We start from the raw sequence: 57,136 nt of genomic DNA on the forward strand, positions 1-57,136 counted from the left end.
GCACTCGTGAGGGTGTGGGAGAGTAGGACACCGCCGGACAATCTTTCAGGAATGGCCACCCCTATCGGGGTGGCCATTCCTGCATTCCCCCCCAAAAAAACCCACCCCCGCGCCCCCCTGTCCCGCGCCCCCTTCCGGGAAGGGGGTCTGGAGAGGGCTGGCGGGAGGGTGCGGAGGGGTTAGGTTCGGGATTGCATTTCGTTGCGGAGGTCGCCCAGGAGGGCGCCCGCGTCGGTCACCGACCTGCCGGGGAACATCGCCATCACGACGCTGCCGTGGTCGGCCCAACCGCACACCGCGAAGTCGCCGCCCTCACCGCTCGTGCTGCCGCACTTCATCACTCCACCCAGCTTGCCCGCAGGCACCTTACGCAGCCCCGTCACCGCCCCGGTCTCGTCGGACATCAGGCCGAAGAGGCTGTCCAGGTCGCGTTCGGGTTGCCAGAGCAGCGTTGTGCCGCCGAAGACGAGGACCGCGCGCTTGTCGTCGGCGGGGTCGCGGTAGACGGTGCCGAAGCTCCGGTCCAGGTCGATGTCGGCGGCCAGGCCGCTGCGCAGGTAGTCGGCCGTGCTCTTGGCGCGTTCGCTGTCGTCCCGGGTCAAGCCCGCCGCCCGCTCGGGCGAGGTCAGCCGGGTGTCCTTCTGCTGCGCCACACGCCACCCACCGACCCCCAGCACACCAGCGCCCGCGAGACCGACGACCAGGGCGACCGTCCAGCCGATCTTGCGGCGGCGGGACCAGCCACCGGACCGCTCGTCGGGATCGCCGCCGGTGTCCCGAGTGCTCAGCTGGATCGGCTCCTCGGTCAGCTCGACCGGCTCGTGGCCGTGGTCGAGCGACCGGTCGGTGAGATGTGCGTCGGACATAGCCGACACCGTACGCGAACGAGAGGTGGCGCACGTCAGGTCCGCAGAAGCCCTTCGTAGACTTGTCGGGTGACCGAGAGACTGGATGCCCGACGCCCCGACGCCCCGACGCTTGCCGGCCAGTACCAGCCTGGCGAGGTAGAGCAGCGGCGGTACGAGCAGTGGGTAGCCGCTGGGCACTTCCGGGCCTCCGCCGACAGCGACAAGCCCCCCTTCACCATCGTCATCCCGCCGCCGAACGTCACCGGCTCGCTGCACATGGGCCACGCGTTCGAGCACACGCTCATGGACGCGCTGACCCGGCGCAAGCGGATGCAGGGCTTCGAGGCGCTGTGGCTGCCCGGCATGGACCACGCCGGCATCGCCACCCAGAACCTGGTCGAGCGTCAGCTCGCCGCCGAGGGCCTGTCGCGGCACGACCTCGGTCGGGAGAAGTTCGTCGAGCGGGTCTGGCAGTGGAAGGCCGAGTCCGGCGGCAAGATCCTCGGCCAGATGCGCCGCCTCGGCGACTCCGTCGACTGGGAGCGGGAGCGCTTCACCATGGACGCCGGCCTGAGCCGCGCGGTCCAGACGATCTTCAAGAAGCTCTTCGACGACGGCCTCATCTACCGGGCCAACCGGATCATCAACTGGTGTCCGCGCTGCCTGACCGCACTGTCGGACATCGAGGTCGAGCACACCGACGACGACGGTGAGCTGATCTCGATCCGCTACAGCGACGAGGTCGTGGTGGCCACCACGCGGGCCGAGACGATGCTCGGCGACACCGCCGTGGCGGTGCACCCCGACGACGAGCGCTACCAGCACCTGATCGGCACCGAGGTCGAGCTGCCGCTCACCGGCCGGCGGATCCCGATCGTCGCCGACGCGCACGTCGACCCGTCCTTCGGCACCGGCATGGTCAAGGTGACCCCCGCCCACGACCCGAACGACTTCGAGATCGGCCAGCGACACGACCTGCCCGCGCTGACCGTCATGGACGAGCGCGGCGTGATCACCGTGCCCGGCCCGTTCGAAGGGCTGGACCGGTTCGAGGCGCGGCCGGCGATCGTCGCGGCGCTGCGCGAGCAGGGCCGGATCGTCGCCGAGAAGCGCCCGTACGTGCACGCCGTCGGTCACTGTTCGCGTTGCAAGACGACGGTTGAGCCGCGGTTGTCGCTGCAGTGGTTCGTCAACACCGCCCCGCTCGCGCAGGCCGCCGGTGACGCGGTGCGCGACGGTCGGGTCCGTATCGAGCCGGCCGAGCTGGCGAAGCGCTACTTCGCCTGGGTCGACAACATGCACGACTGGTGCATCTCCCGCCAGCTCTGGTGGGGGCACCGCATCCCGGTCTGGTACGGCCCGGCCGGCGAGATCGTCTGCGTCGGCCCCGACGAGACGCCGCCGACCGGCGAGGGTTGGCACCAGGACGAGGACGTCCTCGACACCTGGTTCTCCAGCGGCCTGTGGCCGTTCTCCACCCTGGGCTGGCCGGAAGAGACCCCGGACCTGGCGAAGTTCTATCCGACCAGCGTGCTGGTCACCGGGTACGACATCCTGTTTTTCTGGGTCGCCCGGATGATGATGTTCGGCCTCTACGCGATGGACGGCCGGCCGCCCTTCGACGTGGTCGCGTTGCACGGCATGGTGCGCGACCAGTTCGGCAAGAAGATGTCGAAGTCGTTCGGCAACGTGGTCGACCCGCTGGACTGGATCGACAGGTACGGCGCCGACGCGACCCGGTTCACCCTGGCCCGGGGCGCGAACCCCGGCCAGGACGTGCCGGTCAGCGAGGAGTGGTGCCAGGGCTCGCGTAACTTCTGCAACAAGCTCTGGAACGCCACCCGGTTCGCGTTGATGAACGGCGCGCACACGACCGGCGACCTGCCGCCCGTCGAGCAGCTCTCCACCGTCGACCGGTGGGTCCTGTCCCGGCTGGCGCACGTCACCGCCGAGGTCGACGAGCAGTTCGAGGCGTACGAGTTCGCCAAGGTGTGTGACCTGCTCTACCACTTCGCCTGGGACGACGTCTGCGACTGGTACGTCGAGCTGAGCAAGCCGGTGCTCGCCGAGGGCGGTGAGCGGGCCGACGTGACCCGCCGGGTTCTCGGCCACGTCCTGGACCAGCTGCTGCGGCTGCTGCACCCGGTCATCCCGTTCGTCACCGAGGAGTTGTGGCTCGCGCTGACCGGCGGCGAGACGGTGCAGGCCGTCGCCTGGCCGGTGGCCGACCGGTCGCTCATCGACGACGCCGCCGAGGTCGAGCTGGCCGCCGTGCAGCGGGTCGTCACCGAGATCCGCCGGTTCCGTTCCGACCAGGGGCTACGCCCGACGCAGCGGGTCGCGGCCCGCCTGGACGGGCTGGCCGGGGCCGGCATCGCGGCCCACGAGCCGCTGATCCGGTCGCTGGTTCGGCTGGACCCCGCCGGTGACGACTTCCAGGCCAGCGCGACGTTGGCCATGCCCGGCGCGGTAGGTGTCGCGTTGGACACCCGGGGGTCGATCGACGTGGCCGCCGAGCGGGCCCGGCTGACCAAGGACCGCGCGGCCGCCCAGAAGGAGGTCGCGCAGGCCCGGGCGAAGCTCGACAACCCGGCCTTCATCGGCAAGGCCCCCGAGCCGGTCGTCGCGAAGATCCGCGACCGGCTCGCCACCGCCGAGGCCGACCTGGTCCGGATCGACGCCGCTCTGGAGACGCTTACCTCGTGACCGACCGTACCGATTTCGCCGCCGCCGAAGCTGAGCTGAACGCCCGCGGTTTCACCCGCATGGTGTTCGAGCTGGACCGCATCGAGTCGCTGCTCGACCTGCTCGGGAGTCCGCAGCGGGCGTACCCGTCGATCCACCTCACCGGCACCAACGGCAAGACGTCCACCGCACGGATGATCGACTCGCTGCTGCGGGCGTTCGGGCTGCACACCGGCCGGTACACGAGTCCGCACCTGGAGACCGTCCGGGAGCGGATCAGCCTGGACGGGGAACCGGTGAGCGAGGAGCGCTTCGCCGCGGTCTACCGGGAGATCAAGCCGCTGGCCGAGCTGGTCGACGCGCGCTCGGACGAGCCGCTGACGTACTTCGACATGACGACCGCGTTGGCGTTCGCCACGTTCGCCGACGCGCCCGTCGACATCGCCGTGGTCGAGGTGGGTCTCGGCGGCGCCGAGGACGCCACCAACGTCATCCAGGCCGGCGTCTGCGTGATCACGCCGATCGGCCTGGACCACACCGAGTGGCTCGGCGACACGCTCCAGGACATCGCGCTGGCCAAGGCCGGCATCATCCACCCGGGCGCCACCGTGATCTCGGCGGCGCAGGAGGAGGAGGCCGCGCGTCCCCTCCTCGAACGCTGCTCCGAGGTGGGCGCCACCATCGCCCGTGAGGGCGCCGAGTTCGGCGTGCTGAGCCGGGCGGTCGCCGTCGGCGGGCAGGTGCTCAAGCTGCAGGGCCTCGGTGGCGTCTACGACGACGTGTTCATCCCCCTGCACGGCGCGCACCAGGCGCAGAACGCGGCGGTGGCGCTCGCCGCCGTGGAGGCGTTCCTCGGTGCCGGGGCCCGCCGTCAGTTGGACGTCGAGGCCGTCCGGGAGGGGTTCGCGACGGCCAGCTCCCCGGGCCGGCTGGAGCGGGTCCGCAGCGCTCCGACCGTCCTGCTGGACGGCGCGCACAACCCGCACGGTATGGCCGCGACGGTGACCGCGCTGCAGGAGGAGTTCGCGTTCAGCAAGCTGGTGGCGCTGGTGGGCGTCCTCGCCGACAAGGACGCGAGCAGCCTGCTGGAGCTGCTGGAACCGGTGGCCGACGTCGTGGTGGTCACCCGCAACAGCTCGCCACGGGCGATGCCGACGAAGGAGCTCGCCGCGCTCGCCGTCGAGATCTTCGGCGAGGAGCGCGTCGAGGTGGCCGAGGAGGTGCCGGACGCGATCGAGCTGGCGGTCGCGCTGGCCGAGGAGGACGTACCCGGTGAGCTCAGCGGCGTCGGTGTCCTGGTGACGGGTTCGGTGGTCACGGTCGCCGACGCCCGCCGGCTGCTGAAGCGATGACCGGCCCCGAGCGCGACCCCCGCGCCACCGACGCGACCGACCTGGACCGCGACCCGCGCGCCACCGACCTGGACCGCGACCCGCGCGCCACCGACCTGGACCGCGACCCGCGCGCCACCGACCTGGACCGCGACCCGCGCGCCACCGACGGCGCGACCGGTCCGGACCGCGGTGGGAGCGCTCCGGACCAGGACACGGCCGCATCGACGGCGGGGGAGCCGGAGGCCGGGCAGGTACGGCGCTCCGGCCTGCGGAACCCGCAGGCGGCCGTACGGGGTCTCGGCGCGGGAACGCTCGGCCTGGAGGCGCTGGTGCTGCTGCTGGCCATTCAACCGATCCGGGTGGTCGGCGGTGACCTGGGCGGCGCGGCGATCGCCGTGGTGGTGGCCCTGGCGGTGGCCGCCATCCTGCTGGCCGGCATGATGCGGCGTCCCTGGGCCTGGCACGCCGGCACCGTGTTGCAGGGCCTGCTGATGCTGGCCGGGCTGCTGCACTGGTCGCTGCTCGTGCTGGGCATCATTTTCGCGCTGGTCTGGGCGTACGCGCTGCACGTCCGCCGGGTCATCCTCGGCTGACCCCCGAGGGTCGGGTCAGGCGTCGGCGCGTTCGCGCCACTGGGTCAGGGCGATGCCGTGGCCGTCCGGGTCCCGGAAGGCCGCCGCCCACACCTCGAGCCGGCTGCCCCGGTTGACCACGCGTGGGGCGTACGTGAAGCGGACGCCGGATCCGCGCAGCCGTCCGTACGCCGCCTCGATGTCGTCCACCTCGAGGTTGACGTGCACGAGCCGGCGACTGATGGGCGCCGCCCCGGTCACCTCGCGCAGCACCAGCCGGGTCGAGCCGAAGGCGAGCACCGCGTTGCCGGTGCCCTGGTCGACCTCGGAGAAGCCGAGCATGTCCCGGTAGAAACCGAGCGATCGGGCCAGGTCGGTGACCAGCAGGGTCAGTCCGACGCCGCTGATGGGACCGGCCGGGTCTGCCGCCGACGCTCCGTCGTACCCGAAGATCGCCTCGTCCAGGGCCTCGGCGGTGACGGTCTCGCGGGCCGCTCCCGCCGGGGTCGGGTCGTCCAGCGGCAGGTCCAGCGGGTCCAGCGGGTCGGTAGCGAGCGGGCCGGTCCGCTGCGTCGGCGGGGCGTCGGTCGGCCGGTCCGCGCTCGGTGCGGACCGGGCCTGCGCTTCCGCGTCCACGGGGTCGTCGTCGGACTCGGCGGCACGGACGTCGTCCGGGTCGTCCGGGTCGACGCCGGGCTGGTCGGAGTGCTCCTCGGCCGGGGGCCGGGGTGCGGGCGTGGCCCGGCGGGGCAGTCCCGCGCCGGGCTGTTGCTCGACGACGACGCCTTCGAGGACCACCGGGCCGCCCGGGGCCTGGCTCACCACCACCGGCTCGCGCTCGTCGGATACGACGGACCGGTCGTCGCGCAGGGGGTCGGGACCGCGCTGGTCGCGGAACGGGTCGCCGCCGCGCGGGTCGCGGAACGGATCGGGGCCGCGCGGGTCGCCGAACGGGTCGGGGCCGAACGGGTCGCCGCCGCGCGCGTCCCGGAAGTCGTCGTCGGGCGCGCGGTCCGCCCAGGGCGGGGCGTCCTGCTCGATCAGCACCTCGTCGCCGGGGTCGAGGTCGCCGAACTCGGGCGGCAGGTCCGCGACGGCCGCGGCGGTCTCGGCGTGGGTGGGCACCTCGTCCCAGAGGACCTTGACGTGCCGCTGGTCGTCGAGCGCGACCCGGATGGGCAGGGTCTGGCCCAACGACGGCCACTTGGAGACCGGCACCCGCGGCTCGATGATCTTCTTGGATCGGGGCGGCAGGCCGGGCGCGTCAATGACCAGTTGCAGCTCGCACCGGCCGAACGCGTACTGGGTGGGTGGTTCGGAGGCGCTGTGCACGTGCGCCACGCCGACCACCCAGGTGCGCCCGCCGCCCTTCACGGTGGCCAGCGCGATCGCCAGCACCAGCAGGGCGACGCCGAGCGCGACGATGGCCCAGCTGGTCATGCCCAGCCCGAAGAGGACGACGAAGGTGGCCACGGTGCCGAGCACCGTGCCGACCAGCTTGCGTACCGGCGCGATGGGCCGGTTCCCGCCATTCGCCACAGTGGACCTCCCGGGGGTCAGGGCCAGGCTAGGCCGGATCGGCCACCGGTGGAAAGACCGGCCGCCGCGCCGGCGCCGGGACCGGGTCGCTACGCTGACCGTACCGAGCCCAAGCGTTCTGCGCGTACAGGAGGAACCCAGCGTGTCCAACGACAGCCCGGAAGAGCGCAGCCTCGTGCTGATCAAGCCCGACGCGGTCCGCCGCGGCCTGGTCGGCGAGCTCCTCTCCCGCTTCGAGCGCAAAGGGCTGCGGATCGACGCGATGGTGCACCGGACCATGGACGCCGCGCTCGCGGACGCGCACTACGCCGAGCACGTCGACAAGGCGTTCTACCCGCCGCTGAAGGACTTCATGACCGGCGGTCCGCTGGTCGCCCTGGTCCTCTCCGGCGACCAGGTCATCGACGTGGTCCGTGGGCTGGTCGGCGCGACCGACGGCCGCAAGGCCGCCGCCGGCACCATCCGGGGCGACCTGTCGCTCTCCAACCGGGAGAACCTGGTGCACGCCTCCGACTCGCCGGACAGCGCCAAGCGCGAGATCGCGCTCTGGTTCCCCGAGCTGGGCTGACGACCTCACGATTTCAGGCGGCCGGGGGTAGCTTCTCCGGATTGCCCACCACGTAGATCCCGGTGATCCGACCGGCGGCGGCGGTGACGGTCATCGTGTAGCGGCCGCCGTCGCCGCGGGTGAGCAGGATGGCGGGTTCGCCGTTCAACTCGAGCCGCCGCGCCGTCCACTCGCGGCGTGGGCCGTAGATCCCGGCGTAGAACCGGGCGACCCGGTCCGCACCGCGCACCGGGTTGCGCGCGGAACGGACGCGACCGCCACCGTCGTTCCACGCCGTGACGTCCGCGGCCACCAGACGGGTGAGCGTCGCCAGGTCCCCGTTCCGGGCGGCGGCGAGGAACGCCTCCAGCAACCGCTCACGCTCGGACCGGCTGGCCGTGAAACGGCGGTCCTCCTGGCGTACGTGCGTGGTTGCCCGGTGGTACAGCTGACGGCAGTCCTGCGGGGTCCGGTCCAGGATCTCCGCGATCTCGGCGTACGGCAGGTCGAACGCGGTGCGCAGGACGTACACGGCACGCTCCGGCGGCGTGAGCCGTTCCAGCACGTGCAGCAGCGCGGTGGACAGCGAGTCCCGCAGCTCCGCGCGGTCCAGCGGGCCGAACGGCGAGGGCTCGGTCGGCACCGGCTCGGGCAGCCACGGTCCGACGTACGTCTCGCGGGCCGCCTGCCGGGACCGCAGCCGGTCCAACGCGAGCCGGGTCACCACCCGGGACAGGTAGCGGCGCGGCTCGGCCACCGTCGACCGGTCCACGCCCAGCCAGCGCAGGTACGCCTCCTGGAGCACGTCCTCCGCGTCGTGCCGGCTGCCGAGCAGCCGGTAGGCGAGCCCGAGCAGCATCGGCCGGTGCGCCTGGAGCGCACCGGCCGCCTCTGCCGCCTCGGTCGTCACACCTGCGCCGGGGGCTCCGTGTGCGTCGTCACGGCGATGCGATTCCACACGTTGATTGTGGCGATCGCGAGGACCAGATCGGCCAACTCCTTCTCCGACCAGATTTTCGCGGCGGCGTCCCACACCTCGTCCGACACCCCGTGCTCGCCGAGCCGGGTCACCGCGTCGGTGAGCGCCAGCGCGGTCTGCTCCCGCTCGTTGAAGAACGACAGCGCCTCCCGCCAGGCGGCCACCGCGAACAGCCGCCGGCTCGACTCGCCGGCGGCGAGGGCGTCGCGGCTGTGCATGTCCACGCAGTACGCGCAGCCGTTCAGTATCGACGCCCGCAGCTTGACCAGCTCCAGCACGGTGTGGTCGACGTTCGCCTGGACGTACTTCTCCAGACCTGACACGGCCTGGTATCCCTGCGGCGCGACCTCGAAAAGCTTCATCCGTTGCACGGCAACCTCCTTGATCGGTTCGACACCGCTACGACGGTCCGACCGGTCGCGCTGTGACAACCGGGGCTATGAGCCCGGTCACGTCGAGGGGGTCAGCCGCGGGTCGCGGGGACGGTGTCCGGGAGCACCTCGCGGGGGCGGGGGATCCGGACGACGCCGTCGACGTCACCGGACGGGCGGTCCTGGTCGCGGGGTACGGGTCGCGACACCCGGGCGGCCAGGTCGCGGCCCACCTTGATCATCGGTAGCTCCACCCAGCGGTAGAGCACGTCCGCGAGGACCAACGCCACCACCACGGCGGCCACGAAGATGGTGGTGTTGTGCCGACCCACCGCGGGCAGCAGCCCGACCGCCGCCCACGCCGCGATGGACTGGACCAGGTACATCGAGTACGACCGTTCGCCCACGAACACCAGCGGCCGCAGCCCCAGCACACGGGCCAGGACGCTGCGCGACAGCAGCGCCGGCAGCAGCAGCGCGGCCGCCGCCGCGTAGCAGCCGATCAGCGCCTCCTGGCCGAAGCGGGCCGGCCAGTACCGCACGGCCACCTGCACCGCGGCGAAGGCCACGATCACCACGCTGGCGGTGACCGGGTGGGTCAGCGGCCGGAACAGGGCGAAGCCGCGTGGGTGGTGCATGAGCACGGCCGTGAGGCAGCCGAGCAGGATCGCCACGTAGTGGATGGGCCAGCTCAGCCAGCCGATCTGCGGCGGGATCAGCGCGACGAGGAGCACGAGGAGCGCGAGGGTCACCGCGAGCCGGCGCCGGAAGGCGCCGGTCACCAGCACGAAGGCGATCGCCGGCCAGAGCAGGTAGAACTTCTGCTCGATCCCGATCGTCCAGGAGTGCAGGTAGGGGGTGTTCGCCGGCAGGAGTTCGTTGAGCAGCAGCAGGTAGTAGCGCATCGAGCGTTCGACCGCGTCGGCGGTGCCGTTGAGCCGGGCCAGCCCCCAGGTCAGGAACAGCACGAGCAGGTACATCGGCATGATCCGGAAGAACCGCCGCAGGTAGAAGGCGCGCAGCGAGACCCGACCGTAGCGGTGTTCCTCCCGCAACAGCAGCGTCGTGATCAGGAAGCCGGAGAGCACGAAGAAGAGGTGTACGCCGATCCAGCCGGTCAACCAGGCCCAGGACGGACCGCCGAAGTGGAAGGCGAAGACCATCACGGCCGCCACGGCCCGCAGGCCGTCGAGCGCGGGGAATCGACGCATGGCCTGAAATTCGTCATGGCTGAGCGGACGCACCGGCGAAGTCTGCGCGAGCCTCTCGCCGGGGTCAAGCCGCGCTGGCCGCCGTGTCGTGCCCTTCGGACAACAGGCGTTCGGTCGCCGGTCACCCGGACCGCCGGCCGCGGTCATCTGCGCCCGGTACACCCACGGGGTCAACCCATCACCGGGAGGAAGCATGACCGAGCTTGATCGACGTACCCTGCTGCGGGCTGGCCTGGTGGCCGGGGCCGGAGTCGCCGGCGGCGCCCTGTTGGGCGGCGCCGGCGCGAACGCCGCTCCGGCCTGGCGTCCGGCCGGACGCCCCGTGCTCACCCACGGGGTGCAGAGCGGCGACGTGACCGCGGATTCGGCGCTGGTCTGGACGCGGGCCGACCGCCCGGGCCGGATGCTTGTCGAACTGAGCCGCCGCCCCGACTTCCGTGGCGCGCGGCAGCTCCGTGGCCCGGTGCTGGGCCCGAACGCGGACTTCACCGGCAAGGTCCGGCTGCGGGGCCTGCCGGACGCCGAGCGGCTGCACTACCGGGTGCGGGTGGAGAGCCTGGACCGGCACGGGGTGGTCAGCGAGCCGTTGACCGGTTCGTTCACCACCGCGCCGGGGTGGCACCGCCGCCGGGACGTGCGGTTCGTCTGGACCGGGGACATCGTCGGGCAGGGCTGGGGGATCGATCCGAACTTCGGCGGGCTGTCGATCTTCCGGGCGATGCGCGCGGTCCGTCCGGACTTCTACCTGTGCAGCGGCGACACGGTCTACGCGGACGGCCCGCTCGTGGAGTCGGTGACGCTGCCCGACGGGCGGATCTGGCGCAACCTCATCACCCCGGAGAAGAGCAAGGTCGCCGAGACGCTTACCGAGTACCGGGGGCAGTTCGCCTACAACCTGCTCGACGAGCACCTGCGGGAGTTCGCGGCGGCGGTGCCGCAGATCAACCAGTGGGACGACCACGAGGTGCTCAACAACTGGTATCCCGGGGAGATCCTGGACGACCCGCGCTACACCGAGCAGCGGGTCGACGTGCTCGCAGCGCGGGCCAGCCAGGCGTTCCACGAGTGGCTGCCGGTGCCGGACAACGGGCCGCTGTACCGGCGGATCTCGTACGGGCCGCTGCTGGACGTCTTCGTGCTGGACATGCGGACGCACAAGGACCCCAACGACGGCAACACGTACGCCGACCCGAAGCGCGGTCTGCTCGGCCGCGAGCAGCGGGAGTGGCTGATCCGGGAGCTGAAGCGCTCCACGGCGACCTGGAAGGTGATCGCCAACGACCTGCCGATCGGGGTCGTGGTGCCAGACGGTCCGGGCGCGCAGGAGGGTGTCGCGCAGGGCGATCCGGGCGCGCCGGTCGGGCGTGAGCTGGAGTTCGCCGAGGTGCTGCGGGCGACCCACCGGGCCGGGGTGACCGGCATGGTCTTCCTCACCGCCGACGTGCACTACTCCGCCGCGCACCACTACGACCCGTCCCGTGCGGCGGTCGGTGACTTCACGCCGTTCTGGGAGTTCGTCTCCGGCCCGGCGCACGCCGGCGCGTTCGGCCCGAACGCCCTCGACGGCACGTTCGGACCGCAGGCGGTCTTCGTGCACGCCCCGCCGCGCGCGAACACCTCCCCGGCCGAGGGCTTCCAGCACTTCGGCGAGGTCCAGATCGACGGCGAATCCGGGGCCCTGACGGTGCACCTACGCGACCGCGACGGCGCCTCCCTCTGGACCACCACCCTCCCAACCCCCTGACCCCACCCACCCCCACCCCCGGGAGCCTCGCCCTGGTGATCAAGAGGTTCGCGTCAGGATCCGGCGCGAATTTGACGCAAACCTCTTGATCACCGGGGGTGGGCGGGGGTGGGGGTGGGGTGGGGTGGGGGTGGGGTGGGGTGGGGGTGGGGGTGGGGGTGGGGGATTAGTCGGGGGCGGGGGGCTGGGTGGGTCTTGTATCGTTGGAGGCCGTAAGGCGATGACCCGGCCATCACCGGTGAGCCTCCGGAAGAACAGCCGGGTGACCGGCCCAGTAGAACCGGACGGGTCCGGCCCGTCACAGCCGGCCAATGAGCGGGCGGTCGATCCTGACCGCCAAGCGGGGTGGTACCGCGGGCCACCCGGGGAGCGTCGTTGTCGGCGTACCCCGGACGGTTCGTCCTCGCAGACCCACGTTGAGTGAGCTGCGAGGAGAGCGACAGGCGATGGCCTATCCACTGCACGACCCCGCCGCCGGTGTCCCGGCGAGCCCGGACCTGCCCGCGGTCGAGCGCCGGGTGCTGGAGCACTGGACGGCCGACAAGACCTTCGAGGCCAGCATCGAGGCCCGCCCCGCCGGTACCGACGGCAAGAACGAATACGTCTTCTACGACGGTCCGCCGTTCGCCAACGGCCTGCCGCACTACGGCCACCTGTTCACCGGGTACGTCAAGGACGTGGTGCCGCGCTACCAGACCATGCGCGGCCGGCACGTGGAGCGGCGCTTCGGCTGGGACTGCCACGGCCTGCCCGCCGAGGTGGTGGCCGAGAAGCAGCTCGGCATCACCAGCAAGGCCGAGATCATCGACCTGGGCGTGGCCCGGTTCAACGAGGCCTGCCGTACGTCGGTGCTGGAGTTCACCCAGGACTGGGAGCGGTACATCAACCGGCAGGCCCGCTGGGTCGACTTCACCAACGACTACAAGACCCTCGACCTGGACTACATGGAAAGCGTCATGTGGGCCTTCAAGACCCTGCACGACAAGGGTCTGATCTACGAGGGTTTCCGGGTGCTGGCGTACTGCTGGCGCTGTGAGACGCCGCTGTCGAACACCGAGACCCGGATGGACGACGTCTACCGGGACCGGCACGACCCGACGCTGACCGTGTGGTTCGGGCTGACCGCCAACGACTCCGCCCCGGAGCTGCTGCGCGGGCCGGTCAAGCTGGGTGTCTGGACCACCACGCCGTGGACCCTGCCGTCGAACCTGGCACTCGCCGTCGGCCCGGACATCGAGTACGCCGTGCTCGAACGCGACGGGGAGCGGTTCGTCGTGGGGGCGGCGCGGCTCGGCGCGTACGCCAAGGAGCTGGACGGGTACGAGCAGGTCGGCACGGTGTACGGCCGGGACCTGGTCGGACGCCGTTACACACCGCTGTTCGACTTCCTCGTCGAGCAGGCGGGCGACAACGCGTACCAGGTGCTCGGGGCGGAGTTCGTCACCACCGAGGACGGCACCGGGATCGTGCACCTCGCCCCGGCGTTCGGCGAGGACGACCAGAACGTCTGCAACGCCGCCGGCATCCCCACCATCGTCACCGTGGACGACCACACGCGGTTCACCGCGCTGGTCCCGCCGTACCAGGGTGAGCAGGTCTTCGACGTCAACAAGCCGGTGATCCGGGAGCTGAAGGAGCGGGGGGTGGTGCTGCGGCAGGACACCTACACCCACTCGTACCCGCACTGCTGGCGGTGCGACACCCCGCTGGTCTACAAGGCGGTGTCGTCGTGGTTCGTGGCGGTGACCCAGTTCCGGGACCGGATGGTCGAGCTGAACCAGGAGATCAACTGGACGCCCGGCCACATCAAGGACGGCTCGTTCGGCAAGTGGCTGGCCAACGCCCGGGACTGGTCGATCAGCCGGAACCGGTTCTGGGGCTCGCCGATCCCGGCGTGGAAGTCCGACGACCCGAACTATCCGCGCCTGGACGTCTACGGATCGCTCGCCGACATCGAGCGGGACTTCGGCGTACGCCTGAGCGACCTGCACCGGCCGGCGGTGGACGACCTGGTCCGCCCCAACCCGGACGACCCGACCGGTCAGTCGATGATGCGCCGGGTGCCGGAGGTGCTGGACTGCTGGTTCGAGTCCGGGTCGATGCCGTTCGCCCAGGTGCACTACCCGTTCGAGAACGCGGACTGGTTCGAGCACCACTACCCGGGTGACTTCATCGTCGAGTACATCGGGCAGACCCGCGGCTGGTTCTACACCATGCACGTGCTGGCCACCGCGCTGTTCGACCGGCCGGCGTTCCGCAACTGCCTGAGCCACGGCATCCTGCTCGGCTCGGACGGGCGCAAGATGTCCAAGAGCCTGCGCAACTACCCGGACGTCTACCACGTCTTCGACTCGTACGGGTCGGACGCGATGCGCTGGATGCTGATGTCCTCGCCGGTGCTGCGCGGCGGGGACATGGCGGTCACCGAGACGCTGATCCGCGACGCGGTACGCCAGGTGCTGCTGCCGCTGTGGAACGTCTGGTACTTCTTCTCGCTCTACGCCAACGCGGACGGGTACCAGGCGCGGCGGCGCACCGACTCGACGCACCTGCTCGACCGGTACATCCTGGCCAAGACCAACGAGCTGGTGTCGACGGTCGGCGCGCAGATGGACGCGTACGACATCTCCGGCGCGTGCGCCACCGTCCGGTCCTACCTGGACGCGCTGACCAACTGGTACGTGCGCCGGTCCCGGGACCGGTTCTGGTCGGGTGACGCCAACGCCTTCGACACGCTGTCGACCGTGCTGGAGACGCTCTGCCGGGTGGTGGCGCCGCTCGCGCCGCTGACCGCGGAGGAGATCTGGCGTGGCCTGACGGGCGAGCGGTCGGTGCACCTGACCGACTGGCCGTCCGCCGAGGAGTTCCCGGCCGACCACGACCTGGTGGCGGCCATGGACAACGTGCGGGCGGTCGCCTCGGCGGCGCTGTCGCTGCGCAAGGCCAAGGGGCTGCGCGTACGGCTGCCGCTGTCGACGTTGACCGTGGCGTCCCCGGTGGCCGAGCAACTGCGCCCGTTCGCCGACCTGATCGCCGACGAGGTCAACGTGAAGGCGGTGGAGTTCAGCGCCGAGCTGTCCGCGTACTGCGAGCAGGTGTTGACCGTGGTGCCCCGGGCGCTCGGCCCGCGCGTCGGCAAGCAGGTCCAGCAGGTGATCAAGGCGGTCAAGGCGGGTGACTGGGAGCTGGTCGAGGGCGCGCCGGTGGCGGCCGGCATCACCCTGGCCGAGGGCGAGTACGAGCTGCGTCTCGTGGCCGCCGACGCCGAGCACTCCGCGCCGCTGCCCGGTGGCGAGGGCGTGGTGGTGCTCGACACCGAGGTCACCCCCGAGCTGGCCGCCGAGGGCCTGGCCCGCGACGTGGTGCGGGTGGTGCAGCAGGCCCGCCGCGACGCCGACCTGGACGTCTCGGACCGGATCGTGGTGGCGGTGTCGGCGTCCGACGAGGTGCGCGCCGCGGTCGGGGCGTACCTGGAGTTCGTGTCGGGTGAGGTGCTGGCCGACTCGGTCGACTTCGCCGAGGGCCTCGACGGTTTCGCCGGTGAGGTCGGCGAGGGCGAGCGGGTGACGGTCACTGTCCGTCGGGTGTAAGGAAGGGCCCCTTTCTAACGCCTGGTGTATAGGAAGGGCCCCTTCCTTACACCCAGCACTGTCGGGACGCGGACGCCTCCCACCTCCGTCGGTGGGGTGTGGGGGCGTCCGCTACCGTGACACCGCCTGCTCGCACCTCATCTGCCGGAGGACCAGTGCCCCTGCTCTACACCATCGGCAAGCTCACCGTGGCGCCCGCGCTGCGGTTGGCGTTCCGCCCGACCGTGGAGGGTCTGGAACACGTGCCGGAGACCGGCGGCGCGATCTTCGCCGGCAACCACCTCTCGGTGGCGGACGAGCTGTTCCTCGGCACGGTGGTGCCCCGGCACCTGGCGTTCTGGGCCAAGTCCGAGTACTTCACCGGCACCGGCGCGAAGGGCGCGTTCTCGAAGTTCGTCCTCACCGGTCTGGGCGCCATCCCGGTCGAACGGGCCGGTGGGCGCGCCGCGCTGTCCGCCTTCGACGCCGCCATCCCGGCGTTGCGGGGCGGTGACCTGGTGGTGGTCTACCCGGAGGGCACCCGTTCCCCGGACGGCAAGCTCTACCGGGGTCGGACCGGGGCGGCCCGGCTGGCGGTCGCCGCCGGTGTGCCGATCATCCCGGTGGGCACGGTCGGCACCGACAAGGCGCAGCCGATCGGGGCGCGGGTACCCCGCCCCGGCACTGCCAAGATCACCGTGAAGTTCGGCAAGCCGCTGGACTTCACCGGCCGCCCGGACGATCGCACCTCGCTGCGGCAGATGACCGACGAGGTGATGAGCGAGATCCAGAAGCTCACCGGCCAGGAGTACATCCCCCGGTACGCGCCGAAGCGCGCCGACACCGACCCGGCCAGCGAGGTCTGACCCCGCCCAGGCCGTCCGGATGCCCGCGAGCGGCGGCCCGGATGCGACTCAGCCCTGCTTGGGCTGGACGATCTGCGTGCGCAGGGTGTCGAGCAACGTCGCGCTGTCCGAGACGGAGAGCCGGGTGAACACCCCGGTGGCGATGCTGCCGTGGTCGACCGAGGTGCACACCACCACGTCGCCCCCGGCTGGTCGACCGATCGCGCAGCGCTCGTACCGACCCCGTACGCCGGTCCGCACCGTCTCGGGGGCCTCCAGCGCGTAGCGCTCACCGAGCCGCGTGATCTCCTCGTCCGCGTCCGCCTCGGGGGTCAGCCGGAAGCCGGTGCCGCCGAATACCGTCACCTGCTTGCCGTCCGCCGTCCGGTAGACGCCCGCGAAGGTGTCCTCGGCCAGCAGGTGCTCCTGGCGTACCTCTTTCTCCAACTGCTTGGCCGTCTCGGAGCTGCCGTCGTCCTGCCGCAGGCTCAGGTCGGCGACCTGCTCGGGCAGCGCGGCGCTGGCCGGGTACTGGGACGAGATCGGCAGGCCGTAGTAGGCGGGGCAGCCACAGCAGCAGGCCAGGCTGAGCAGCAGCAGCCACGGCCAGCGACGCCGGCGGCGCCGTGGTCGAGGGGGCGGGTACCCCTTGGCGGCCTCCCCGAGCGGCGGCGGCGCGGTCGGACCCCGCCCCCGGCGCTGCTTCGGCACCCGGGCCGGCGGCGCCGGGCGGACCGGCGCGGCGGGCCCGGCGGCGGTGGGTGGATGCGGCGGGGCAGGTCGGGCGTGCGGTGGCGGGTAGGCGACCGGCGGCAGGTAGGCCGGCGGTGGGTGGGCGGCGGGTTGGTGGTGGAGCGGCGGCGAGACGGGGTGCGTCCCGACCGGCGGCGGTGAGACGGGATGCGCGCCGACCGGCGGCCCGGACCACTGCCGGGTGGCCGGCGGGACCGGGTAGCCCAGCGTCGGCGGCAGCGGAGGCAGTTCGGCGGACGGCAGGTCCCAGCCGCCGGTGTCCACCCCGGCCCACGGGTCGACCGGGGTGCGGTGCTCGAGCGGCTGCTCCGGCAACGGCGGCGGCGGGGTCGGCTCGGCCGACTCCCCCCAGGCGCGCCGACGCGGCAGCGCAGGCGGAACCGGCGCGGATCCGCTCCACCGGGGCGCGGGCGGCGCGGCGGGGGAGTCGGGGCCCTCACCCACGCGCTCGCGGGCCGTGGGTTCGGGCCCGGCAGCCGGCCTGGCCTCGGCCGCGGGCTCCGGGGAAGTCGGGTGCGGCTCGGGCTTGTCGGCCGGCTCGGGCTCGGCCGCCGGCTCCTTCGCCGTCGGGTCCGGCCCGGCTGCCGGCTTCTGCGCCGTCGGGTCCGGCTCGGCCGCCGGCTGCTGTGCCGTCGGGTCCGGCTCGGCCGCCGGCTCGGACAGCGTCGGGTCCGGCTTCGCCGCGGGCTCGGGCGTCGCCGCCTCCGCCGGGGCGGCGGCGGTCGGTTCGACCGGGGGTTCCGGGCCGTCGGGGGCGGCCGGCTGATTCGGGGGTACGGGTGGGGAGGTCGACTCGTCGGCGACCGCCGGAGCGTCGTCCGGCCTCGGGCCAGGGGTGCGCCCGTCGGCCGGCCGTGCTCCCGGCTGGGGCTCCGGCATCGCGGCAATCTCCTCTCGCGCCGGTCCGAGGTTAGTACCGTGCCGCCACCACCGCCGCCCGGGCACCGGGCGCGGGGCTCGGGTCGGCCGGCGCGGGGCTCGGGTCGGCCGGTCGGCCGGCATCGTGGCGTGCGCGCGGTCACCTCCGAGCGGGCGCGTACCCTTGGGCATCATGAGTGCCCCGTCCACGACGCCGCGCGCGGCCGCGACCAATTCGGGCGACGACTCCAGCTCGGAGCCGTCGATCTGGCCCCGGCTCGAGCCGTTGCTCCCGCAGATCTCCAAGCCGATCCAGTACGTCGGCGGTGAGCTGGGCGCGGTCGTCAAGGACTGGGACGCCGCGACGGTGCGCTGGGCGCTGATGTATCCCGACGCGTACGAGGTGGGCCTGCCCAACCAGGGTGTGCAGATCCTCTACGAGGTGCTCAACGAGCTGCCCGACACCCTCGCCGAGCGGACGTACGCGGTCTGGCCCGACCTGGAGAGCCTGATGCGCACGCACGGCGTGCCGCAGTTCACCGTCGACGCGCACCGGCCGGTGCGCAAGTTCGACGTGTTCGGCATCTCCTTCTCCACCGAGCTGGGCTACACCAACATGCTCACGGCGATCGACCTGGCCGGCATTCCGCTGCTGGCCGCCGACCGTACCGACGCCGACCCGGTGATCGTGGCCGGTGGGCACGCCGCGTTCAACCCGGAGCCGATCGCCGACTTCATCGACGCCGCGGTGCTCGGCGACGGCGAGGAGGCCGTCCTGGAGATCACCGCGATCGTCCGGGAGTGGAAGGCCGAGGGCTCCCCGGGTGGCCGCGACGAACTGCTGCTGCGGCTGGCCCGCACCGAGAGCGTCTACGTGCCGCGCTTCTACGACGTCGACTACCTGCCGGACGGGCGGATCCAGCGGGTCGTGCCGAACCGGGCGGACGTGCCGTTCCGGGTGCACAAGCGCACGACGATGGACCTGGACGCGTGGCCGTACCCGAAGAAGCCCCTCGTGCCGCTCGCCGAGACGGTGCACGAGCGGTACGCCGTGGAGATCTTCCGGGGCTGCACCCGGGGCTGCCGCTTCTGCCAGGCCGGCATGATCACCCGCCCGGTGCGGGAGCGGTCGATCACCACCGTGGGGCAGATGGTGCGTGAGGGCCTGGAGTTCTCCGGCTTCAACGAGGTGGGCCTGCTGTCGCTCTCCTCGGCCGACCACTCCGAGATCGGCGACATGTGCTCGGGCCTGGCCCAGCAGTACGAGGGCACGAACGTGTCGCTGTCGCTGCCGTCGACCCGGGTGGACGCCTTCAACATCGACCTCGCGCAGGAGCTGTCCCGCAACGGGCGGCGTACCGGTCTGACCTTCGCCCCGGAGGGCGGGTCGGAGCGGATCCGCAAGGTCATCAACAAGATGGTGTCGAAGGAAGACCTGATCCGCACGGTCGTCACCGCGTACAGCAACGGTTGGCGGCAGGTGAAGCTCTACTTCATGTGCGGCCTGCCCACCGAGACCGACGAGGACGTCCTCGAGATCGCCGAGATGGCCCACGAGGTGATCCGGGCCGGGCGGGCCGCGACCGGCTCCAAGGACATCCGCTGCACGGTCTCGATCGGCGGGTTCGTGCCGAAGCCGCACACCCCGTTCCAGTGGGCCTCGATGGACCGTCCGGAGGTCATCGACCACCGGCTCAAGATCCTCAAGCAGGCCATCAACGCCGACCGTTCGCTGGGCCGGGCGATCGGCTACCGCTACCACGACGGCGAGCCGTCGCTGATCGAGGGCCTGCTCTCCCGGGGTGACCGCCGCGTCGGCGCGGTGATCCGCCGGGTCTGGGAGAACGGCGGCCGGTTCGACGGGTGGAGCGAGCACTTCTCGTACCAGCGCTGGGTGGACGCGGCGGCCGAGACGCTGCCCGCGTTCGGGGTGGACCTCGACTGGTACACCACCCGCCAGCGCGACGAGCTGGAGGTCCTGCCCTGGGACCACCTTGACTCGGGCCTGGACAAGGACTGGCTCTGGCAGGACTGGCAGGACTCGGTCAGCGGGTTCGAGCAGGACGACTGTCGGTGGACCCCGTGCTTCGACTGCGGCGTCTGCCCCTCCATGGACACCGAGATCCAGATCGGCCCGACGGGCAAGAAACTCCTCCCCCTGACGCCGATCACCCCCCTGAAGACCCCCGCCCCCTGACCGACCCCAGTGGGTCGCTCGCGTCGATCATGAAGTTGTTGCCCGCACCACGGCGTGTCGTCGACAATAACTTCATGATCAACGAGGTGCTGAGTTTCGAGGAGCGAGACGATCAGTAAGAGAAACCAGCCGGAGGGTGGGCAGGCGCCGGTCGTCCAGCGCGCCCGCATCCGGTACGCCAAGCGCGGGCCGCTGCGGTTCACCTCGCACCGGGACTTCGCCCGGGCCTTCGAGCGCGCGCTGCGTCGCGCCGCCGTACCGATCGCGTTCTCCCAGGGCTTCACCCCGCACCCGAAGATCTCCTACGCCAGCGCCGCTCCGACCGGGGTCGCCAGCGAGGCGGAGTACCTGGAGATCGGCCTTCAGGCCCCGGTCGACCCGGAGGCGCTGCGCGCCGCGCTCGACGCCGCGCTCTCGCCCGGGCTGGACGTGTTGGAGGTGGTGATCGCCGAGGGTGGCAGCCTGGCCGACCGTATCGAGGCGTCGCACTGGCACATCGAGCTGCCCGAGGTCGACACGGCGACCCTGCGCGCCGCCGTGGACGCGTTCACCGCCGCCGACGAGGTTCTGGTCGAGCGGATGACCAAGCAGGGGCGACGCACCTTCGACGCCCGCGCGGCAGTCATATCAATCGATGTCCTACCCCCGACGCAGACGCCTTCCGGGGCGCCGGCCGTACCGTGTGCGATACTCGAACTGGTCGTACGGCAGGTCACTCCGTCCGTACGGCCCGATGACGTCCTTTCCGGCCTCCGCGTGGTGGCCGACCTGGAGCCGCCGGTCTCGCCGAGGGTGACCCGGCTGGCTCAGGGCACGCTGACCGCGCAGGGTGCGATCGTGGATCCGTTGGATGCGGACCGCGGCGGGGCAGCCATCGTTGGGCACTGACCGACGGTCAGCGCTCTTGCAGGCAGACTTCGGCGGTCGCGCACCACGCGCGCCCGGCGGAAACACTTTTGCGGCGACCCTGCGTGGCAGCGCTCACCCGCGCCCGGGGCAGCCAGAACTGGAGAACGTCCATGCTCGAGAACGAGCCCGAGGGCGGCGAACGGACCGGTTCACAGCCGGCCGGGGATACCGCTGACCAGAGCAACACCGACAGCACCGCCGGCACCGAGCAAGCCACCGGCGCGCAGCAGACCGGGGCCGAGAGCGCCGAGCCCGCCGCGAAGCCGCGACGGGCCCGGGTCACCCGGCGTCGGGCCGCCCCGCTCAACCAGCCGGAGCAGGCCGAGGCGCCCGTCGAGGCGTCCACCGGTGGGATCGGCGCCGTCGAGTCGCCGCAGGCGGAGGTCTTCGCCCCGATCTCCGGTGACCTGGACGTCCCTCCGAAAACCCCCCGCCGCCGTCGCAAGGCCGCTCCGGTCGAGACGACCGCCGAGGAGCCGCTGGTCGCGGCCAGCGCGGAGCTGTCGTCCCCCGAGGTCGTTCCCCCGGTCAAGGTGACCCGCACCCGGCGGAAGAAGGCGACGCCCGCCGTCACCGAGCCGGAGCCCGCCGCTGCCGTCGAGTCGGAGCCGGCCGTCGAGTCGGAGCCGGCCGCCGTCACCGAGCCCGAGCCCGTCCCGGCCGACGAGACGCCGGCCGAGTCCGACCTGCGGGAGGCCGAAGCCGAGCTGGACGAGGCGCAGACCCCGCCGGGCGCGGCCGAGCAGGCGTTCGGGGATGTCCCGCCCGGTGTCGCCGTGGCCAACGTGACGGACGAGCCGATCGAGCCGGCCGAGGCCATCGAGGCCGAGCCGCCGAAGACCCGCCGTCGTCGCGCAGCGCTCTCCGCGCCCACCGTGCTGTTCATGGCGCCTCAGCCGGACGCCGTGCCGGTGACCCGCCCGGCCGAGCCCGAGCCGGTCGCCGAGGAGCCGGCCGTCGAGGCCGAGCCCTCCCGTCGTCGGCGGCGCGGCCGCCGCGACGCGGAGCCGGTGGAGCCGATCGAGGCCGTCGAGGCCGAGGAGGAGCCGACCGAGGAGGCCGACGAGGCCACCGAGGCGGACGAGGACGACGAGGACAGCGCCGCCGCGCGCCGTCGCCGCCGCCGTGGTCGCCGTGGTCGGGGCCGGGGCAAGGGTGGCGCCGACGACGCCGAGGACGAGGAGTCCGACGAGGCGGCGCAGGCCGAGGAGGAGACCGCCGAGGTCGAGGCCGAGGGCGAGGGCGACGAGGACGAGGAGTCCGAGGGCGGGGACGGGATGACCCGCCGTCGCCGTCGCCGTCGTCGCCGGGGCGCGGGTGACACCGAGGGGGCGGCCGCCGACGACGGCGTGCCGACCGTGGTCAAGATCCGCGAACCCCGTCGTACGGTCGACGAGGTCCAGGGCGTGTCCGGCTCGACCCGGCTGGAGGCCAAGCGCCAGCGTCGCCGGGACGGCCGGGAGCAGCGCCGTACGCGGCCGCCGATCCTCAGCGAGTCGGAGTTCCTGGCCCGCCGGGAGGCGGTGGACCGGGTGATGGCGGTCCGGCAGCGCGGCGACCGTACCCAGATCGCCGTCCTGGAGGACGGGGTGCTGGTCGAGCACTACGTCACCCGCAACTCCTCCGGCACCATGGCCGGCAACGTCTACCTGGGCAAGGTCCAGAACGTGCTGCCCAGCATGGAGGCGGCGTTCGTCGACGTCGGCCGGGGCCGCAACGCGGTGCTCTACGCGGGCGAGGTCAACTGGGACACCTCCGGGCTGGAGGGGCGGGCCCGCTCGATCGAGCAGGCGCTACGCTCCGGCGACTCGGTGCTGGTCCAGGTCACCAAGGACCCGATCGGGCACAAGGGCGCGCGGCTGACCAGCCACATCGCGCTCTCCGGTCGGCACCTGGTCTACGTGCCCAACGGCAACGCGTCCGGGATCAGCCGCAAGCTGCCGGACACCGAGCGCAAGCGGCTGCGGGACGTGCTCAAGAAGCTGGTCCCGGACGGCGCCGGCGTGATCGTCCGGACGGCCGCGGAGGGCGCCAGCGAGGACGAGCTGGCCCGCGACGTCAAGCGGTTGCAGGCGCAGTGGGAGGACATCCAGGCCAAGGCCGCCGAGGGTGGCGCCCCGGTGCTGCTCTACGAGGAGCCCGACCTGGTCATCCGGGTGGTTCGGGACCTGTTCAACGAGGACTTCCGCGAGCTGGTCATCGAGGGCGAGCAGTCGTACGGCATGGTCGAGTCGTACCTGTCGCACGTCTCCCCGGACCTGGTCGACCGGGTCCGTCGGCACGTCGGCACCAACGACGTGTTCGCCGAGTACCGGATCGACGAGCAGATCATCAAGGGTCTGGACCGCAAGGTGTTCCTGCCGTCCGGCGGTTCGCTGGTGATCGACAAGACCGAGGCCATGACGGTCGTCGACGTGAACACCGGCAAGTACACCGGCTCCGGCGGCAACCTGGAGGAGACGGTCACCCGCAACAACCTGGAGGCGGCGGAGGAGATCGTCCGCCAGCTCCGGCTGCGGGACATCGGCGGCATCGTGGTGATCGACTTCATCGACATGGTGCTCGAGTCGAACCGGGAGCTGGTGCTGCGCCGGCTCACCGAGTGCCTGGGTCGGGACCGCACCAAGCACCAGGTCACCGAGATCACCTCGCTCGGTCTGGTGCAGATGACCCGCAAGCGGATCGGCGCGGGCCTCCTCGAGGCGTTCAGCGAGACGTGCGACTGCTGCAAGGGCCGGGGCGTCATCATCCACACCGAGCCGGTGCCGGAGAAGCCGCGCACCGGCGGGGCCGCGGAGAAGGTCAAGGCCGTCGCGTCGTCGGCGCCGGCCGCCGCGGCCGCCCCGGCCGCGGAGAACGGCACGCCGTCCTCCCGCCGCCGGGCGCGCAAGAGCGCCCCGGCCGAGCGCGCCGTCATCGAGGTCGTCGACACCGACAACCACGCCGAACCGCACGCCGACTACCAGGACACCATGGGGTACGACCTGTCCCGGTACGAGACGGAGACGGAGGCCGCTCCGGCGGTGTCCGACAGCCAGCGGGGTGAGTCGGCCCGGCTGGCCGCGGCGGACGACCCGGACGCTCTCGCCGACGCCGACGGCGACGAGGAGGCCGCCGAGGGTGGCACCGGACGTCGTCGTTCCCGTCGGGGTGGCGCCCGCCGACGGACCCGCCCCTGAACGGCTGACCGGCCCGCCTGTCTCTGACGGCTGACCGGCCCGCCGTCCCTGAACGGCTGACCGGCCCGCCCGTCTCTGACGGCTGACCGGCCCGGTGTTTGACGAGGTCCCTTTCCCGGCAATGTGACGGGGAGGGACCTCGCCGCTCGGGTCACCCCGACGCGGGAACGCTCGGCCCCGGTCAGGAGAAGAAGATGCGTCGCCTGCTCGCTCGTACCCTGCTGGTAGCCGTACTCCTGGCTTCGGCGGGCTGCTCCGACGACCGCTCGGGTGGTGCGGGCCCGACCGGGGGTTCCGCGCCGACGGGTCCGGCTGCTACGCCGCTGGGCGGTGGCGCGACGGGCGGTGACGCCCGGGTCTGTGCCGAGGCGCGGCGGGCCGGGACCACCGCCGTCCGGGAATACGTCGAGGAGCTGGGCCAGATGGTCGCCGCGGTGGGCGCGGGTGACACCGTGACGGCCGACGCGGCCCGGACCCGGGCGCAGGCGGCCCTGGCCGGCTGGCGGACCGCGCTGCGGGAGCAGAGGGCTCAGGCCACCGACGCGCAGCTCAGGACGTTGCTCAGTGACCTCGGCACGGAGGTCGCCGCCCTCGGCGTCGACGTCGAGTCGATCGACGAGACCGAGCTGGACCGGCTCCAGCAGCGTCTCGATCAGCTCTGCGCCCGGTAACCAGGGCGGGCCGGTTTGGGGTCCATGCCAGCGATGGCGTACTCTTGCCTACGGCCCACCTTTGGTGTGCCGAGTTCCCGCGTGCCCGCGCCGCCGTGCACTGCTACCCGGCGAGCCGCCGCGGGGACGACCAGTCAGCAGCCTCAACGACAGGGAGTCCGCCTCCGATGTACGCGATCGTCAAGACCGGCGGCAAGCAGTACAAGGTCGCCGAGGGCGACGTGATCGAGGTCGAGAAGCTCACCGGTGCCCCCGGTGACGCGGTGAAGCTCACCGCGGTGCTCCTCGTCGACGGTGACGACCTGGTGACCGACGCGGCGAAGCTTGCCGAGGTCGCGGTGTCCGGCGAGATCGCCGCGCACACCAAGGGCCCGAAGATCCGGATCCACAAGTTCAAGAACAAGACCGGCTACCACAAGCGCCAGGGTCACCGCCAGCCGTTGACCCAGGTCAAGGTGACCGGCATCTCCAGCGGGAAGTAGGTCGTCCTCCAATGGCTCACAAAAAGGGTGCGTCCAGCTCGCGTAACGGTCGTGACTCCGCGGCCCAGCGACTTGGCGTGAAGCGCTTCGGTGGTCAGGTCGTCAGCGCCGGTGAGATCCTCATCCGGCAGCGTGGCACCAAGTTCCACCCCGGTGACCTGGTCGGCCGTGGCGGCGACGACACGCTGTTCGCCCTGGCCGCCGGCTCGGTCCTGTTCGGCACCAAGCGCGGTCGCAAGACCGTCAGCATCGTTCCGCAGCAGTAGTTCTCTTCGCTGAGCGGGCCGCGGACCTCCGGGTCCCGGCCCGCTCGGCTTTTTCGACGTGCGGGGTCGACCCTCGCTGGAAGGATTGACGCCGTGGCGACGTTCGTTGACCGGGTCGTCCTGCATCTGCAGGCCGGCGATGGTGGGCACGGTTGTGTCTCGATCCACCGCGAGAAGTTCAAGCCCTTCGGGGGGCCGGACGGCGGCAACGGCGGCCACGGCGGCAGCGTGTCGCTGGTGGTCGACCCGCAGGTGACCACGCTGCTCGACTTCCACTTCCACCCGCACGTCAAGGCCGACAACGGCAAGGGCGGCGCCGGGTCGAACCGGGACGGGGCCAACGGCCACAACCTGGTGCTCAAGGTGCCCAACGGAACGGTCGTGCAGACCACCGACGGCACCGTGCTGGCCGACATGGTCGGCGCCGGCACCACCTTCGAGGTGGCCCGGGGCGGGCGCGGCGGGCGCGGCAACGCGTCGCTGGCCAACGCCAAGCGCAAGGCGCCCGGCTTCGCCGAGCTGGGCGAGCCCGGTGACCAGCTGGACATCGTGCTGGAGCTGAAGAGCGTTGCCGACGTGGGCCTGGTGGGCTTCCCGTCGGCCGGTAAGTCGTCGCTGATCTCGGTGATCTCCGCCGCGAAGCCGAAGATCGCCGACTACCCGTTCACCACCCTCGTGCCCAACCTCGGTGTGGTCCGGATGGACAACCACACCTTCACCGTCGCCGACGTGCCGGGCCTGATCCCGGGCGCGGCCACCGGCAAGGGCCTGGGTCTGGAGTTCCTGCGGCACATCGAGCGCTGCGCGGTGCTGGTGCACGTCATCGACTCGGCGACCCTGGAGCCCGGCCGCGACCCGGTCGCCGACATCGACGCCATCGAGGCCGAGCTGAGCCAGTACGGCGGCCTGACCGACCGCCCCCGGCTGGTGGCCGTGAACAAGGTCGACGTGCCGGACGGCCGGGACCTCGCCGAGATCGTCCGCCCGGACCTGGAGGAGCGCGGCTACCGCGTGTTCGAGGTCTCCGCGGCCACCCGCGAGGGGCTCAAGGAGCTGACGTACGCGATGGCCGAGCTGGTCGAGGCGGAGCGCAAGGCGGCCCCGCCGGCCGAGCCGACCCGGATCGTGATCCGGCCGATGGCGGTGGACGACGCCGGGTTCACCATCACGGCCGAGGCCGACGGCTCGTTCACCGTCCGGGGCGTACGCCCTGAGCGGTGGGTCAAGCAGACCAACTTCGACAACGACGAGGCGGTCGGCTACCTCGCCGACCGGCTGGCCCGCCTCGGTGTCGAGGACAAGCTGGCCAAGGCCGGCGCCGAACCCGGTGACCTGGTCCGGATCGGTGAGCGCGAGTTCGACTGGCAGCCGACGCTCTACGCGGGCGTGGAGTTCGTGCCCGGTAACCGGGGCACCGACGTCCGCCTGGAGGAGAAGTCGAACCGGGCGTCGGCGGCGGAGCGGCTCGCCGCGCGCAAGGCCCGCCGGGTGCGCCCGGAGGACGAGATCGACGCGGACGAGATCGGCGCCGACATGGGCGACGACGACATCGAGGATGACGCCGAGTAGCCGGTTGCGCTCCGTGATCGGGTTGATTGCCGGAAACCTCCGCGAAATCAATCCCGCTTAGCGTCGGGTGATGCTGATCGAGTCGCGGCCCGCCATCGATCCCGAAATCGCCGCCCTGGTCGTCGCCCAGCAGCGTGAGCTGCGCGTCGCTGACGGCGGTTTGGACGGGCAGGTCACCGTCACCCACGACGACATCCGCTACCTGGCCGTGGTGGTGCGCGGTCGGGCGGTCGCCTGTGGCGGACTCCAGTCGCTCGACGCCGTCACCGGCGAGGTCAAGCGGATGTACGTGCGGCCGGCGTACCGGGGCAGGGGCATCGCTCGGCAACTGCTCGCCGCCCTGGAGGAGTGCGCGTTCCAGCAGGGGCACACCGTGGTCTGCCTGGAGACCGGCACGTACCTGCCGGCGGCCGTCGGGCTGTACACCTCGTGCGGCTACGAACCGATCCCGGTGTACGGCGAGTACGTGGGCAACCCGTACAGCGTCTGCTTCGCCAAACGGCTCCCGGTCGCTGCCTGAGACGTAAGGAAGGGCACCTTCTTAACGCCTGGTGTATAGAAAGGGGCCCTTCCTAACGGCTAATGGGCGCGCGGGCGGCGTCAGGCCCCGGCCTCGGCGTGCGCGACGGTGACCGGCTTGGACTCCGGTCGAGCCGCGCTGCACCAGGTACCGGTGAGCATCCGCGCGAAGTAGCAGCTCAGGGGCGGTCGATCGGGGTGTCGAGGCGTCCGCCGGTCCCGGCTTCGTTCGACAGCAGCAGGCCGAGGGCCAGCATGCCGAAGCCGAGGGCGAGGTGCAGCCAGTTGTCAGCGCCGTTGACCGGCAGGATGTTCGCGCCACCCTCCTCGTCGATCGCCTCGATCGCCAGGCCGTACAGCCACAGGGCGAGGTAGATCGCGCCGCCCCCGGCCAGGAAGACCCGCGCGCCGGCGACGCTGCGGGCCAACACCAGACCCACCAGCCCGAACAGCAGGTGTACGGCGTTGTGCAGGATCGAGACCTGGAACACGCCGAGCAGTTTGGCGTCCGAGTGGTGCCCGGCGAAGGCCAGATCGCTGTAGTCGGTGGTAATGCCGGGGATGTAGCCGAGGACACCGATCAGCAGGAAGACCCCGGCCACGACCAGCGCGGCGACCTGCACCCGCGGTCGGGGCGCGGCAGGTCGGCCACCCCGCGCGTCTCGTGCCATCGGTGCCCCTTTCGTGGATCTCCCGGTCCCGCGAACGTCGCTGTCCGCAGCGGCGACGTGACGCAGCCCCGCGATCCTCCATTTTGAAGTCCCTCCCGACGCTCGCGCAGAGAAATGCACGAACAGGTATGGAAGCCAAAACGCCGGGTAGGTGAGTTGTCAGCGGCCACGGCGACACGGCCGCCTCCCCCAGAACAACCGCGACGACACTTCCGAGCGGAAGGGAAATCATGACTTACGATCTGTCACCCACCTCCACCACGTACGGCCAGGAGTCCACCAACGGCGGCGGCGTCCGCGAGCAGGCCCGGCACGTCGGGTCCGAGGCGGCGCACGCCGGTGGCGCGGTCGCCCAGACCGCCAAGGAGCAGGGCACCGAGGTCGGCCGTGAGGCCGTCCGGCAGGCCCGCAACCTCTACGGCGAGGCCCGCAGCCAGCTCGCCAGCCAGACCGGTGAGCAGCAGCGCCGCGCGGCCGGCGGACTGCGGTCGATCGCCGACGAGATGCGCTCGATGGCCGAGCAGGGTGGCCAGGCCGGTCCGGTGAGCGAGCTGGCCCGCCAGGCCGCCGACCGGGTGCACGGCGTGGCCGGCTGGCTCGAGGAGCGCCAGCCCGGCGACCTGATCAATGAGGTACGCGACTACGCGCGGCGTAACCCGGGCACCTTCCTGGTCGGCGCGGCGGTGCTCGGTGTGCTGGCCGGCCGCCTGACCAAGGGCATCTCGGCCTCCGGTGACGACTCCGGCAACGGTTCCGCGGGTTACCGCGGCGCGGGCGCGTACGACCCGGAGCGCACCGCCGTGATCCCCACCCCGCCGCCGACGCCCCGCACGGCCGCGGACGCCACCCCGGCCGGCGGTTACCTCGACCCGACCCCGGGCACCTACACCGAGCCGACCTCCGGCGGTTACGCCGACCCGACGCCGGGCGGCTACCGCGATCCGGCCCGCCAGGGCGGCTACACCGAGCCGGCGAGCACCGGTCAGCCGCTGCCGCCGGTGACCCAGACCGACCCGCTGCCGGGCGTGCCGTCCAGCGGCAGCCCCCGCCCGTGAGGTGTCGAGTCATCCGAAGGGAGGCGGCGGCATGAGCATGCCGACGCAGGGGTCCGGACTGGACTCCGGTTACCACCCCGACGCGGGTGCCCCGCACACCGCGGCCGAGGTGAAGGGCAGTTCGCTCGGTGATCTGATGCGTCAGGTCACCACCGACCTGTCGACGCTGATGCGCCAGGAGGTCGAGCTGGCCAAGGCCGAGATCCGCCAGGAGGGCAAGAAGGCCGGCAAGGCTGCGGGCCTATTCGGCGGTGCCGGCTTCGGCGGCTACATGGTGGCCCTCTTCGTTTCGATCGCCATCTGGCAGTTCTTGGACAACGTCATGGACTCCGGGCTCGCCGCGCTGATCGTGGCCGTGCTCTGGGCCGTGGTCGCCGCCGTCCTCTACTCGGCGGCGAAGAAGAACGCCCAGCACGTACGCGGGCTCAAGCAGACCAACGACAGCGTGCAGCGGATCCCCGACGCGCTCAAGCCCCACCCGGAGGGAGTCACCCGATGAGCACCGACCCCGACCAGATCCGCCGGGAGATCGAAGCCACCCGCAACAGCCTCAGCTCCGACGTGGACGCGTTGGCGTACAAGGTCAGCCCCAGCCGCATCGTCGACGACCGTAAGCAGCGGGCCCGCTCCGCGCTGCAGAATGTGAGGGACAAGGTCATGGGAACCGCTTCCGACCTCGGCCAGGGCACCGGCCACGCCGCCCACTCGGTGGGTGACCGCGCGTCGTCGGCGGCGTCCAGCGTCAGCGACGCCGCGCAGTCGGCGGCCTCCTCGGTGAGCGACGCGGCCCACAGCGCGCCCCGCGTGATCCGGGAGAAGTCGCAGGGCAACCCGCTCGCCGCCGGTCTGATCGCCTTCGGCGTGGGCTGGCTGGCCTCCTCGCTGATTCCGGCGTCCCGCCGGGAGCAGCAGGCGGCCGCGCAGGTCAAGGAGAAGGTCGGCGAGCACAGCGGAGTCGTCAGGGAGAAGCTGGGCGAGGTTGCCAGCGAACTCAAGGACGAGCTGCGTGAGCCGGCCCAGCACGCCGCCGAGTCGGTGAGGTCCACCGCCCAGGACGCGGTGCACGCGGTCAAGGACGACGGCCGCTCGGCCGCCCAGGACGTCAAGGACCAGGCACAGCAGGCCCGCCAGCAGGTCAGTTCCTGAAGTCACCGACGTCGACGACGGCTCGCGGTCACCCCGGTGGCTGCGGGCCGTCGCCGTATCTCCCCGCGATCTTGCACTTGCTGTTGCTGACCTGTCGGCTAACGCGGCTTCTGTCCCAGCAGAAAGTGCAAGATCGCGGGGACTTCGTGGCGGTGGGCTGGGGTGCGGATTCTGGTGTCGCCGTAGCTGACGCCGCCTTTCAGCAGGCGCTGGGTTATCGCAAGCCAGCTGCAGATGCCGCGTTCGAGCAGCCAGAGCGGGGCGGCCAGCGTGGTGGTCGGTGGGAAGACGGTGGCACCGGCGGCGCGGCGGCGACCCGCCTCGGCCAGGGCGACGACGCTGGCCGTCATGCCGAGCAGCAGCCGGGGCCGGCGGGACGCGACCGCCGCGGCCAGCGCGGGCACGACCGCGAGCGCGGTCAGCAGGCGGACCGGCTGGGCCAGGTCGTCGTACGCCTGGCGGACCCGCTGGCCCCGGAAGTGCGCCGCGTCCGGCGGCAGCCGCCGTACGTACAGCCAGGGCGGCGCGACCTCGACGCCGCCGTGGGCCCGCACCGTACGGATCAGCTCCAGGTTCTCGAAGAGCACGTCGGGGTCGTACCCGCCCATGGCGAGGAACGTGCTGCGGCGTACCGCGAGGGTGCCGGGGTAGTCGTTTCCGAGAGCGCGGTTGAGCAGCGTCCGCCCGGTGTCCCACCAGGCGTGCCAGGGCAGGGGGTCGAAGTAGTTCTGCGGCCGGACCAGGTCGACCCGGTCCAGCAGTCGGTGCACCGCGTGGAGCCCGGCCTCGTCGTACCGGACGTCGTCGTCGGCGATCACCACGTGCTCGTGGCGTGCCGCGCCGACGCCGGTGTGCACCCCCACCACCTTGCCGTTGAGCCCGCGCCGGGCCCGGTCGGGCGGCAGGTGCCGCACCAGCGGCCGCCAGGCCGCCGCGTGCCGGGCGAACAGCTCCGGAGGCGACCCGTCGACCACGATCACGTCGACGAGACCGCTCAGCCGGCGCAGGTAGCCGGTCAGCTCGTCCAGGCCGGCGTCGGTGTGCCAGCGCAGCGGCAGGACGTACGCCATCGGCAGGGCCGTTCCGCCGGTGTCGTGACGCGCGGCGCGCCGGGCGTCACCGGTGGCCGGAGAGGGCATCGCGCCTCCTGGGCGGTGCTGCGCGGCGGGTGTGCCGCCCGCTGCGCCTGCCCGCACGGCGGCCGCCCAAACCGGTGCGAAGCACCGACCCCCGGGACAACGACGACCTCAGGCGCGGCGGACGTTGGTGACGGTCATGCGGCCGGGTGGCAGGACGGGCATCCGGTGCAGGTCCAGGCGCAGATCCTGCGGCGGCACGTCGTAGCGCATGCCGCCGGTCAGGTGGGTGACCGCCCGCTTCATGAGGTCGATGGTGATCCACTCGCCGGCGCAGCGGTGTCCGGTGCTGTGGTCGCCGCCGCCCTGCGCGATCAGCGCGAACGGGTCCACGCGCCGGTCGGCGAACCGCTCGGGGCGGAACAGTTCCGGTTCGGGCCATAGCGCCGGGTGGTGGTTCGTGCCGTAGAGGTCGAGCAGCACCCGCCGCCCCTGGGGGAAGTGGTGGCCCTGCCAGTCGAAGGAGCGCCGGACCCGGGCCGCGGCCATCGGGAAGAACGGGTAGTAACGGCGTACCTCCTGGACGAACTGCTCGGTGGCCCCGTCGTCGCCGTGGACCCGCTGTCGCCACGCGGGGTGGTCGCGCAGGGCGAGCGCGGCGAAGACGATGTACCGGTCCACGGCGACTGTCGGACGCAGCAGGTTGAGCAGTTCGACGGCGGCGATCCGGCGGGGGAGCAGCGCCCCGCGCATGTCGCGGTGCTCGGCGACGACCCGTAGCGGGCTGTCGGCCGGGGCCGGGTGGATGCCGACCCGGGTCCGTTCGACGAGGTCGCCGATCCAGCGTTCGGCGCGGCGGCGGGCGAGCAGGCCCCGCCAGTGCCGTGGGCCGACGACCGCCGGGCCCTCGATCATGGCGTGCAGGTCGACGGCGCGGCGGTCGACCTGCGACGTGGCCAGCGGCACGCCGGCCCAGGCGCAGACCACCCGGGTCAGCAGCCGGCCCAGCTCGTCGTAGAGCGGCACCGCGCCGGCCGCCTCCCAGGCGGGAATCCGGGCCCGCCACTCGGCGTCGAAGAGGTGCCCGAGTCGCGCGATCGCCGTCGGCGTCATGATCGACATGAACATGGCCTTGCGGTCGGTGTGCGCGGCGCCGTCCAGCCCCTGCACGCCGCCCCGACCGGTGAGGGTCCGCTGAATCCGCAGCGGCATGGCGCTCTCGCGCTGGAAGCGCTCGTTGTCGTAGAACAGGGTGGCGGCTGGTCGACCCCGCAGGCAGATGGTCGGCGTGAGCAGGATCCGGGTTGAGAAGACGTCGCTGCCCAGGCGGTCGCAGCGTTCTCCGATGAACCGGTAGCCGGCGCGCAGCAGGGCGAGGGTGCTGTCCGGGCCGCGGTCGGCCGGCATGGTCGCCATCGGGCCTCCTCGAGGTTCCGGCGGCGGCCCGCGTCGCCGCCGGGGCACGTCTACCCTCGTGGCCGCCGCGCAATCCCCGCGTCGACAGCGCGTCCGCTGGCCCCTCCCACGGGCGGCGGAACCTGGTTGGCTTGCCGGTGGGGCCGTCGTCGGCCGGCATCGTCGGACGACGGTGACGACCCCGTCGGGCCGAGGTGTCCACGACCACGGGGAGGACGTATGAACGACAACAGGCCGCCGCGCTGGCGGCAGCGGCGGGCGGTCGAGACGCTGGGTGCGGGCCGGGCCGGGCGGCCGCTGATCGGCCCGCCGGGCCGGCCGGCCCGACCGCGCCGGTTCTTCACCGTGCACCTGGGCTTCACCGCGCCGGGCGCGGCCGACGCGCTCGAACAGGCGGTGGCGTACGCGGAGGCGCTGAGCCTGCTCCGCCCGGAGTTGGCGCTCGGTGCGGCGGCCCTGTCGCCGGCCGATGCCTGGCACCGGGCCGAACGGCTGTTCTGCGGCGCGGTCGGCCCGGACGGGGAGCGCTGCGTCGACGTCGCCGACCATCCCGGCTTCCACCACGCGCCGGGCCCGGGCGGTCTGGGCTGGGGCGACGGCGACTAGCCACGGGCTTTGACACCCGCCCTAACCCTGCTGAGAAACCCCCACCGCGCGACCGGTGCCGGTGTCCCCCTCGAAGAGGACACCGGCACGTGCCACGGCGGATCAGTCGAGGTCGAACTCGCCGTCCTGCGCGCCGGCCACGAACGCGTCCCACTCGGCCTGGGTGAAGACCAGCACCGGGCCCTGCGGCTCGGCGGAGTTGCGCATCCCGATCAGGTCGTCGACGAAGGCGACCTCGACAGCGCTCTCGGAGGTGTCCCCCTCGGCCCGTTGCCAGACCGCGCGGGAGAGGTCGAAATCGCCCTTGGGGTGCTGCGCCATGGTTCTTTCCTCCACTGCAGGGGGCCAGGTGGGGACCGCCTGCCGATCCCCATCGGGCAGGATAAGCGGATGCCGAGCCTGACCCGTGTAGAGGCGACCGCGCGTGGCGCGGCGATTACTGTCGAGTCCTATCAGGTGGACCTCGACCTGACCGGCGACGGCGATCTGTTCCGGTCCCGCGTCGAGATCCGGTTCCGGGCGACCGCCGGGGCCGCGACCTTCGCCGAGGTCAGGCCGGCGAACCTCCTCGCGGTACGCCTCAACGACCGGGCCGTCGACCCCGCCACGCTGACCGACAACCGGCTGCCGCTGGTCGATCTCGACACGACGAACACCCTCGTCGTCGAGGCGGAGATGACGTACTCCAACGCCGGGGAGGGGCTGCACCGCTTCGTCGATCCGGCGGACGGCGAGACCTACCTCTACGCGATGTCGTTCCTCGACAATGCCCAGCGCATCTTCGCCGCGTTCGACCAGCCCGACCTCAAGGCCCCGTTCACCCTCTCGGTCACCGCGCCGCCGCGGTGGACGGTCTCCGGCAACGCCGAGGTGGTCGCCACCCCGGCCCCGGGGCGCTGGGAGTTCGCCCCGACCGCGCCGCTGGCGACGTACTTCTTCTCGCTGATCGCGGGGCCGTACCACGTCCGCCGTGCCGAGCACGACGGCATACCGCTGGCGATCTACTGTCGACGGTCGCTCGCCGAGCACCTGGACGCCGACGCCGAGGAGATCTTCGACATCACCGGGCGGTGCCTGGACCGGTTCCACCAGCTCTTCGCCGAGCGCTACCCGTTCGGCAAGTACGACCAGGCGTTCGTGCCCGAGTTCAACGCCGGCGCGATGGAGAATCCGGGCATCGTCACCTTCCGCGACGACTACGTGTTCCGTTCGGCGGTCACCGACACCCAGCGCGAGGTTCGGGCCACCACCATCGCCCACGAGATGGCGCACATGTGGTTCGGTGACCTGGTCACCATGCGCTGGTGGGACGACCTGTGGCTCAACGAGTCCTTCGCCGAGTACCTGGGCACCCGGGTCACCGCCGAGGCCACCCGCTTCGACCAGGCGTGGACGACGTTCGCCATGCGCCGCAAGGCCTGGGGATACGCGGCCGACCAACGTCCCTCCACCCACCCGGTCGCGCCGCCGGAGGTGGCCGACGCCGACGAGGGTCTGCTCAACTTCGACGGCATCTCGTACGCCAAGGGCGCCGCCGTGCTGCGGCAACTGGTCGCGTGGCTCGGCGACGAGGCCTTCCTCGCCGGCCTGAACGCGCACTTCGCCGCGCACCGCTTCGGCAACGCCACCCTCGCCGACCTGCTCACCAGCCTCTCCGCCGCCAGCGGCCGGGACCTGTCCGGTTGGGCCGAGCTGTGGTTGCGCCGGCCGCAGGTCAACACGTTGCGCGCCGAGGTCCACGTCGACGCCGACGGGCGTTACACCGAGGTCGCCGTGGTGCAGACCGCCCCCGCGTCGCACCCCGTGCTGCGTCCGCACCGCATCGGGGTGGGTCGGTACGCGGCGGACGGTGCCGTCCAGCGCGCGGAGGTGGATCTCGATCCGGCCGTCGACGGCGGTCGTACCGTGCTCGGCGCGTTGACGGGCGAGCCGGCGGCCCAGGTGCTGCTGCTCAACGACGGTGACCTGACCTTCGCCAAGGTACGCCTCGACGAGGCGTCGGCGGACGCGGTCGCGGTGGTGCTGCCTTCTCTGACCGATCCGCTCGCCCGGGCGGTGCTCTGGGGCGAGGCGCTGGACGCGGCGACCGACGGCGAACGGCCCGTCGCCGGCCTGGTCGACCTGATGGTCGCGGCGCTGCCCGTCGAGACCGAGGTGATCATCGCGGAGGACGTGCTCGTCATCAGCCGGTCGCTGGTGGACCGTTACCTCGACCCGCTGGCCCGTTCGGCGGCGCTGGCCCGGGTCGCCGAGGCGTGCCGGCGTCTGCTCGATGGCGCGCCGGCGGGGGAGTCGTTGCAGCTCGCCGCCGCCCGGGGCTGGATCGCCGCGACCACCGACAGCGACCTGCTCGTCGGCTGGCTCGCCGGCCGGGACGTACCGGCCGGGCTGGCCGTCGACGCGGAGCTGCGGTGGGCGGTGCTGCGCCGGCTCGTGGTGCTGGGCGCGGCGGGCGAGGCGGAGATCGCCGAGGAGGCGCGGGCCGACGTCAGCTCCACCGGCGCGGAACAGGCCGCGTACTGCCGGGCCGCCCTGCCCGACCCGGTGGCGAAGCAGGCGGCATGGGAAATCCTCATGCGGGACACCGAGCTGTCCAACCGGCTGCTCGAGGCCACCGCGGAGGGGTTCTGGCAGCCCGAGCAGCCCGAGCTGACCGCCGCGTACGTCGGGCGGTACTTCGCCGAGATGCCGGCCGCCGCTCGTCGTCGTACCCCCTGGACGGCCGACCGGGTGGCGAAGCTGGCGTTTCCCCGCTACGCCGTGGCGCAGCCGACCCGGGAGGCGGCCGCGGCGTTGCTGGCCCGCGACGACCTGACGGCGGGCCTGCGGCGGGTCGTCACCGACGCCGACGACGACCTGCGGCGGGCGCTCGTGGCGCGCACGGCGGTGGCCGCCGCCTCGGCCTGAGGTCGGCCGGCCGCCGTGGTGGGCGGCCCGGGTTGCGATGGTCGGAGCGCGGGGTGGCCCGAGCGGCCACCCCGCGCCCGTGCTCAGCGCAGGGCGGGTTCGGCCGTGACCGGGGCGTCGAAGTCGATGACGTAGCGCTGCTCGTGGGCGATGGTGCGTTCCGGGTCCATCGCCGTGCGCACCAGCAGCGGTATGAGCAGCGGCATCAGCGTCCGGGCGACCGGGCCGGGCGCCTTCGTGTGGTTGATCCGCGCGGCGCGGGCGGCGACCTTCTCGACCCGGGTGCGACGCAGCCGCACGTACGCCTCGAAGGCCGACGTCACGTCGGGTAGGTCCCGCAGGCAGCGGGCGAGCTGCACCGCGCTCTCGATGGCGAGCGAGGCGCCCTGCCCGGAGCTGTTCGACGGCGCGTGCGCGGCGTCGCCGACCAGCACCAGGCGACCCCGGTGCCAGTGCGGCACGGGCGGCATGATCTGCAACGCGCCGGCCACCTGGAGGTCGTCGGCGGAGCTGGTGGCCATCAGCTCCCGGCCCGGGTCGTCGTCGCCGTAGGTGGCGCGCAACGTGTCCAGCCACTGCCGCGCGGGCACCGTACGGGCCTCGACGAGGCTCATCGGCCGCTGCCCCGGCAGGTTGGCCCCCCAGCGGGTGCCGCCACCCGGCTCGGGCCAGTACAGGTAGTAGCCGCGCCGTCCGAAGGCGAACGTCATCGTGCCCGCCTCGGCGTCCACCTCGTGCCGGGCGACCGCCTCGAAGCCGAGCAGTCCGGTGAATCGGGGGCCGGGCGCGGCCGGGTCGATGAGGTCACGGACCGTGGAGCGGATGCCGTCCGCGCCGACCAGGACGTCGGCGGTCGCCGTGGTGCCGTCCTCGAAACGCGCGGTCACGCCGTCGTCGGTCTGCGTGACGTCGACCAGTCGCCTGCCGTACGCGAAGGTGATGCCCTCGGCGACGGCCCGGTCGTGCAGCACCCGGTGCAGCTCGGCCCGGTGTACCACGCGCAGCGGCGGCACTCCGGCCAGCATCGGCAGGTCGATCCGTCGGGCGCCGACGGCCATGACGCTGCGGTGGATCCCGGTGGCGATCGCCGTCACCGCCTCGTCCGCGCCGACGGCCCGCAGGGCTGCCACGCCGTTGGGCGCGAGCGCGAGGGTGCCACCGATGCCACCGGCTCCGCTGACGGTCGCCGGGTACGCCTCGGCGACGGTGGCGGTGATGCCGGCGCGGTGGAGGGCGAGGGCCGCCACGGGCCCCGCGATGCCGCCGCCGATGACGAGTGCGGTTCGTACCGTTGTCATGCTCTTTCTCCCTGGTGTCGTCGCGTGGGTGCGGACGAACCGTCCTGGGAGGGGACCCGGTTATCCTCGTGGTTGCCGCTTCGGGCCGGGTGCCTGCTCAGGTGTCGGTTCGGGGTAGGGCTCCGGCGGGGTGTTGGCGCACCCCGCCGGAGCTGTCTTGTCAGTCGGCGGTGTCGGGGTCGCTGCTGGTCCTTGCGGCCAGCTCGGCCAGCTCGGCCGGCATCTCGCCGGTCTCGTGGAAGGCCCGCCAGGTGTCCAGCCCCGGGTAGCTTCCCGAGGTCAACTCCGCCAGCAGGGCCCGCAGCCAGGTGGCCTCGGCGTCCCGGATGGCGAGGTCGTACTCGTTCTCGACCAGGAACAGTCGCGGGACGTCCCGCAGGTGGGCGTCGAGCGTCTCGCGGTCCCGGCGGAGCGCGTCGTCCAGTCGGTCGAGTCGCTGCCGGAGCAGGTCGGTCGCCTCGTCGGGGTGCAGGGCGGCGAGCACGGAGAGGCCGGCCCGGAAGCGGGGATGCTCCGCCATGGGCATGCCGACCAGCTCCCGCGCCCAGTCGACCAGCTCGGCCCGGCCCGCGTCGGTGATCCGGTAGACGGTGCGTTCCGGGCGTCGGCCCTCGCGCACGCTCTCCACGGCGGCGATCAACTGGTGTTTGTCCAGGTTGCGGATCACCGTGTAGAAGGAGCCCCACTTGAACTCCATGTCCTGGTCCTTGCCCCAGGCGCGCAGCGTGCTGGCCATCTCGTAGGGATGCATGGGCCGCTGGACGAGGGCGGAGAGCACGGCCAGCGCCAGCAGGTTGCCGACCTTGCGCCGCTTCGGCATGACGCACCTCCCAAATACTCGTGGACGAGTATACGCACGCGAGTATCCGCGTCGCCAGCCCCTCGGGCCGATACGACCGGTTCGGACGCCCGGCCTACGATCAACGGGTGGAGGAAGATATCCGGCGGATCGGGATCATGGGTGGCACCTTCGACCCGATCCACCACGGGCACCTCGTCGCGGCCAGCGAGGTGGCGGACCGGTTCGGCCTGGACGAGGTGGTCTTCGTCCCCACCGGGCAGCCGTGGCAGAAGGCCGACGAGCCGGTCAGCCCCGCCGAGGACCGGTACCTCATGACGGTCATCGCCACCGCCTCCAACCCCCGCTTCCAGGTCAGTCGCGTCGACATCGACCGCAGCGGCCCGACCTACACGGTCGACACGTTGCGTGACCTCCAGGCCGAGTACGGCGCCAAGGTCCAGCTCTTCTTCATCACCGGAGCGGACGCGCTGCAACGCATCCTGTCCTGGAAGGACCTGGACGAGATCTTCGAGCTGGCCCACTTCGTCGGTGTGACCCGGCCCGGTTTCGCGCTGACCGACAAGCACCTCCCGGCGGACACGGTCAGCCTGATCCAGGTGCCCGCGATGTCCATCTCGTCGACCGACTGTCGTGCCCGGGTCGCCCGGGGTGAGCCGGTCTGGTACCTGGTGCCTGACGGTGTGGTGCAGTACATCGCCAAGCGACGCCTATATCAGTCCTGATCGCGTCCGGTATGTGCTGGTTGGTGCGTCTAACCGACCAGAACTGACGGGTCGGGACCTCGCCGGGTGTGAGACGCTTGGAGGATCGCACGCCTGATCGAAGGAGAACGGTGACAGTTTCCGAACGCGCGCACGAGCTGGCGATCGCCGCCGCCCAGGCAGCCGCCGACAAGAAGGCGCAGGACATCGCGATCATCGACGTCGGCGACCAGCTCGCCATCACGGACGCGTTCCTGCTCGCCGCCGCCCCCAACGAGCGCCAGGTGCTCGCCATCGTCGACGCCATCGAGGAGCGCCTGCTGGAGCTTCCGGAGAAGGCCAAGCCGATCCGGCGCGAAGGCGAGCGGGGTGGCCGCTGGGTGCTGCTCGACTACGTCGACATCGTGGTACACGTCCAGCACACCGAGGAGCGCGAGTTCTACGGGCTCGACCGCCTCTGGAAGGACTGCCCCACCATCCCGTTCGTCGACCGCGACCTGGTCGAGGCCGACGCCAGCGGGTCCGCCGCGGCCGAATGACCCGGCTGATCGTCTGGCGGCACGGCAACACCGACTGGAACGCCGCCAACCGCGTCCAGGGGCAGACCGACGTACCCCTCAACGAGCTGGGCCGCGACCAGGCCCGCGCCGCCGCGCCGCTGCTCGCGTCGCTGCGTCCGGACGCCATCGTCTCCAGCGACCTGGGCCGCGCCGCGGAGACCGCCGCGGCGCTGGCCGCGCTCACCGGCCTCGGGGTACGCACCGACGCCCGGCTGCGCGAGCGGCACTTCGGCCGGTGGCAGGGCCTGCACCTCACCGAGGTCGCCGAGCGCTTCCCCGGCGAGTACGCGCGCTGGCGGGCCGGCGACCCGGCGCCGGGCGCGGATCTGGAGCCGCTGCACGAACTCGGTGAGCGGGTCGCCGCCGCGTTCCTGACGGCGGCCGACGCGACGCCCGGCGGGACGGTGGTCCTCGCCACCCACGGCGGCGCCTCCCGCCAGGGCGTTGGCCACCTGCTCGGCTGGCCTCCCGAGGTGCTGCGCAGCATCGGCTCACTGGCCAACTGCCACTGGACCGAGCTGCGACACGACGACGTCCGGGGCTGGCAGCTCCGTGGCCACAACGTCGGCCTCGTCACCGCCCCGGCCGTCGTCGACGCGGTCTGAGCGCCGATCCGGCCCGGGTCGGCGCTCGCACCTCGGCGCGGCGGGTCGTGATCGGCTAGCGTGCCGGGCATGCCCGTCGCGGTCGTCATCGACTCCACCGCCTACCTCCCACCCGAGCTGGTGCTGCGGCACCGGCTGACCGTCGTCCCGCTGACCGTCGTGCTCAACGGCGCGGAGGGATTGGAGGGGGTGGAGACCCAACCCGCCGACGCCACCCGCGCGCTGGGCGAACGGCGGGTGTCGGCCAGCACGTCCCGGCCGGCGCCCGAACAGTTCGCCCGGACGTACCGCCGTCTCCTCGACGACGGCGCCGACGGCGTCGTCTCGGTGCACATCTCCGCCGGCCTGTCCGGCACCGTCGAGGCCGCCCGCCTGGCCGCCGTCGACCTCGGCGGTCGGGTCGAGGTCGTCGACAGCCGCTCCGCCGGCATGGGCCTCGGCTTCCCGGCCATCGCCGCCGCCATCGCCGCCGAAGCCGGAGCGGACCTGGCCGGCGTACGCGACGCGGCGCTCGCCGCGGTGGCCCGGACCACCGTCTGGTTCTACGTCGACACGTTGGAGTTCCTCCGCCGGGGCGGCCGGATCAACGCCGCCGAGGCGCTGCTCGGCACCGCCCTGTCGGTCAAGCCGATCATGCACATGCCGGACGGCGCGATCGTGCTGCGGGAGAAGGTGCGTACCGCCAGTCGGGGAGTCGCCCGGCTCGTCGACCTGGCCGTCGAGGCGGCCGGCGACGACGACGTCGACCTGGGCGTACACCACCTGGCCGCGCCGCAGCGCGCCGAGGCGCTGCTCGCCGCGCTCACCGCGCGCCTGGGCGAACGGGTGCACGACACGTACGTCTCCGAGGCGGGCGCGGTGGTCGCCGCGCACGCCGGGCCGGGTCTGGCCTGTGTCGTCGTGCACCGTCGGCCCAGGAGCTGAGATCGTGGCCGGCGCGTGCGTGGTGACCGGTGGTGGCCGTGGCGTCGGTCGGGCCGTGACGCGACGGCTGGTGACGACCGGCGTGACCGTCGTCGTCGTGGAGCGCGACGCCGAGGCGGTGGACTGGCTCGCCGGGCACCCGGCCGCCGATCGCCTGCTCGCGGTGGTCGGCGACGCCGGTGACGAGCGGGTGGCCGAACACGCCGCCGAGGTGGCCGAACGCGTCGCCCCGCTGACCGGCTGGGTGAACAACGCGGCGATCTTCCGGGACGCGGCCCTGCACACGGCGTCGGCCGACACCGTGCTGGACCTGATCGGGCTGAACCTGCGCCCGGCCGTGGTGGGCGCCGCCGTGGCGGTGCGCCGCTTCCTGGCCGCCGGCACGGGCGGCGCGATCGTGAATGTCTCGTCGCACCAGGCCCGCCGGCCGGTGCCGGGCGCCCTGCCGTACGCCACGGCGAAGGCTGCCGTGGAGGGGCTGACCCGGGCGCTGGCCGTCGAGTACGGACGGCACGGCATCCGCGCCAACGCCGTCGCGCTCGGCTCGATCGCCACCGAGCGGCACGCCGAGTTCCTCGCCGCGCAGGAGCCCACCCGGGCCGAGTGGATCGACGCCGAGTTGACCCGGCTGCACCCGGTGGGCCGGATCGGGCGTGTCGACGAGGTGGCCGAGGTGGTCGCGTTCCTGCTGTCGCCGGCCGCCAGCTTCGTCAACGGGGTGACCCTGCCGGTGGACGGGGGACGGGCGGTGCTCGGCCTCGACCCGGAGGCCCGCTGATCCGGTGCACTCGGGCCGCCTCCCTCCGGAGACGGCCCGACTGCTGTCCGCTCAGCTTCGCAGGGACCACTGCTGGTTCTGTCCACCGTTGCAGGCCCAGAGGATCAGTTTGGTGCCGTTGGCGGTGGCGGCGCCGTTGGCGTCCAGGCAGAGCCCGGACTGGACGCCGGTGAGGGTGCCGTTGGCGTTGACGTTCCACTGCTGGTTCGCGCCGCCGTGGCAGTCCCAGATGATCACCTGGGTGCCGTTCGCGGTGCCCTGGCCGTTGGCGTCGAGGCACTTGTTGCCGTACACCTGGATCTGTTTGCCGGCCGTGTAGGTCCAGCGTTGCGCGGCGCTGTTGCTGATGCAGTCCCACAGTTGCACCTGGGTGCCGTTGGTGGTGGCGCCGTTCGGCACGTCGACGCAGCGACCGGACTGCGCGCCCACGATCTGGGCGTTCTGCTGCGGGTTGCCGCCGCTCGCGGGGGTGTAGGCGGCAGCGGCGATGTTCGCCTGCACGGCGTCCTCGGTGGCGGCCGTCGGGTAGCCGGAGGTCAGCACGCCCTCGAAGAAGGTGCCGCGACCGGTGATGCTGTTGTCACCACCGATGCCCAGGAGGATGGCCCCCTCCTTCTTCATCGGGTTGTAGCCGTTGGGCCGCCGACCGTCGAAGTAGGTGGTCAGGCCACCCGACTGCGAGTTCCCGCCGCGGATCGCCCAGTGGTTCGGCTCGCCCTTGACCATGGCCGTGACGAAGCGGTGGTTGATGGACGCGATGTTGTTGTACCCCGCGTTCACCCCGGAGAACAGGCCCCACTCCAGGTCGGCCATGATCCAGGGACCCGCGCCCGCTCCGTAGCCCCACTGCTTGTTCGCGCCGAAGTAGACCGTCTCCATGATCGCGCGCTCGTCGGCCTGGACGTTGGTCTGCGCGTTGCCGTAGTCGAAGCAGCACCACTGGTTGTAGTGCGTGCCGTCGACGACGGCGTAGATGCCCTCGGGCTGGTCGCCGGTCGCGACGCCGTTGGTGTTGTTGTTGCGGTAGCCGGTGCCGGGGGCGATGTAGACGCCGTACGCCTTCTGGCCGCCGATGGTGACCGGTGCCGCCTTGGCGTCGGCGAGGTTGTCGTACCCGCCGGGGGCCGGGCCGGTGAAGCCGCCGGGAGGCGCCTGCGTGAGCCGGTTGTTGCGGCCGGACTGGTCGTAGATGATCGTGATCACGCAGCTCGTGTTGGCGCAGAACGTGTCCTGGGTGGCGGCGTTGGCGACGCCACCGGCGCTGAGCACGCCGACGTCGCGGGTGGTGTTGTCCGATGATCTGCGCACCTGGTAGAGCGCTCCGTTGTACGCGCCGTACAGGGCCCGGGTGGTGCTGTGCGCGGCGACGCACGGCGTCCCGCCGGAGGCGTAGATGTCGCACGGGCCGGTGCCGGCCGCCCGGGCGACGCCGGGCGTCTCCGTGAGCAGGTAGACGCCGGCCCCGGCGACGAGGACCAGCAGGGTCCCCGCTGCGGCCAGCAGGCGGTGCAGCCTTCTCTTCACGTCCATGGTTCCCCTCAGGTGGCGGTGGTGGTGGGGGGTGATGATAGCGTTAACATTAATCCTCATCCATGAACGCGCGCTACCTCCGGGCGGTCGGTGGCCCGTGCTCCCGTAGCAGACGCGAGCATGATCAGGGCGTTGTCCACAGAGGCCCCGGTTGTCCACAGGTCGGGCCAGCGAGGCGGCCGTCGGGGCGTCCGGCGTCCTAGCGTCGCGGCGTGGCAGAGGACGAGGAGACAGCGGTACGTCAGCGTCTGCGCCGGTTGACCGCCGCGACGGGCGACGCGGCGCCGCTTCCGTCGGGGGCCGACGCGTCGGCAACGGACGTGCCCGCCGACCCACAGCGGGGATGTCTTCCAGATGGCGATCAGCCCGGCGGTATGGCGCGGCTGCCCGGCCCCGGAGCGTTCGACCCGGGCAGGCGCGGAGTACGGGCGCTGGCCGCCGTGGCCCTCGTGGTGGTGCTGGCCGCGGCCGGTTGGGCCTGGCGGTCCCGACCACACGCGGAACCGGTCACCCCACCGGTGGGCGAGGCCACCTCGGCCGTCGTGGCCGCGCAGTCCAGCGCCTCGGCGTCCGGCGAGCTGGTGGTGACGGTCGCGGGCAAGGTGCGCAAACCCGGGCTGGTGCGGGTTCCGGCCGGGGCCCGACTCGCCGACGCCCTCTCCGAGGCCGGTGGCCCGCTGCCCGGCGTCGACGTGGCGCTGCTCAATCCCGCTCGCAAGCTGGCCGACGGTGAGTTGATCGTCGTCGGGGTTACGCCCCCGCCGGCCCCCGGACCCGCCGCCGGTCCGGCCCCCGCCGGTGCGCCGGCCCCCGGCGCGGCGCTGAACCTGAACACCGCGACACCTGCCCAGCTCGACGCGCTGCCCGGGGTGGGGCCGGTGCTGGCCCAGCGCATCCTCGCCTACCGGGACCAGCACGGCGGGTTCACGGCCGTCGGTGACCTGCGCCAGGTCGAGGGCATCGGCGACGCGCGCTATGAGCAGCTCAAGGACCTGGTGACGGTGTGAACGTCGCACCCGTCGTCGGCGACCCGCCGCCACCGGACCTCCGGCTCGCCGGGCTGGCCGTGGCCGCCTGGCTCACCGCGCTCGCCGGACTGCACCTCGGCCCCCGACCGCTGCTGCTGGTGGCCGGCGGAGCAGCCGTGTCGACCGCGCTGAGCACCCTGCACCTGCTCGGTCGGCTCGGTCGCCCAGGGGCTCTCGCCCGCCGTTTCGGCTGGATCGTCGTCGCGGTCGGTCTCGGCGTCCTCTGCGGCGCGGCGGCGACCTCGGCCCGGCTGGTCGTGCGGGACGCGCCGCCGGTCCGCGCCCTTGCCGAGAAGCGCGCCCCGGTCACCGCCGACCTCGTCGTGCGGGACGATCCGCGCCCCATCCGCTCCGCCGGGCGTCCCGGCATGCTGCTGGTGTCGGGCGAGCTGATCCGGCTGACCGGTCCCGACGGCCAGCCGCTCCGAGCGTCGGTACGGGTGCTGGTCCTCGCCACCGACCCCGGCTGGCGAGGGCTGTTGCCGGGGCAGCGGCTGACCGCCGACGGGCGGCTCGGCCTGCCGCGCGGCGGTGACCTCACCGCGGCGGTCCTCGCGACCACCGGTCCACCCCAGCGGCGCGGTACGCCGTCGTGGGCGCAGCGCGCCGCCGGCACCCTGCGCGCGGGTCTGCAACGGGCCTGCGCGCCGCTGCCCGACGACCCGGGTGGTCTGCTGCCGGGACTGGTGGTGGGGGACACCAGCCGCCTGCCGCCCGCCGTCGAGGAGGACTTCCGGGCGACCGGCATGACGCACCTCAATGCCGTCTCGGGCAGCAACGTCGCGATCGTGGTGGGTGCGGTGCTGCTGGTGGCGCGCTGGGCACGCGCCGGTCCGTGGCTCGCCGGGGTGCTCTGTGGGGTGGCGCTGGTGGGCTTCGTCATCCTGGTGCGTCCGTCACCGAGCGTCGTACGGGCCGCCACGATGGGGGCGATCGGGCTCGTCGCGCTGGCCGCCGGTCGACCCCGGGCCGCGCTGCCCGCGCTGGCCGCCGCCGTCACCGTGCTGGTGCTCGTCGACCCCGAGTTGGCGGGCGACGCCGGGTTCGCGCTGTCCGTCCTGGCCACCGCGGGTCTGCTGCTGCTCGCGCCGCGTTGGCGCGACGGGCTGCGCCGTCGGGGCGTACCGGCCGGGTTGGCCGAGGCGTTGGCGGTACCGGCGGCCGCCCAGGTGGCCTGCGGGCCGGTCGTCGCCGGAATCTCCGGCACGGTCAGCCTGGTGGCGGTGCCGGCCAACCTGCTGGCGGTGCCGGCCATCGCGCCGGCGACGGTGCTGGGGGTGACGGCCGCGCTGCTGTCGCCGGTCTGGCCGGCCGGGGCCGGGTTCGTCGCGTGGCTGGCGAGCTGGCCGGCCTGGTGGCTGGTCGTCATCGCCCGCCACGGCGCCCGCCTGCCGGCCGGCACCCTGGCGTGGCCGGGTGGGCGGCCGGTGCCCTGCTGCTGGCCGGGCTGACCGTCGCGTTTCTGGTGGCCGCGCGCCGCCCGCTGGTGCGCCGGTTGGTGGCGGTGGTCGCGGTCGCCGCCCTGGTGGGCGCTCTCGGGGTCCGGTTGCTCGCCAGCGGCTGGCCGCCGCCCGGCTGGGTGGTGGTGGCCTGCGCCGTGGGGCAGGGGGACGCCCTCGTGCTGCGCGTCGCGCCCGGCCGGGCGGTGCTGGTCGACACCGGGCCGGAGCCGGGCGCGGTGGACGCGTGTCTGCGACGGCTCGGCATCCGGGAGGTGTCGCTGCTGGTGGTCAGCCACTTCCATCTCGACCACGTGGGCGGGGTGGCCGGGGTGTTCCGGGGGCGACGGGTGGCCGCCGTGCTGACCCCGCCGTCGACGGACCCGGCGAGCGGTCGGGCGGCCGTCCGCGCGGCGGCGACCGGCGGCCGGGCCACGATGCGGGACACCACCGCCGGGGCACGTCACCGGGTCGGCGGTGTCGAGCTGCTGGTGCTCGGACCGCCGTATCCGCTGGCCGGCACCCGCTCGGACCCGAACAACAACTCGCTGGTGCTGCGCGCCACGGTCGCCGGCGTCTCGGTCCTGCTGCCCGGCGACGCCGAGACCGAGGAGCAGCACGCCGTCCTGGTCCGGACGCCGCCCGGCCAGCTACGGGCGGACGTGCTGAAGGTCGCGCACCACGGCTCGGCGTACCAGGACGAGAGCTTCCTCGCCGCCGTGCGGCCGGCCGTGGCGCTGGTGCCGGTCGGCACGGGCAACACGTACGGGCATCCGAACCCGGCGCTCCTGTCCCGGTTGAGCCGGCACGGCGCCCGGGTCCTGCGGACCGACACCGACGGCGACGTGGCGGCGATCCGGACTGCCGACGGCCTGGCGGTGGCCCGTCGAGGGGTACCGCCGGGACGGCCACCGTGAGGGGGACCGCCGGTCGCGTGGAAATTGCGCGCACTCGACCCAGAATCCCGGCCATTTGCGGATTAGGTGGTGAACCGAGATAAATGTCTGGATTTGCGCTAAGTGCGGGCTGCGCCGACCGGGTGGCGATTGAGCAGGCCCGTACCCGCCGTGGGCCGTGCGAATATGGGCGACGTGACCCCCGCCAGCCTCGCCCCCATTGTGCTCGTCCTCGGCGACGAGGAGCTGCTCGCCACGCGCGCGGTCTCCGAAGCTGTCGAACGGGCCCGCGCCACGGACCCCGAGGTGGACGTCCGCGAGTACCAGGCGGGTGCGCTCACCGTCGGCGAGATAGCCGAGATGCTCAGCCCGTCGCTGTTCGGCGGCCGGCGGCTGCTCGTCCTGCGCTCCGGCCAGGACGCCCGCAAGGACCTGGTCGCCGCGCTGCTGGCGTACGCGAAGAATCCCGACCCGGAGGTGCAGCTCCTGGTGCTGCACCTGGGCGGCGCCAAGGGCAAGGCGTTCGCCGACGGGCTGCGGTCGGCCGGCGCGACGGTGGTTCCGGCGGCCAAGCTCAAGGGCCACCGCGACCGGGTCGCCTTCGTCCGCGACGAGATCCGCCGGGCCGGCGGCCGGTGCCCCGACGACGCCGCCGAGGCGCTGATCGCGGCGGTCGGCAACGACCTGCGCGAACTGGCCGCCGCCTGTTCCCAGCTCATGGCCGACACCGACGGGCGGATCAGCGCCGAGACGGTGTCCCGTTACTACCGGGGACGGGTCGAGGTGACCGGCTTCACCGTGGCGGACGCCACCATGGTCGGCGACGTGCCGGCCGCCCTGGAAGCGCTGCGCTGGGCCCTGCACGTCGGTGTCGACCCGGTGCCCATCGCCGACGCCCTGGCCGACGGGGTGCGGACGGTGGCCCGGGTGGCGTCGGCCGGACGGGGCAACGCGTACCAGCTCGCCAGCAGCCTCGGCATGCCGGCGTGGAAGATCGAACGGGCGCAGCGACAGGGGCGCGGCTGGACCCCGGAAGGACTGGTCCGCGCCATGCAGGTCGCCGCGGAGTGCAACGCGGCCGTCAAGGGCGGCTCGGACGACCGGGCGTACGCCCTGGAACGGGCGGTCTTCTCGGTGGCGGCGGCCCGGCAGGGCAGCAGTCGGTGACGGGGCCGAACCGTACGGCGTGGGCCACCGTGTCCGCCGACGAGGAGCGGTACCGGCCGCTCTACGCCCGGCTCCTCGGCCTGCGGTTCGTCAACCCCGGTGGGGTGCTCTGCTTCCTGTTCTTCGAGGGCGCCATCGCCCTGGCCGTGCTGCTCGCCCTCGCGGAGCTGGTCACCTGGTGGGCGGTGCTGGTGCTACCCGTGGTGGTGGCGGCGATGGTCAAGCTCAACGACATGGTGGCCGCGGTGGTGGTCCGTTCCGCCGCGCTCGTACCCGAACAGGAGCGGGACCGCTTCCGCCGGCAGATGGAGCCGGTGGTCGGCCGGGCCCGGGTCGAGTGGAGCGCCGTGACTCCGGTGGTGGTCCGACCCGACCCGGTGCGGCCCAGACGCCGCAGGGACCCGCTGGACTGACGGCCGCCGAAGCGCAGGCGCGCGCCGGTTCGTGGACACACGGAAGCCCCGGACCTCGGTCCGGGGCTTTCCGAATCAGTCTGACGACGAAGCGTCAGGCGGAGAGCGTCACCACGCGCTTCGCGATCGCCGACTTGCGGTTCGCGGCCTGGTTGGCGTGGATCACGCCCTTGCTGACGGCCTTGTCCAGCTTGCGCGAGGCATCCTGCATGAGAGCGGTGGCCTTCTCGACGTCACCGGCCTCGGCGGCCTCGTGGAACTTCCGGACGGCGGTCTTCAGCGACGACTTGACCGACTTGTTGCGCAGCCGGGCCTTCTCGTTCTGCCGGTTGCGCTTGATCTGGGACTTGATGTTCGCCACGCGACAGCCTCGTCTTGATAGCTCGGGTTGGTCAGCTTGCGCACGGCATGACGACATGAGTCATCGCCGCGCGAAAAGCCAGGTTACCAGGTCGCCCGGGGACAAGCCAAAACGGCTCCACCCGACCGCGCCTGCTCGACTCCCGCGCCCAGTGGGTGCGGGAGCCGTGATCCACCCGGCTTCCTGCGAACCAGGGTATCCGCCGGCCGCTGACCGCCCGATTTCCGGAAAGCCGGGGTGGACCACGGGACGGCCCGCGCGAGGACGCCGGCGCGGTCACCGCCAGCCCTGCCGGCGGGCGAGCCAGTCGAGGGCCTGTCTTCCGCTGGACCGCTGGTGCGTGGACCGGTGCGGTGAGGCCGTCACCGATGTCGCGTCCGCCCCGGTGAGGTAGTAGCCGGCCAACGCGGCGAGGGTGGCGTCCAGCGCGTCCGGGGGAGCGCCCGCGCTCGCCGGGTGCGCGGCGAAGATCCGATCGACGTCCAGGCCGCCGTCGGATGCGGTGAGCAGCAGCGTGACCAGGTCGAACCAGGCCGGTCCGGTGCAGGCCCAGGTCCAGTCGCAGATCCAGGCCCGGCCGTCCCGGCCGATGAGCACGTTGTCCACCCGCAGGTCGCCGTGGATCACGCCGGTCGCCCCGTCCGCGTACGCGGGGAGGCGGGACTCCAGCGCCACCAGCTCGGGGAGTCTGCCCCGGGCGGCGGCGGGCAGCGCGGGGAGCGGCTCCCGGCCCGCGGCGACCTCCTCCCACCAGAGGATGTCCGAGCGGGCCAGGTCGGCCAGGCGGGGGAGGCCGAGCGCGGTCAGGCCGGTCGGTGGATCGGCGAGCACGGCGGCGACCTCGGCGTACGCGGCGAGGGTGGCGTCCAGCTCGGCCCGCGCCCAGGGCAGGCGTGGGAGGTGGCCGTCGACCGCTTCGGCGCAGAGCACGAACCAGCCGGCCTCGTCCAGCGTCCACCGCAGGCGGGGCGCGGGCAGGTCGGTCGGCAGCCGGTCGAGGATCGCCGCCTCCCGGGCGTACCCCTGAACCAGGCCCGGCTGCACGGCGGCGGGTGCCGCCTTGACGAAAGCCCGACCGCCGTCGGCGGTGTGCAGCACGGCGGCGAAGCCCCGGGTGAAGCCGGCGGTGGCAACCTGGGCGGTGACCACCGGCGTACCGAGCCGGTCGGCGATCGCGGCCCGCAGCGCCGCCGGCAGCTCCGGCCACGACGGGCGCGACGCGCTCGCGTGGTACGGCACCGGCGGCAGTGGGGAGGACACCCCACCATGCTGCCCCGGGGTACGTGCGCGGCGCGCGGCGACACTGCCAGACTGCCAAGCCATGAGGACCGAGGACTTCTGGCAGCTGATCGACCAGGCCCGCGCCGGGGGTGGGGGTGAGCCCGGGCCGGTCGCCGCGCGGGCCGTGGCGCTGCTCGCCGAGCGCGATCCGCAGGACATCGTCGGGTACGCCCAACACCAGGTCAGAGTGCTGGCCGCCTCGCACAAGGCGGACCTGTGGGGCGCGGCGTACCTGATCAACGGTGGGGCGTCGGCGGAGGGTTTCGAGCACTTCCGGGGCTGGCTGATGACCCAGGGTCGGGCGGTGTTCGCCCGCGCGGTCGGCGACCCCGACTCGCTGGCCGAGCTGCCCCAGGTGCGGGCCGCGTCGCTCAGCGGGGAGGAGTTCTCCGCCGAGCAGATGCTGGCGGTGCCGTGGGACGCGTACCGCAGGGCCACCGCGTCGGAGCTGCCGACGGACCGCGAGCCGGTCCGGACGCCGGACCTCAACGACTTCTGGGACTTCGACGACGAGTCCGAGGCCCGCCGCCGGCTGCCCCGGCTGGCCGCGCTCTTCGTGGAGCCGCCGATGGAGTGAGGCGTCCCGGGGGCCGATCCGTCGCCCGCGCAGTGGGCGTACCCCGGCGGCGTGGGAACATGGAGGGGGTCGGCGGCGCGCCGGCCTGTTCACGTCAGCCGACCAGAACGGACCGCTGTGCCACCGAAGCTCGATCCCGGCGCGAACGCCCCTGGTGCCACCGACCCCGGTCGCATCCGGAACTTCGGCATCATCGCCCACATCGACCACGGGAAGTCGACCCTGGCCGACCGGATGTTGCAGCTCACCGGCGTGGTCGACCCCCGGCAGATGCGCGCGCAGTACCTGGACCGGATGGACATCGAGCGCGAACGCGGCATCACCATCAAGAGCCAGGCCGTGCGCATGCCGTGGACCATCCGCGAGGGCGAGCGGACCGGCGAGCAGGCCGTGCTCAACATGATCGACACCCCGGGGCACGTCGACTTCACGTACGAGGTGTCCCGGTCGCTGGCCGCCTGCGAGGGCGCCGTGCTGCTGGTCGACGCCGCCCAGGGCATCGAGGCGCAGACCCTGGCCAACCTCTACCTGGCCCTCGAGAACGACCTGCGCATCATCCCGGTGCTCAACAAGATCGACCTGCCGGCCGCCCAGCCGGAGAAGTACGCCGAGGAGCTGGCCCACCTCATCGGCGGTGACCCCGCCGACTGCATCCGAGTCTCCGGCAAGACCGGCGAGGGCGTACCGCACCTGCTCGACGAGATCGTCCGGCAGTTCGTCCCGCCGGTCGGCGAGGCCGAATCGCCCGCCCGGGCGATGATCTTCGATTCGGTGTACGACGTGTACCGCGGCGTCGTCACGTACGTCCGGGTCATCGACGGCCGGATCAGCGCCCGCGACCGGATCAAGATGATGTCCACCGGCGCCGTGCACGAGCTGCTCGAGATCGGCGTCATCTCACCCGAGATGGTCAAGGCCGAGGCGCTCGGGGTCGGCGAGGTCGGCTACCTGATCACCGGTGTGAAGGACGTCCGGCAGTCCCGGGTCGGTGACACGGTCACCATCAACGCCCGGCCGGCGGCCGAGCCGTTGGGTGGCTACAAGGACCCGAAGCCGATGGTCTACTCCGGCCTCTACCCGATCGACGGGTCCGACTACCCGAACCTGCGTGAGGCTCTGGACAAGCTCAAGCTCAACGACGCCGCCCTGGACTACGAGCCGGAGACCTCCGGCGCGCTCGGCTTCGGCTTCCGCTGCGGCTTCCTCGGCCTGCTCCACCTGGAGATCATCCGGGAGCGGTTGGAGCGCGAGTACAACCTCGACCTCATCTCCACCGCGCCCAACGTCGTCTACCGGGCGATCACGGACGACGGCGAGGAGATCGTCGTCACCAACCCGAGCGAGTACCCGACCGGCAAGATCGCCGAGGTGTACGAGCCGGTGGTGCGGGCCACCGTGCTGACGCCCAACGACTACGTGGGCGCGGTCATGGAGCTGTGCCAGGGCCGGCGCGGCAGCCTGCTCGGCATGGACTACCTCTCCGCCGACCGGGTGGAGCTGCGCTACACGCTGCCCCTCGCCGAGATCATCTACGACTTCTTCGACCAGTTGAAGAGCCGTACCAAGGGGTACGCCTCGCTGGACTACGAGCCCTCCGGCGAGCAGGCGTCCGACCTGGTGAAGGTGGACATCCTGCTGCACGGCGAGCCGGTGGACGCGTTCAGCGCCATCGTGCACAAGGACAAGGCGTACAACTACGGCGTCACCATCGCCGCGAAGCTCCGTACGCTCATCCCGCGCCAGCAGTTCGAGGTGCCCATCCAGGCGGCCATCGGCAGCCGGGTGATCGCCCGGGAGACCATCCGCGCCATCCGCAAGGACGTGCTCGCCAAGTGCTACGGCGGTGACATCAGCCGTAAGCGCAAGCTGCTGGAGAAGCAGAAGGAAGGCAAGAAGCGGATGAAGATGGTCGGCCGCGTCGAGGTGCCCCAGGAGGCCTTCATCGCCGCCCTCTCCTCCGACTCCGGCGACGCCAAACCCACCGGCAAGAAGTAGCCCCCCACCCCCCCCACCCCGTCCCACCCCCCACCCCTTCCCCGCGGTGATCAAGAGGTTCGCGTCATCCGAAGCCCGGATTCTGACGCGAACCTCTTGATCACCGGGGGCGGTCGGGGGGTGGGGCGGATTTTTTTTGGGGTTGAGGTCTGGGGTGGTCGCCCTGGGCAACATGTTGTCTGAGCTGTGTGGACGTGTTTCCGTGCCAACCGACGCAGCCGACCGACATCGACGCCGGCAACTTCTTGTGCGGGTGAGTCGGTTTGGATTTTTGGTGGGTCGGGAACTTAGCGGTCACGACAGGAAGCACACATTGTGTGTCAGACATTCTTAGAAGGAGGGCGACCGTGGAGCTCACCGTGTGGGGCATCATCACTGCCATCGTTGTTGGTCTCATCGTCGGGGCGCTCGGCCGCCTGGTTGTTCCGGGCCGCCAGAACATGCCGATCTGGCTGCACCTGCTGATCGGTGTCGGTGCGGCTCTGCTGGGCACGGTGCTGGCGCGGGCGATGGGTATCGCGACCGAGACCGCTGGTATCGACTGGACCGAGCTGCTGGTGCAGGTCGTGGTGGCCGCTATCGCGGTCGCGCTGGTGGCTGGTGTGGGTGGCCGCCGCCGCGTCACCCGGTAATCACCGCACACCCGTAGTACCGCAACACCTTCGAGGGGCGCTCGGCCATCAGGCCGAGCGCCCCTCGCTGTCGTGTCTGGACGGGCCGTGTGCTCCCGGCGAGCCGCCGTCCCCGCACGCCGCCCACGGTGCCCGCGCCGATCTTGCACTTTCTGCTGCGACATCCCGGGCGTCCCACCCCTATCGACGACCGAAAGTGCAAGATCGCGGGCAGCGGGATGGTCCGTGCCTGTGTTCACCAAGTCGTGACCGTCTGGGCGATCAAGTCGGTTTGGATTTTTGGTGGGTCGGGAACTTAACGGTCACGACAGGAAGCACACATTGTGTGTCAGACATTCTTAGAAGGAGGGCGACCGTGGAGCTCACCGTGTGGGGCATCATCACTGCCATCGTTGTTGGTCTCATCGTCGGGGCGCTCGGCCGCCTGGTTGTTCCGGGCCGCCAGAACATGCCGATCTGGCTGCACCTGCTGATCGGTGTCGGTGCGGCTCTGCTGGGCACGGTGCTGGCGCGGGCGATGGGTATCGCGACCGAGACCGCTGGTATCGACTGGACCGAGCTGCTGGTGCAGGTCGTGGTGGCCGCTATCGCGGTCGCGCTGGTGGCTGGTGTGGGTGGCCGCCGCCGCGTCACCCGGTAACAACCTGGCATCACCGCACCACTCGAAAGAGCGCCCGGCCAAACGGCTGGGCGCTCTTTCGTGACGTCAATGCCCGGGTTCGGCCCGGTTCCACGAGCAGCGGCACCGTCCACCTGCGGTACGGTCGCCACGCTTCGGCCTGCCCGCCCACTGTCGTAAAGGATTTCTTCGTACTAAGGTGCGGCGGAGAAGGTTAGTGCCAGGCGACGCGAGGGGAGAAGTGGCGTGAACAGGTGGAAGCGGTTGGCCCCGGTCACTGCCGTGGTGGCCTCGGTCGCCATGGTGTTGGGCGGCTGTGGGGGCTCCGGCGAGGAAGCGACCGACGACAGCAAGCTCACGGTCTGGATGATGGGCGAGGGTGGCGACGCCCAGAACGCCTTCCTCGACGGCGTGGAGACCGAGTTCCGGCAGAAGCACCCCGACACCGATGTGGTGGTGCAGTACATCCCCTGGCTGGAGGCGCCGAAGAAGTTCCAGGCCGCGCTGGCCGGCGGTGAGGGCCCGGACATCACCGAACTGGGCAACACCGAGACCCAGGGGTGGGCCGCGCAGGAGGCGCTCGCCGACGTTAGCGGTCGGATGGGTGGCTGGGCGGACGGCAAGGACCTGCTGCCCGACCTGGTACGCAACGCGCAGCTCGACGGCAAGCAGTACGGCGTCCCCTGGTACGCGGGCGTGCGGGCCATCTACTACCGCACCGACTGGTTCGCCGAGGCGGGCGTGCAGCCGCCGAAGACGTGGGACGAGTTGGTGACCGTCGCCAAGGCGGTGCAGGCCAAGAAGAAGGGCACCTACGGCATCGCGCTGCCGGGCAACTCCGAGCTGCCCTTCTACTCGTTCCTCTGGGGCGCGGGCGCGGAGATCGCCACCAACCAGGGCGGCGCGTGGAAGTCCGGCTACTCGACGCCGGAGGCGCAGCGGGCCGTCAAGTACTGGACCGACCTGGTCACGGTCCACAAGGTCGCCCCACCGGCCGCCGCCGGCTGGAACGAGATCGACGCGCGGACGCAGTTCGCCACCGGCAAGGCCGCGATGGCGTTCGCCGGTAGCTGGCAGCAGGCCGCCATCAAGAAGGACAACCCCGAGATCGAGAAGGTCTGGGGTACGTTCCCGATCCCCGGCCCGGACGGCAAGGCCGCGCCCGGTTTCGCCGGTGGCTCCGACGTGGCGATCTGGAAGGACAGCGAGCGGCAGGACCTCGCCTGGGACTACCTGACCGTGCTGCTGAACAAGAAGAACGCGCAGAGCTTCGCGAGCAGCCTCGGGTTCTTCCCCGTCTACAAGGACCTGGTCGCCAGCGACACGTACGCCAACGACAAGGTGATGGCGGCGTTCGCCACCACCATGCAGAACACCAAGCTCACGCCGCTCACCCCGAAGTGGGTGGAGGTCAGCCGGACGAAGACGGTGACCCAGGCGATGAACAGCTCGGTCATGAAGGGTCAGAAGACGGTCGAGAAGGCTACCGCCGACGCGGCCGGTGAGATGGAAAGCATCCTCAACTCCAAGTGACCACGCTGACCGAGGTGCCGGAGACGTCCGCCGCGCGGGAGAACCCTGCGCGGCGGCGTCGCCGGGTCGACCGCCTGCCCTACCTGCTGCTCCTGCCCGCCCTCGTCATCATCGGGGTGCTGCTGCTCTGGCCGCTCGGCCAGGTGGTGGCGATGTCCTTCTACCGGCTCAACAGCGTCCGGCAGTTGCGGGGCGACCGGGAGTGGCCGTGGGTGGGGCTCGGTAACTACACCGACATTCTCACGGATCCGTTCTTCCTGACCGTCCTGCGCAACACCGTGCTGTTCGCCGCGGCGAACGTGTTGCTCACAATGGTGCTGGGCACCCTGGTCGGACTGCTGCTCAACCGGCTCGGTCGCAAGATGGCGACCTTCGTGGCCAGTTGCGTGATGCTCGCCTGGGCCACCCCCGCGCTGACCGGCACGATCGTCTGGAAGTGGATCTTCGACGACACGAGTGGCCTGGTCACCTGGCTGTTCAACGCTCTGCCGGACGGACTCTCGAACGCCCTGTTCGGTCGTAGCGACTGGACCGGTTACGGCTGGTTCAACTCGCCGCTGCTGTTCTTCGCGATCCTCACGCTGGTGGTCGTGTGGCACTCGTTCCCGTTCATCGCGGTGAGCGTGCTCGCCGGCCTCAAGAGTGTGCCGAGTGAGTTGCACGAGGCGGCCCGGGTGGACGGCGCGAGCCCGTGGCGGGTCTTCTGGAAGATCACCTTCCCGCTGCTGCGCCCGGTCTTCGGGATCCTGATCGTGCTCTCCACCATCTGGGACTTCAAGGTCTTCACCCAGCAGTTCGTGCTGGCCGGTGGCACCCAGGACCGGCCGACGTTCATGCTCTCGATCTACTCGTACGCCGAGGCCTTCTCGCCGCCGCCGAAGTACGGGCTCGGCGCGGCCATCGCGGTGATCCTCACGCTGATCCTGCTCGTGGTCACCGGCTTCTACGTACGGATGGTGCTCAAGCAGGAGGACGAGTCGTGAAGAAGGTCGCCCTCAACGCCGCCGGGCTGCTGGTCGCGCTCTTCGCGGCCTTCCCGGTCTACTGGATGATCTCGACGTCGCTGAAGCCCAGCAACGAGATCTTCTCGGCCACCCCGCAGCCGGTGCCGACCCATCCGACGCTGGCGCACTACCGGGAGATCCTCACCGGCAACCTGATCCCCGGGGTGACCTTCCTCGACTTCTTCGTGAACAGCGCGATCGTCGCGGTGTCCACGGTGGTGCTCAGTGGGCTCGTCGCCCTGCTCGCGGCGACGGCGGTGGCCCGGTTCCGCTTCAAGCTCCGGACCAGCTTCCTGATCATGCTGCTGATCGTGCAGATGATCCCGTTGGAGGCGCTGGTCATCCCGCTGTTCCTGATGATCCAGCGGCTCGGGCTCTACAACACCCTGCCCAGCCTGATCCTCACGTACCTCGGCTTCTCGCTGCCGTTCGCGGTGTGGATGCTGCGCGGTTTCGTCGCGGCCGTGCC

General features: G+C 72.1%; 50 protein-coding genes and 1 pseudogene (1 of these 51 cut by a window edge). 36 read left to right on the forward strand and 15 right to left on the reverse strand.

Translation table 11 applies throughout. From position 1 onward, the window contains the following. Positions 1-179 precede the first annotated feature (179 nt). Positions 180-866, reverse strand: coding sequence for a hypothetical protein (locus tag ACIBTX_RS29145; RefSeq protein WP_396833266.1), 687 nt, complete (start codon positions 864-866; stop codon positions 180-182). Between the two features lie 69 nt (positions 867-935). On the opposite strand from ACIBTX_RS29145, the gene ACIBTX_RS29150 reads away from it, so the two are divergent. The 3 genes from ACIBTX_RS29150 to ACIBTX_RS29160 all read left to right on the forward strand — a co-directional run bounded on the left by ACIBTX_RS29150 (position 936) and on the right by ACIBTX_RS29160 (position 5,460). Further along, complete coding sequence (locus ACIBTX_RS29150) at positions 936-3,554, forward strand: valine--tRNA ligase (RefSeq protein ID WP_357134469.1); 2,619 nt, start codon at positions 936-938, stop codon at positions 3,552-3,554. Next, entirely contained in the window at positions 3,551-4,885 is a 1,335-nt protein-coding gene (locus ACIBTX_RS29155) for a bifunctional folylpolyglutamate synthase/dihydrofolate synthase (protein WP_396833268.1), read from the forward strand. The genes ACIBTX_RS29150 and ACIBTX_RS29155 overlap by 4 nt, the downstream gene beginning before the upstream one ends. 122 nt (positions 4,886-5,007) lie before the next feature. Further along, positions 5,008-5,460: a DUF4233 domain-containing protein gene (locus ACIBTX_RS29160; protein ID WP_396833300.1), complete on the forward strand. Its 453-nt coding sequence runs from the start codon at positions 5,008-5,010 to the stop codon at positions 5,458-5,460. A 15-nt stretch (positions 5,461-5,475) separates the two neighbouring features. Here ACIBTX_RS29160 and ACIBTX_RS29165 read toward each other — a convergent pair whose 3' ends face one another. Then, entirely contained in the window at positions 5,476-6,978 is a 1,503-nt protein-coding gene (locus ACIBTX_RS29165) for a VOC family protein (protein WP_396833269.1), read from the reverse strand. A gap of 142 nt (positions 6,979-7,120) precedes the next feature. Between ACIBTX_RS29165 and ndk the strand changes: the two genes are divergently transcribed. Continuing rightward, a complete protein-coding gene (gene ndk / locus ACIBTX_RS29170; protein WP_357134476.1) occupies positions 7,121-7,546 on the forward strand; it encodes a nucleoside-diphosphate kinase in 426 nt (141 codons plus the stop codon). Between the two features lie 13 nt (positions 7,547-7,559). On the opposite strand, the gene sigJ is transcribed toward ndk, so the two are convergent. The 3 genes from sigJ to ACIBTX_RS29185 all read right to left on the reverse strand — a co-directional run bounded on the left by sigJ (position 7,560) and on the right by ACIBTX_RS29185 (position 10,086). Next, complete coding sequence (gene sigJ / locus ACIBTX_RS29175; RefSeq protein ID WP_396833270.1) at positions 7,560-8,435, reverse strand: RNA polymerase sigma factor SigJ; 876 nt, start codon at positions 8,433-8,435, stop codon at positions 7,560-7,562. Then, positions 8,432-8,866, reverse strand: coding sequence for a carboxymuconolactone decarboxylase family protein (locus ACIBTX_RS29180; RefSeq protein ID WP_396833271.1), 435 nt, complete (start codon positions 8,864-8,866; stop codon positions 8,432-8,434). The genes sigJ and ACIBTX_RS29180 overlap by 4 nt, the downstream gene beginning before the upstream one ends. A gap of 101 nt (positions 8,867-8,967) precedes the next feature. Beyond that, positions 8,968-10,086 (reverse strand): acyltransferase, encoded by a 1,119-nt coding sequence (locus ACIBTX_RS29185; protein WP_357134480.1) that lies wholly within the window; start codon positions 10,084-10,086, stop codon positions 8,968-8,970. A 193-nt stretch (positions 10,087-10,279) separates the two neighbouring features. Here ACIBTX_RS29185 and ACIBTX_RS29190 point away from each other — a divergent pair, with 193 nt between their 5' ends. The 3 genes from ACIBTX_RS29190 to ACIBTX_RS29200 all read left to right on the forward strand — a co-directional run bounded on the left by ACIBTX_RS29190 (position 10,280) and on the right by ACIBTX_RS29200 (position 16,265). Beyond that, positions 10,280-11,830 carry an alkaline phosphatase D family protein gene (locus tag ACIBTX_RS29190; RefSeq protein WP_357134481.1) on the forward strand — a complete coding sequence of 517 codons (1,551 nt, stop codon included), beginning with the start codon at positions 10,280-10,282 and terminating at the stop codon, positions 11,828-11,830. 446 nt (positions 11,831-12,276) lie between these two features. Beyond that, complete coding sequence (ileS, locus tag ACIBTX_RS29195) at positions 12,277-15,420, forward strand: isoleucine--tRNA ligase (protein WP_396833272.1); 3,144 nt, start codon at positions 12,277-12,279, stop codon at positions 15,418-15,420. Between the two features lie 155 nt (positions 15,421-15,575). Then, positions 15,576-16,265: a lysophospholipid acyltransferase family protein gene (locus ACIBTX_RS29200; RefSeq protein WP_357134485.1), complete on the forward strand. Its 690-nt coding sequence runs from the start codon at positions 15,576-15,578 to the stop codon at positions 16,263-16,265. 48 nt (positions 16,266-16,313) lie between these two features. Here the strand turns inward: ACIBTX_RS29200 and ACIBTX_RS29205 are convergent, their stop codons facing one another. Then, positions 16,314-17,876 (reverse strand): hypothetical protein, encoded by a 1,563-nt coding sequence (locus tag ACIBTX_RS29205; protein WP_396833273.1) that lies wholly within the window; start codon positions 17,874-17,876, stop codon positions 16,314-16,316. A gap of 172 nt (positions 17,877-18,048) precedes the next feature. Between ACIBTX_RS29205 and ACIBTX_RS29210 the strand changes: the two genes are divergently transcribed. The 8 genes from ACIBTX_RS29210 (at position 18,049) to ACIBTX_RS29245 (ending at position 27,648) form a co-directional block, all read left to right on the forward strand. Next, complete coding sequence (locus ACIBTX_RS29210) at positions 18,049-20,052, forward strand: TIGR03960 family B12-binding radical SAM protein (RefSeq protein ID WP_357134489.1); 2,004 nt, start codon at positions 18,049-18,051, stop codon at positions 20,050-20,052. A gap of 168 nt (positions 20,053-20,220) precedes the next feature. Continuing rightward, positions 20,221-20,940 carry a TIGR03936 family radical SAM-associated protein gene (locus tag ACIBTX_RS29215; protein ID WP_357175718.1) on the forward strand — a complete coding sequence of 240 codons (720 nt, stop codon included), beginning with the start codon at positions 20,221-20,223 and terminating at the stop codon, positions 20,938-20,940. Between the two features lie 131 nt (positions 20,941-21,071). Further along, a complete protein-coding gene (locus tag ACIBTX_RS29220) occupies positions 21,072-24,140 on the forward strand; it encodes an Rne/Rng family ribonuclease (RefSeq protein ID WP_357397638.1) in 3,069 nt (1,022 codons plus the stop codon). A 194-nt stretch (positions 24,141-24,334) separates the two neighbouring features. Further along, complete coding sequence (locus ACIBTX_RS29225) at positions 24,335-24,811, forward strand: hypothetical protein (RefSeq protein ID WP_357134492.1); 477 nt, start codon at positions 24,335-24,337, stop codon at positions 24,809-24,811. 167 nt (positions 24,812-24,978) lie between these two features. Beyond that, on the forward strand, positions 24,979-25,293 hold the full coding sequence (rplU, locus tag ACIBTX_RS29230; RefSeq protein WP_007464063.1) for a 50S ribosomal protein L21: 315 nt from the start codon (positions 24,979-24,981) through the stop codon (positions 25,291-25,293). A gap of 11 nt (positions 25,294-25,304) precedes the next feature. After that, a complete protein-coding gene (gene rpmA / locus ACIBTX_RS29235) occupies positions 25,305-25,559 on the forward strand; it encodes a 50S ribosomal protein L27 (RefSeq protein WP_043966727.1) in 255 nt (84 codons plus the stop codon). Positions 25,560-25,652: 93 nt separating this feature from the next. After that, entirely contained in the window at positions 25,653-27,128 is a 1,476-nt protein-coding gene (obgE, locus tag ACIBTX_RS29240) for a GTPase ObgE (RefSeq protein ID WP_357397631.1), read from the forward strand. A 70-nt stretch (positions 27,129-27,198) separates the two neighbouring features. After that, positions 27,199-27,648 (forward strand): GNAT family N-acetyltransferase, encoded by a 450-nt coding sequence (locus tag ACIBTX_RS29245; RefSeq protein ID WP_357134495.1) that lies wholly within the window; start codon positions 27,199-27,201, stop codon positions 27,646-27,648. 178 nt (positions 27,649-27,826) lie between these two features. Here the strand turns inward: ACIBTX_RS29245 and ACIBTX_RS29250 are convergent, their stop codons facing one another. Continuing rightward, a complete protein-coding gene (locus ACIBTX_RS29250; protein WP_357134497.1) occupies positions 27,827-28,318 on the reverse strand; it encodes a DUF4383 domain-containing protein in 492 nt (163 codons plus the stop codon). Positions 28,319-28,548: 230 nt separating this feature from the next. Between ACIBTX_RS29250 and ACIBTX_RS29255 the strand changes: the two genes are divergently transcribed. From ACIBTX_RS29255 to ACIBTX_RS29265, 3 genes are read left to right on the forward strand one after another with little or no spacing between them, the layout of a single operon-like run. Next, complete coding sequence (locus ACIBTX_RS29255; protein WP_357134498.1) at positions 28,549-29,373, forward strand: hypothetical protein; 825 nt, start codon at positions 28,549-28,551, stop codon at positions 29,371-29,373. 31 nt (positions 29,374-29,404) lie between these two features. Further along, positions 29,405-29,872, forward strand: a complete 468-nt coding sequence (locus tag ACIBTX_RS29260) for a phage holin family protein (protein WP_357134500.1) — start codon at positions 29,405-29,407, stop codon at positions 29,870-29,872. Next, the gene (locus ACIBTX_RS29265; protein WP_396833274.1) at positions 29,869-30,519 is read left to right on the forward strand and encodes a DUF3618 domain-containing protein; all 651 of its coding nucleotides are present in this window, start codon (positions 29,869-29,871) and stop codon (positions 30,517-30,519) included. Before ACIBTX_RS29260 ends, ACIBTX_RS29265 begins: the two co-directional genes overlap by 4 nt. 98 nt (positions 30,520-30,617) lie before the next feature. Here the strand turns inward: ACIBTX_RS29265 and ACIBTX_RS29270 are convergent, their stop codons facing one another. Continuing rightward, positions 30,618-31,658, reverse strand: coding sequence for a glycosyltransferase (locus tag ACIBTX_RS29270; protein ID WP_357397617.1), 1,041 nt, complete (start codon positions 31,656-31,658; stop codon positions 30,618-30,620). Positions 31,659-31,766: 108 nt separating this feature from the next. Next, positions 31,767-33,011: a cytochrome P450 gene (locus ACIBTX_RS29275; RefSeq protein ID WP_357397615.1), complete on the reverse strand. Its 1,245-nt coding sequence runs from the start codon at positions 33,009-33,011 to the stop codon at positions 31,767-31,769. Between the two features lie 219 nt (positions 33,012-33,230). Here ACIBTX_RS29275 and ACIBTX_RS29280 point away from each other — a divergent pair, with 219 nt between their 5' ends. Beyond that, positions 33,231-33,617, forward strand: coding sequence for a hypothetical protein (locus ACIBTX_RS29280; protein WP_357134506.1), 387 nt, complete (start codon positions 33,231-33,233; stop codon positions 33,615-33,617). 102 nt (positions 33,618-33,719) lie between these two features. Here the strand turns inward: ACIBTX_RS29280 and ACIBTX_RS29285 are convergent, their stop codons facing one another. Then, positions 33,720-33,938, reverse strand: a complete 219-nt coding sequence (locus ACIBTX_RS29285; protein WP_355053179.1) for a DUF397 domain-containing protein — start codon at positions 33,936-33,938, stop codon at positions 33,720-33,722. A 69-nt stretch (positions 33,939-34,007) separates the two neighbouring features. Here ACIBTX_RS29285 and pepN point away from each other — a divergent pair, with 69 nt between their 5' ends. Beyond that, a complete protein-coding gene (pepN, locus tag ACIBTX_RS29290; RefSeq protein ID WP_396833275.1) occupies positions 34,008-36,524 on the forward strand; it encodes an aminopeptidase N in 2,517 nt (838 codons plus the stop codon). 83 nt (positions 36,525-36,607) lie between these two features. On the opposite strand, the gene ACIBTX_RS29295 is transcribed toward pepN, so the two are convergent. Beyond that, entirely contained in the window at positions 36,608-37,822 is a 1,215-nt protein-coding gene (locus ACIBTX_RS29295) for an FAD-dependent monooxygenase (protein WP_396833276.1), read from the reverse strand. Between the two features lie 160 nt (positions 37,823-37,982). After that, entirely contained in the window at positions 37,983-38,642 is a 660-nt protein-coding gene (locus ACIBTX_RS29300; RefSeq protein WP_357134513.1) for a PadR family transcriptional regulator, read from the reverse strand. Between the two features lie 107 nt (positions 38,643-38,749). Between ACIBTX_RS29300 and nadD the strand changes: the two genes are divergently transcribed. The 5 genes from nadD to ACIBTX_RS29325 all read left to right on the forward strand — a co-directional run bounded on the left by nadD (position 38,750) and on the right by ACIBTX_RS29325 (position 42,192). Next, positions 38,750-39,346, forward strand: a complete 597-nt coding sequence (gene nadD / locus ACIBTX_RS29305) for a nicotinate-nucleotide adenylyltransferase (protein WP_357134515.1) — start codon at positions 38,750-38,752, stop codon at positions 39,344-39,346. A gap of 110 nt (positions 39,347-39,456) precedes the next feature. Further along, a complete protein-coding gene (rsfS, locus tag ACIBTX_RS29310) occupies positions 39,457-39,864 on the forward strand; it encodes a ribosome silencing factor (RefSeq protein ID WP_355053184.1) in 408 nt (135 codons plus the stop codon). Beyond that, complete coding sequence (locus ACIBTX_RS29315; protein ID WP_357398945.1) at positions 39,861-40,490, forward strand: histidine phosphatase family protein; 630 nt, start codon at positions 39,861-39,863, stop codon at positions 40,488-40,490. The genes rsfS and ACIBTX_RS29315 overlap by 4 nt, the downstream gene beginning before the upstream one ends. Before the next feature lie 69 nt (positions 40,491-40,559). Continuing rightward, positions 40,560-41,414, forward strand: coding sequence for a DegV family protein (locus ACIBTX_RS29320; protein ID WP_357398948.1), 855 nt, complete (start codon positions 40,560-40,562; stop codon positions 41,412-41,414). A 4-nt stretch (positions 41,415-41,418) separates the two neighbouring features. Continuing rightward, entirely contained in the window at positions 41,419-42,192 is a 774-nt protein-coding gene (locus ACIBTX_RS29325) for an SDR family NAD(P)-dependent oxidoreductase (protein WP_396833277.1), read from the forward strand. Between the two features lie 51 nt (positions 42,193-42,243). Here ACIBTX_RS29325 and ACIBTX_RS29330 read toward each other — a convergent pair whose 3' ends face one another. Further along, on the reverse strand, positions 42,244-43,722 hold the full coding sequence (locus ACIBTX_RS29330; protein WP_396833278.1) for an arabinofuranosidase catalytic domain-containing protein: 1,479 nt from the start codon (positions 43,720-43,722) through the stop codon (positions 42,244-42,246). Positions 43,723-43,934: 212 nt separating this feature from the next. Here ACIBTX_RS29330 and ACIBTX_RS29335 point away from each other — a divergent pair, with 212 nt between their 5' ends. The 4 genes and pseudogenes from ACIBTX_RS29335 to ACIBTX_RS29350 all read left to right on the forward strand — a co-directional run bounded on the left by ACIBTX_RS29335 (position 43,935) and on the right by ACIBTX_RS29350 (position 48,665). After that, the gene (locus ACIBTX_RS29335) at positions 43,935-44,729 is read left to right on the forward strand and encodes a helix-hairpin-helix domain-containing protein (RefSeq protein ID WP_396833279.1); all 795 of its coding nucleotides are present in this window, start codon (positions 43,935-43,937) and stop codon (positions 44,727-44,729) included. Further along, positions 44,726-47,106, forward strand: a pseudogene (locus ACIBTX_RS29340) (ComEC/Rec2 family competence protein). The gene ACIBTX_RS29335 and the pseudogene ACIBTX_RS29340 overlap by 4 nt, the downstream one beginning before the upstream one ends. Before the next feature lie 165 nt (positions 47,107-47,271). Continuing rightward, positions 47,272-48,252, forward strand: coding sequence for a DNA polymerase III subunit delta (gene holA, locus ACIBTX_RS29345; RefSeq protein WP_357134527.1), 981 nt, complete (start codon positions 47,272-47,274; stop codon positions 48,250-48,252). Next, positions 48,249-48,665 carry a hypothetical protein gene (locus ACIBTX_RS29350; protein ID WP_357134528.1) on the forward strand — a complete coding sequence of 139 codons (417 nt, stop codon included), beginning with the start codon at positions 48,249-48,251 and terminating at the stop codon, positions 48,663-48,665. The genes holA and ACIBTX_RS29350 overlap by 4 nt, the downstream gene beginning before the upstream one ends. A 94-nt stretch (positions 48,666-48,759) precedes the next feature. Here the strand turns inward: ACIBTX_RS29350 and rpsT are convergent, their stop codons facing one another. Together rpsT and ACIBTX_RS29360 are read right to left on the reverse strand one after the other, a co-directional pair. After that, positions 48,760-49,026 carry a 30S ribosomal protein S20 gene (gene rpsT, locus ACIBTX_RS29355; protein ID WP_355053192.1) on the reverse strand — a complete coding sequence of 89 codons (267 nt, stop codon included), beginning with the start codon at positions 49,024-49,026 and terminating at the stop codon, positions 48,760-48,762. A 276-nt stretch (positions 49,027-49,302) separates the two neighbouring features. Then, positions 49,303-50,349, reverse strand: coding sequence for a phosphotransferase (locus ACIBTX_RS29360; protein ID WP_396833280.1), 1,047 nt, complete (start codon positions 50,347-50,349; stop codon positions 49,303-49,305). Between ACIBTX_RS29360 and ACIBTX_RS29365 the strand changes: the two genes are divergently transcribed. The 7 genes from ACIBTX_RS29365 to ACIBTX_RS29395 form a co-directional block, all read left to right on the forward strand. After that, the gene (locus ACIBTX_RS29365) at positions 50,348-50,884 is read left to right on the forward strand and encodes a DUF4240 domain-containing protein (RefSeq protein ID WP_357175659.1); all 537 of its coding nucleotides are present in this window, start codon (positions 50,348-50,350) and stop codon (positions 50,882-50,884) included. The two genes, ACIBTX_RS29360 and ACIBTX_RS29365, sit on opposite strands and share 2 nt — an antisense overlap. Before the next feature lie 117 nt (positions 50,885-51,001). Beyond that, the gene (gene lepA, locus ACIBTX_RS29370; RefSeq protein ID WP_357134533.1) at positions 51,002-52,879 is read left to right on the forward strand and encodes a translation elongation factor 4; all 1,878 of its coding nucleotides are present in this window, start codon (positions 51,002-51,004) and stop codon (positions 52,877-52,879) included. 347 nt (positions 52,880-53,226) lie between these two features. Then, positions 53,227-53,511: a GlsB/YeaQ/YmgE family stress response membrane protein gene (locus ACIBTX_RS29375; protein WP_053656080.1), complete on the forward strand. Its 285-nt coding sequence runs from the start codon at positions 53,227-53,229 to the stop codon at positions 53,509-53,511. Positions 53,512-53,866: 355 nt separating this feature from the next. Further along, on the forward strand, positions 53,867-54,151 hold the full coding sequence (locus tag ACIBTX_RS29380; protein WP_053656080.1) for a GlsB/YeaQ/YmgE family stress response membrane protein: 285 nt from the start codon (positions 53,867-53,869) through the stop codon (positions 54,149-54,151). A 225-nt stretch (positions 54,152-54,376) separates the two neighbouring features. Beyond that, positions 54,377-55,663 (forward strand): sugar ABC transporter substrate-binding protein, encoded by a 1,287-nt coding sequence (locus ACIBTX_RS29385; protein WP_355053196.1) that lies wholly within the window; start codon positions 54,377-54,379, stop codon positions 55,661-55,663. Next, positions 55,660-56,646 (forward strand): sugar ABC transporter permease, encoded by a 987-nt coding sequence (locus tag ACIBTX_RS29390; protein WP_357133207.1) that lies wholly within the window; start codon positions 55,660-55,662, stop codon positions 56,644-56,646. The genes ACIBTX_RS29385 and ACIBTX_RS29390 overlap by 4 nt, the downstream gene beginning before the upstream one ends. After that, positions 56,643-57,136, forward strand: partial view of a carbohydrate ABC transporter permease gene (locus ACIBTX_RS29395; RefSeq protein WP_357133209.1) — the 5' portion only. Its footprint extends 337 nt past the window's final position; the window shows 494 of its 831 coding nt (coding positions 1-494); its start codon is at positions 56,643-56,645; the stop codon falls past the right edge of the window. Before ACIBTX_RS29390 ends, ACIBTX_RS29395 begins: the two co-directional genes overlap by 4 nt.

Source organism: Micromonospora sp. NPDC049359 (assembly GCF_044466585.1).
Lineage (GTDB): Bacteria > Actinomycetota > Actinomycetes > Mycobacteriales > Micromonosporaceae > Micromonospora.

Bases quoted from the DNA above. Each gene is read 5' to 3' on its own strand.
- ACIBTX_RS29145 (WP_396833266.1), bottom strand. From the start codon at position 866: ATGTCCGACGCACATCTCACCGACCGGTCGCTCGACCACGGCCACGAG.
- ACIBTX_RS29180 (WP_396833271.1), bottom strand. From the start codon at position 8,866: ATGAAGCTTTTCGAGGTCGCGCCGCAGGGATACCAGGCCGTGTCAGGT.
- ACIBTX_RS29185 (WP_357134480.1), bottom strand. From the start codon at position 10,086: ATGCGTCGATTCCCCGCGCTCGACGGCCTGCGGGCCGTGGCGGCCGTG.
- ACIBTX_RS29190 (WP_357134481.1), top strand. From the start codon at position 10,280: ATGACCGAGCTTGATCGACGTACCCTGCTGCGGGCTGGCCTGGTGGCC.
- ileS (WP_396833272.1), top strand. From the start codon at position 12,277: ATGGCCTATCCACTGCACGACCCCGCCGCCGGTGTCCCGGCGAGCCCG.
- ACIBTX_RS29205 (WP_396833273.1), bottom strand. From the start codon at position 17,876: ATGCCGGAGCCCCAGCCGGGAGCACGGCCGGCCGACGGGCGCACCCCT.
- ACIBTX_RS29210 (WP_357134489.1), top strand. From the start codon at position 18,049: ATGAGTGCCCCGTCCACGACGCCGCGCGCGGCCGCGACCAATTCGGGC.
- ACIBTX_RS29220 (WP_357397638.1), top strand. From the start codon at position 21,072: ATGCTCGAGAACGAGCCCGAGGGCGGCGAACGGACCGGTTCACAGCCG.
- ACIBTX_RS29225 (WP_357134492.1), top strand. From the start codon at position 24,335: ATGCGTCGCCTGCTCGCTCGTACCCTGCTGGTAGCCGTACTCCTGGCT.
- rplU (WP_007464063.1), top strand. From the start codon at position 24,979: ATGTACGCGATCGTCAAGACCGGCGGCAAGCAGTACAAGGTCGCCGAG.
- rpmA (WP_043966727.1), top strand. From the start codon at position 25,305: ATGGCTCACAAAAAGGGTGCGTCCAGCTCGCGTAACGGTCGTGACTCC.
- ACIBTX_RS29245 (WP_357134495.1), top strand. From the start codon at position 27,199: ATGCTGATCGAGTCGCGGCCCGCCATCGATCCCGAAATCGCCGCCCTG.
- ACIBTX_RS29250 (WP_357134497.1), bottom strand. From the start codon at position 28,318: ATGGCACGAGACGCGCGGGGTGGCCGACCTGCCGCGCCCCGACCGCGG.
- ACIBTX_RS29255 (WP_357134498.1), top strand. From the start codon at position 28,549: ATGACTTACGATCTGTCACCCACCTCCACCACGTACGGCCAGGAGTCC.
- ACIBTX_RS29260 (WP_357134500.1), top strand. From the start codon at position 29,405: ATGAGCATGCCGACGCAGGGGTCCGGACTGGACTCCGGTTACCACCCC.
- ACIBTX_RS29265 (WP_396833274.1), top strand. From the start codon at position 29,869: ATGAGCACCGACCCCGACCAGATCCGCCGGGAGATCGAAGCCACCCGC.
- ACIBTX_RS29270 (WP_357397617.1), bottom strand. From the start codon at position 31,658: ATGCCCTCTCCGGCCACCGGTGACGCCCGGCGCGCCGCGCGTCACGAC.
- ACIBTX_RS29275 (WP_357397615.1), bottom strand. From the start codon at position 33,011: ATGGCGACCATGCCGGCCGACCGCGGCCCGGACAGCACCCTCGCCCTG.
- ACIBTX_RS29280 (WP_357134506.1), top strand. From the start codon at position 33,231: ATGAACGACAACAGGCCGCCGCGCTGGCGGCAGCGGCGGGCGGTCGAG.
- ACIBTX_RS29285 (WP_355053179.1), bottom strand. From the start codon at position 33,938: ATGGCGCAGCACCCCAAGGGCGATTTCGACCTCTCCCGCGCGGTCTGG.
- pepN (WP_396833275.1), top strand. From the start codon at position 34,008: ATGCCGAGCCTGACCCGTGTAGAGGCGACCGCGCGTGGCGCGGCGATT.
- ACIBTX_RS29295 (WP_396833276.1), bottom strand. From the start codon at position 37,822: ATGACAACGGTACGAACCGCACTCGTCATCGGCGGCGGCATCGCGGGG.
- ACIBTX_RS29300 (WP_357134513.1), bottom strand. From the start codon at position 38,642: ATGCCGAAGCGGCGCAAGGTCGGCAACCTGCTGGCGCTGGCCGTGCTC.
- ACIBTX_RS29315 (WP_357398945.1), top strand. From the start codon at position 39,861: ATGACCCGGCTGATCGTCTGGCGGCACGGCAACACCGACTGGAACGCC.
- ACIBTX_RS29320 (WP_357398948.1), top strand. From the start codon at position 40,560: ATGCCCGTCGCGGTCGTCATCGACTCCACCGCCTACCTCCCACCCGAG.
- ACIBTX_RS29330 (WP_396833278.1), bottom strand. From the start codon at position 43,722: ATGGACGTGAAGAGAAGGCTGCACCGCCTGCTGGCCGCAGCGGGGACC.
- holA (WP_357134527.1), top strand. From the start codon at position 47,272: ATGGGCGACGTGACCCCCGCCAGCCTCGCCCCCATTGTGCTCGTCCTC.
- ACIBTX_RS29365 (WP_357175659.1), top strand. From the start codon at position 50,348: ATGAGGACCGAGGACTTCTGGCAGCTGATCGACCAGGCCCGCGCCGGG.
- ACIBTX_RS29360 (WP_396833280.1), bottom strand. From the start codon at position 50,349: ATGGCTTGGCAGTCTGGCAGTGTCGCCGCGCGCCGCGCACGTACCCCG.